We start from the raw sequence: 55,575 nt of genomic DNA, 5'->3' as shown, positions 1-55,575 counted from the left end.
GAACCCCACCAGCTCGGTCTGCAGGAGTTCACCGAACGCCGACGCATCGTGGACCTCTGCCACCGACACGTCCTCCGGCCCCACGCCTGCCTCCTCGTAGGCCTGCAGGGCGGCGAGCCGGGTGGCCGAGCGGTCCCAGGCCGACAGCGGGCGCACCGTTCCGGTGCCCAGCACCGCGGCCAGTACCCGGATCGGGTGCTGAGCGCCCAGCCGTCGCAGGCCAGCGGCGTTGCAGACGATGGCCGCCGCCGCGCCGTCGGTGAGCGGCGCACACATCGGAACCGTGAGCGGCCCCACGACGGGCCGGGCCGCGAGGATGTCCGCCGCCGACATCTCCTCGCGGAAGTGCGCGAGCGGGTTGTGCACCGCGTGCGCGTGGTTCTTCTCGGAGATGACCGCGAGCTGCTTCTGGGTCGTGCCGAATGCGTCCATGTGCGCCTGGGCGAGTGCCGCGTAGTAGTCCATGAACACGCTGCGCGGCTTGCCGTCGTCGGGAAGCTCGCCGCCGAGTTCGGTCAGTAGGGCGCGCACGCCCTCGGGGTCCGAGACGTCCATGCCGCCGTCGAACACCCCGAGTGCCTTGCGCTTGTCGCCGATGCTCAGCTTCTCGGCGCCGACCGCGAGCACGACATCGGCCGCGCCGGAGCGCACATGCATGATCGCCTGGTGCAGCGCGGTGGCGCCGGTGGCGCACGCGTTCTCGACATTGACCACCGGGATGCGTTCGAAGCCCATCGAGCGCAGCGCCATCTGGCCGGCGACCACGACCTGCCCCTCGAGCACGTCCTGGCAGGTGTTGCCGAAGTACGCGGCCTGCACGGCTCCGAGCTCGGCACCGGCGTCGGCCAGCGCCTCGGTCACCGCTTCCCGGGTCAGGTCCTTGACCGAGGCCTCCGGCCGGACCCCGAACCGGGTCATGCCGACCCCGGCGACCCACACCTGTGAGCTGCTGGTCACGCCGCGCTCTCCTCGGTCACACGCGCCAGCCCGTACGCCTCCAGAGCCCCCAGAAGCTCACGGTGTCCCACCAGCTGCGCGGGCGAGCGGAACCCGACACCGTGGTAGGTGTTGCCGAGCAGCCGCATCGCGGCGTAGGCCTGGACCAGGCCGGTGATCTGGTATCCGGACGTGCCGTGGATGACCGCCCGTGCCGTGACGTTGTTGCCGCGGCCCGTGCACCAGTCGACCGAACGATTCACCTGCCGGTTCTCACGGGCCGGTGTATCCGGCGTCATGGTCGCAGCCACCTTGTCGAGCGCCGGGTAGAGCTTCTCCTCGGGCAGCCACTGGAAGAGGACCTTGAACATGCGCTCCGCTTCGCGTACCCGCTGGGGGATGTCACCCTTCTCGTTCTGCATCGCCACGAACATGCGGCAGGTGCGTACGCGGCGGTCGTCCCGGAAGAACACCGGCATGGCGGTGCCGCCCCAGTTCAGGCCGGGGACGACCAGGGTGGTGCCGGGCACGACCATGTCCTGCTGGACGATGCCGTCGTACTTCTTGAGGACGTTGTCCTCCAGGTAGTAGGCGTCCTTGCGGATCACGTCGAACATCGACTGCGTCGAGCCGACGGTCGGGATGTTCCGGGTGTACTGGCCGATCTCAAGCGTGTCGATGCCGGGGGTCTCCAGGACGATGCGGGCGACGATGTCGGGAACCGCGTACTGCATGGAGACGGCGGTGGACACGGCGAGTCCGGCTGCTGCGTACTTCGGGCCCCACTCGTCCAGGACCGCGAGCTGGTGGGACTGCTCACCGGCGGTGTCGAGGTAGTGACAGCCCGCGCGCAGCGCGGCCTCGAGTACTGCGGGTGCGTGCCGCAGGAAGGGGCCGACCGTGTTGCAGACGACCTTCCTGCCTTCGAAGAGCGCGGCCAGGGACTCGACGGAGCCGTCGACCTCGGCGATCTCGTAGTCGGCCGTCTCGATGCCCGGGACGGCGTTCATGATCTCCTGGAGCCTGGCCTTGTTCCGGCCGGCTGCCACGAACGGAATGCTGTACTCGCGCAGGTATTCGGCCACCAGGCGGCCGGTGTAGCCGCTGGCTCCATAGATGACAACCGGTCGGCGATCGCTCACGGCTGCTTCCCTTCCGTGATGAGTCGAGGCGCCGTGGCGCCGCGGCTCTACGCTTTTTACGTTGCGGCAAACTCTGGGCAACATCCGGCCACCGTGCTTCCGTGAGAGCGCACACCGGGTTCCGCATTCGTGCATCCCGCGCCCGACGGCTGGTCCGTCGGACGGCACAGGCGCTTGTCAAGACCCGGCGGAAGGGGTTTCACTCGATTCATCCGCCGACGAAGGTGATGGCGCATGACAGCAGCCCTGACCTGGTCAACCCATGGGTCCCCGCAAGATCACGTCCCGGACGCCTGGAGCAGCACGATGTCCCAGCTGCACCTGGGCTGGGCACTGTCGTTCTCGGAGCCCGACCCCTTCGGCGTGTCGGTGCGGTACCGGAGGCTGGACCAGCTGACCGTCGGAGAACTCCGCTGCGGCCGGCTCACCGGCCGACAGGCAGCCACGAGCGAGGGCCCGCTCGTGGGCGTCCTCGTGACCCTCTCCGGACGGCTGATGTGCCGGTACGTCGGCGGCAGCGAGGTCGAACTCGGTCCCGGCGACCTGCTGGTCTGGGACAGTGAACTGGCGCACGACTTCGAGGCCGTGGGGGACCACCGCGAGCTGTACCTGCTCCTGCCCCGCGAGCGGCTGCCCCAGGCGATCGCCGGAAGTGCCTCCCGCGCCGGCGGTGTCGTTTCCGTGCGGCCAGGGTCAGGGCTCGCCTCGATCGCTGCCGCTCAGCTACAGGCCATCACGCGCGAGTTCGACCACCTGTCCGACACGGATCTGGCCATTGCCTCCCAGACCTTCTTCGACACCCTCGAAACGGCCCTCGTCCCCGCTCCGGAGCAGCCTGTTTCCAGCAGCGCCCGCGAGGCGCTGGTCATACGGACCCGCCGGTACATCGAGGATCACCTGGATGATCCGGACCTTTGCGCTTCCTCCATCGCCGAGGCGTTCGACCTCTCCGTTCGCACGCTGCATCTCGCTCATGCCGGTACGGGCGCAACAGTGGGTCGCTGGATCCGGGAGCGTCGCCTGAAGGCCTGCTACCGGGACCTCTCACGTGCGCATGGCGGCACGACGGTCACCGACGTTGCCTTCCGCTGGGGCTTCAGCAACATGGGCCACTTCAGCACAGCCTTCAAGCAGGCATTCGGCATGACACCCAGCAGCGTCCTGCTCCAGGGCCAGCACAGCCGGACCGGCACGGACAACGGCTGATTCCGAGGCACACCGCCCTGCCGAGGCGAGCCCAGTGGGTAGCAGGATTGCGTGCCCGGGGCCAGGCTGACGGTCGAGGCCTTCACGGTGATGTACTCGGCGGCGGCCCGACACGGCTGGGCACGTTGGTGAGGAACCCCCACACCCGTTGTCCGTGCGTCAGGTCGGTCACGCCCCCGCCGAGGGCGACCGCCTCCCCGGGGAAGTCCCGGCAGGTCCGTTTGGGGAAGCTGCGGCCCTACATGATCCTCATGCCACCGGACCGGATCGACACATCGATCGGGTTGACGCTCGTGCCGTGGACACGGACGAGCACCTCGCCGGCGCCCGGCTGCGGCCGCGCGACTGTGCGAATCTCCAGCTCCTCGGGACCGCCGTACCTGTCGTACTCCAAGGCGCGCATCATCGGGCGGGCGGCCTGCCCAACCCCGAACGTCCCGCGCCTACGGGATCGAGTTCACCAGGCGCTCGGCATCGCCGACGAGGAACCGGCTCACCCCGTCGCTCACTCACAGTGAGCATCCAAGCTCATGATTCGCCAACTATGCCTCTCATGATTTGCCAACAAGGATTCTCCACTCGCCCCCGACCTGCGCGTCTCAGTTCATGATTCGCCAACTAGAGTTCTCGGTCACACGCACAGCCGACGGCACGGCGGCGGTCGCCCTGCGGCCGGAGGGCGAGGAGATCCGGTCCGCGATCGACGAGGTCCTCGCCCTGGGAGAAGGAGTCGCGCCTACACCGCCTCCACCTTCGGCAGCATGACCCACCGCGACACCACGAAGGTCACCGGAATCGCCGCCGCCGACGCCATCAGCGGAGCGAACCTGCTTCCCGCGTGCAGCACGTCGACGATCACGTAAACCCCCACCGTGGTGATCACGAAATTCGTGGCGTTGGTCAGCGGGAACAGCAGGAATTTCCGCCAGGTGGGACGCGTCCGGTAAGTGAACTTCGCATTGAGAAAAAACGAGCCGATCATGCTCAGGAAAAACGCGAGAATATGTGCGGCCAGGTACGGCAAATAACCGAGAAAAAGCAGGTAAAGGCCGTAGTACGTCGCGGTGTTGACGACGCCCACCACCGCGAAGGTGATGATCTGCCCGGAGATCGGGCGGGCGGGGCCGGTGGCGGTCGACAGGGTGGCGTTCGGCATCAGGGGATGAGGTCCTTCGTCGTGCCGCGGCTGCGGTCTTCCGTTCGGTCCACGTTCGTCGCCTTCACCAGGAAGTGCGGGCGCCCCTTGACCTCGTAGTAGATCCGGCCGGTGTACTCGCCGATGACCCCGAGCATGATCATCTGGACGCCGGCCAGGGCGGTGACGGCTGTAATGATGGTGACATAGCCGGGCGTCTGGACGCCGTGGATCATCGCGGCGCCCACGATCCACGCCGTGTACGCGCCGGCGAGGGCCAGCAGGGTCAGGCCGAGGTAGAGCGCGGCGCGCAGCGGGCGGTTGTTGAAGGAGAGCAGCCCGTCGAGGCCGTAGTTGAGCAGGCTGCGGAACGACCAGGAGCTGCTGCCGTGCTCGCGCACCGCGTTCTCGTACTCGAAGGTGGTGCTGGGGAAGCCGACCCAGGCGAACAGGCCCTTGGAGAACCGGTTGTACTCGGTGAGGTTCACGATCGCGTCCACCACCCGGCGCGACATGAGCCTGAAGTCGCCGACGCCGTCGACGAGTTCGACGTCGACCATCCGGTTGATGAGCCGGTAGTACAGGCGGGCGGTGAGGGTGCGGGTGAAGCGGTCGCCCTGCCGGGTGCGCTTGGCGATGACCTGGTCGTAGCCCTCGCCGCGCAGCTCGACCATGCGCTTGATGAGCTCCGGCGGGTGCTGCAGGTCGGCGTCCATGACGATCACGGCGTCGCCGGTGGCGTGCTTCAGGCCGGCCAGCAGCGCCGACTCCTTGCCGAAGTTGCGGCTGAAGGAGACGTACCGCACGCGCGAGTCGCCGTCGGCGATCTTGCTGAGGAGGGGCAGGGTGCGGTCGCGGCTGCCGTCGTCGACGTACACGAACTCCATGTCGTGGCCGAGCGGCAGCAGTTCGTTGGCGATCTTCTGGACCTGCTCGTGGAAGCGCTCTATGACGTCTTCCTCGTTGTAACAGGGCGCGACGATCGATATCAGCATGGGTTTCTTCCCCCTGGGGGCGGGTCAGTGAGCGGTGGTCGTGCGCTCGCCGGGGCGGGTGGCGGTTCTGCGGCGTACGGCCGAGACGGTGCCGATGAGGATCAGGGTCAGCAGCGAGGCGCCGCCGACGGCGGTGCCCAGACGCAGGCCGGGCGGGTGGAAGGTGCAGGTCAGGCTGGTGGCGGAGGCGCCCAGCGGGACGGCGATCAGGCCGTAGAACTCACTCGCCGCGACCTCGTCGCCCCCTGCGGAGCAGCGCCAGCCGGCGATCCGCGGGGCGGCCACCACGGCGGTTCCCCTGCTGCCGGCTGGCAGTCGGGCGTGCAGGGTGCCGTCGGAGACGGTCACCTTGGTCGCACCGGTGGACTTCAGGTGCTGCACGGCGGTGCGCAGTTTCGCGGTGTCGAGGCAGCCGACCGCGCCCTGTCCCGGGACCCGGCTGAGCCGGTTGGGCTTGAGGTCGATCCGGACCTGCCCCGCGGCACGGACCGTGCCGAGCGGCTGCATCGCGGCGATCTTCGTGTTCTCGGCGTCGGACCGGAACAGCTTCTGCTCGCCGCCGCTCGCGAGTTGGGCGGTACCGGAGTAGTGCGGCGCCCACAGGAAGACCGAACTGCCGGGCCGGCACTGCGCGGTGATCGTCTGCGCTCCGTCGACCAGCAGGCCGCGCGCCGCGTCACCCTTGCCCGCACCGCTGAGGGTGGTGCGGGGCAGGGTGTAGACGCGGGCGCCGAGCAGCAGTTCCTGGTTGCGGTACGGGGAGGGACCGAAGGCGGCCGGGGTGGAGTGCGCGGCGGTGGGCCGTACCGTGACCAGCGGCGGGACGTCCTCGCGGGTGACGGTGGACGGGCCGCCGCCCTGGGGCAGCCACTTCTGGTGCGGGTCCGGCGGGTTGTGCACCCGCGCGCCCACCGAGAAGACCGCGTCGGTGACCGGGTTGTCGAGGCTCTGCAGGCTGCGGCCGCGCGAGGTCCAGCCGTCGCCGAGGGCGGTGAGGGTGCGGCTGAGGACGTCGGCGGTGAGGCTGCTGTAGTACTGGGAGCCCTGGCCGCCGACCATCATGGGGTCGTTGGCGACGGTCTGGTCGCGGCCGGGTTCGGTGCGGTACGCGGGCCAGTTGTCGGCGCTCGCGACCGCGTCCGCCTCCTTCTGCTGGCGGTCGCCCCAGGGTGCGTAGTCGTCCATCTGACCGAGCCGCATCCGGGTGGCCACGGCCGAGGTGGCGGCGGCCTCGCCGAACTGCGCGCCGATCAGCAGCGCCACGGCCAGCCCGGCCAGCACCGGCCTGCCGTTCCTGAGGCCGAGCAGCGCGAGCCCGCCGAGCGCGCCCGCGACCGCGAGCAGCACCACCGGCCAGGTGTGGTGGCTGTGCTGCTGGGTGAGGGTGCTGCGGCTCGCGGCGGCGGCGATCAGGACCAGCAGCACGGCGGCCGCGCCGAGTGCCCGCAGGTCCGGAAGTCCGTGGGCCAGGGCGTGCCAGGCGGCGATGACCAGCAGGGCACAGAGCACGAAGGCCTGCCGGTAGGAGCTGCCGTTCGGGGCGGCGAAGGCGTGCCAGGCCAGGCTGGTCGGCGCCCACTGGAGCGACAGGGCCACCGCCAGCACCAGGACCGTCCAGCCCGCCCGCACCCGGACCGGGACCTTCCGGTGGAAGGGCAGGGCGAGGGCGAGCACCAGCGCGGTGATGCCGACGTAGAGGGCCGGGGAGCTGTAGCTGTAGGTCGTCGGCAGCAGCCGGGCGAGCAGGTCCTCGGTGCCGACCGGGGCGAAGTGGCCCTCGCGGCCCGGGTAGGCGTGCTTGGTGCCGGAGTACACGACGATCACCAGCGGCGCCGCCAGGCCGATGCCCAGTCCGACGGTCGCCCCGGCCCGGCCCACCACCGCGAGGGCCCGCCGCCACGGCAGTTCGGCGAGCACCAGTCGGAGCAGCAGCACCAGGGCGGCGCCGAGGGTGGCCATGTAGGCGGTGTAGAAGTTGGCGATCCAGGCGAGCGCCACGATCAGCACCCCGAGCAGCGGGCGCCTGCCGGCCGTGGCCCACTCGCCGACCAGGCAGAGCAGCGGCAGCGCGATCAGGCCGTCGAGCCACATCGGGTTGTACGAGGCGAGGGCGAGGCTCCAGCCGCACAGGGCGTAGGAGGCGCCCAGGACGCCGGCCGCCCACCAGCGGCCCCGGCGCAGGCTCATCAGCAGCCAGGCCATGGCGGCGCCCGCGACCGCCGTCTTCAGCACGGTGACCGCGTACACCGCGAGGTCGATCTCGTCGCGCGGGAAGAGGGCGACCAGGAGCGCGAAGGGGCTGCTGAGGTAGGTGCCGAGGTCCGGCAGGAAGCTGGAGCCGTAGCCGGACTGCCAGTTGACGAGGAGGCCGCCGTCGGCCCTGCCGTGCAGCAGGTCCCAGAGGTGGGCGTGGAAGGGCACGTACTGGTTGCCGAGGTCGTTGACGCTGCGGGTGCGCGGCCCGAACGGGTAGCTGCGGGCGATCACGTCGGCGGCACAGAACGCCACGGTGGTGAGAAGTGCCGCGAGCAGCGCGGCGGTTGCTCGCGGATCGGCGCGCCGCCATTTCCCGGTGCCGGTTTCCCGTTCCGGTCGGCCCCCTGCCGGTTTCGCCCCCTGTTCACGCCCGGCCAGGACGGTGCGATTCATTCTGTGCGGCCCCCAGATAAAAAACGGGGTCGTCGCTCCCCGCAGGTCGGTGTTTCGCCGACTTAGACGGGTAGAGGTTCCTGATGGTTGTGCCACGCCTGTGAAGTAATAAGGCGAATTCCGAATGCGCGTACATCACGGGAAAGAATTCACGACTTCAAAGGAAACAGCAGCTTTCCAGAAAATGTTTCGCAGGTTAACTCGCCTGTGTGGAGCCTGTACGGGCCTCGCGCGGGGCCACGCTGCCAGCCGCCGCCACGGAGAGTCCGCGATGTGCGCGTTCGACGGCTTGACCCCAGTACGTCCCCGTGACGATGAGTGCGGCCCCGAGGACGGAGAGTCCGGTGAGCGGCTCGCCGCCGAGGGCGGTGCCGACCAGCAGGGCCCACACCGGTTCGGTGCCCAGCAGCAGCCCGGCCCGGGTCGCGGAGGTGCGCTGGACCGCCCAGGTCTGGGCGATGAAGGCGAACAGGCCGCAGAAGAGGGAGAGGTAAAGGAGCTGCGCCCAGGTGACGGCACCGGTCCGGGCCAGCGCGGGCAGCCCGGGGGCCGCCGGCAGCAGGAAGAGGGCGGCGCCGACGGCGCACTGTACGGCGGTCAGGTGCAGCGGGCGCAGGGCCCGGCCCGCGGCCACCCTGCCGACCAGCACCACATGCCCCGCGCGGACCACGGCCGCGGCGAGCATCAGCAGGTCACCGGCTCCGGGAGCACGCAGCCCGTTGCCGGAGACGAGCACTGCGACACCGGCCATGCTCACCCCGGCGGCGAGGAAGAACCGCCCTGGCAGACCGACCCGGTCCAGGACCGGGGTGAGGACGAGGGTGAGGCTGATGATCAGGCCCGCGTTCCCGGCGCTGGTGTGGGCGACACCGTACGTCTCCAGGACGAGGACGGCGGCCTGGGTGAGGCCGAGCAGGGAGCCGTAGACCTTCTCGTCCCGGGTGAGGCCGCCGGTGGCACCGAACCGGCGCAGCACGGCAGCGCACGCGAACGCGGCGACGGCGTAGCGCACGAAGAGGACGGTCGGAACGGGAAGGGCGTCCGTGGCCGTCTTCGCCGTCAGGTAACTGGAGCCCCAGACGACGGCGACGGCCAGGAGCACCACGTCGATACGGCGGGTGGTTGGCATGCGGTCCACGATCCACGACCTGCATGTTGAAGTAAACGACGACCTTCTCAACCAACCCTTTAGTGAAGCTACACTCACGCCATGGACGAACGGCAGCTGCGGGTCCTGCGGGAGCTGGGCGAACTGGGCAGCGTCACGGCCGTCGCCGAGGCGCTGCGGGTGACGCCCTCGGCCATCTCGCAGCAACTGCGGCTGCTCCAGCGCTCGATCCCGGTGCCGCTCACCGAGCGGGCCGGCCGCCGGCTGATCCTCACACCGGCCGGGCAGGCCCTGGCGGACGCGGCGATCGGCGTGGAGAAGGCACTGGCCCGGGCCCGCCACACCATCGACGCGTACGTCGACGAACCCGACGGCACGGTGTCGCTGGCCGCCTTCCACAGCGGAGCCGCCGCGTTCTTCCCCCTGCTGCTACGACGGCTGGGCGGACCGGGATCCCCCCGCCTCGCCCTCCACGACGAGGACGTGGCCCAGGCCGGCTTCCCGCCGCTGACCCGCGCCTACGACCTGGTCCTGGCCCACCGTCTGGACCACGCCCCGCCCTGGCCCCGGACCGCCACGGCCACCCCGCTGCTGCGCGAACCGCTCGACGTCGCCCTGCCCGTCGGCCACCCGCTGGCCGCGCGGCCCGCCCTGACCGCACACGACGTCGCCGGCCAGCCCTGGATCACCGTCCACGACGGCTTCCCGCTGCTGGCCACGGTCGAGGCCATCGCGGCGGCGGCCGGGCGCCGGGTCGACATCGTGCACCGCGTCAACGAGATCGCCGTGGTCGCCGAGGTGGTCGCCGCGGGCGGCGGGATCGCCCTGATGCCCCGCTGGACGTCCCGCCCGCACCCGGGCGTCACCCTCAGGCCCCTGGACGGCATCGAGGCCCACCGCCACATCGACGCACTGCACCGCCCGGAGCGGACGGCCCGCAAGGCGGTGCGAACCGTTCTCGGCGAACTCGTCGAAGCCGCGGAGATCATCCGAAGCAGGGATCACGGCTGACCCGGATCCCGTATCTTCGGGAGCGCTCCCACGCGCTCCCAGCGCCCCTCACGCACCGCCCCGTCGGACGAGAGCGAGTCGCCGCATGCAGAGCCTGACCAAACGCCGCCTGTCCGCCGCCGGACTCGACGCCCTCCTCCGGGAGGCGACGGGCGTCGGCTGCCGGCTGGAGGAGGAGCTGACCGACGGCTGGTTCAACAGCGCCTACCGGGTCCGCCTCGACGACGGACGCCCGGCCGTGGTGAAGCTCGCGCCGCCCGCCGAGGCTCCCGTGCTCCGCTACGAGCGCGGCATCATGGCGACCGAGGCCCTGGTCTACCGGCGCCTGGCCGGACTGGCCGCCGGAGCGGTACCGGCCCCCGAACTGCTCTTCGGGGGAGACGAGTTCCTGGCCGTCTCCGTGCTGGCGGGCACCCCTTGGGACAAGGCTGCCGAGCATCTCCCGCCCGCCACCGCCTCGGCGCTGCGCCACGAGCTGGGCGCGATCACCGCCCGGCTGCACACCCTGACCTCCGAGGACGGCCGGTACGGCTATCCGGCTCCCGAGGCGGAGCTGTCCGCCGCCGACTGGCGGACCGCCTTCACGGCCATGGTGGACGCCCTGCTGGCGGACGCGGCCCGCTGGGACGCCGACCTCGGGGTACCCGCCGCCGGGATACGGAGCCTGGTGGCCGAGGGCGGCCCGGCCCTCGACGAGGTCACGGAGCCCAGGCTCGTCCACTTCGACCTCTGGCCGGGCAACATCTTCGTCGACGACCGGGCGGACACGCCCCGGATCACCGGCCTCATCGACCACGAACGGGCGTTCTGGGGCGACCCGGCCGCCGAACTGGTCTCCCTGGCGTTCGGCGGGGACACCGGCCCGGACAGCGACCTGGTGGCCGGGTACCGGGCGGCGGGCGGCCACCTCGACTTCTCCCCCCGCACTGCGCCATCGGCTCGCCCTGTACGACCTCTACCTGGGTTTGATCCTGGTCGTGGAGTGCGGCCCCCGCGGCTACGCCGGCGACCACGCCGCCTGGACCCGGCGCCACCTCGACGAACAGGTCGCCGCGCTGCGCGCACTGGGGTGACCGCGGAAACGGGCTTGACCTGGAGCACGCTCCAACTCCTAGCGTTCTTCTGGTCGTGACCGGATCCGAGGAGAACGGAAGAGCTGACATGAGCGAGAGCACCACGCGCGAAGAACGTTTCGCCCACGGCCTGGAGGTCCTGCGGAAGGTCGACGGCGAGGCCGGGCAGCGGGTCATCGACTCGCTGGCCGACGTCAGCCCCGAGCTGGGCCACCAGATCGTCGCCTGGGGCTTCGGCGAGATCTACGCCCGCCCGGAACTCTCGCCCCGGGACCGGCAGTTGGTGACGCTGGGCATGCTCACCGCATTGGGCGGCTGCGAGCCCCAACTGGAGGTGCACGTCAACGCGGCCCTCAACGTGGGCCTCACGCCCGAGCAGATCGTCGAGGCCCTGCTGCACTCCGCCGGGTACTGCGGTTTCCCCAAGGCCCTGAACGCCACCTTCACCGCGAAGAGGGTCTTTACCGAGCGTGGACTGCTGCCGGTCGGACAGCAGCCCACGCCGGACGCTACTTCCGCCTGATCCGCAGGAAGGTGATCGAGTTCGCCGGGAAGGTGTAGGTGAACGTGTCCGCGACCCCGGTGAGGGTGGACGTGACGGGGGCGACCGCGGTGGACGCCTCCGTGTTCACCGCGCCGGGCGCCGCCGCGAGGGTGGTCACCTTGGCCTTCTTGGCGACCTCGGCGCCGCCGAGGTCGACGGCCGTACGGGCCGCCGCCGACTGGGCGTTGACGACCTTGACGATCAGGTCGCCGGTCTTCCTGTCCTCGGTGACGACCTGCCGGAACGGCTCGGCCGGCTTGTCGTCGGTGAAGCTGCCCCACTCCTGCCCGTCGAGGTACAGGGTCACCTGACGGCCCCGCACCTTGATGCCGACGTCATAGGCACGGCCGGTGTCGACCGACCCCGGCTTGGCGATCAGCGTGGACTTGCCGCCGTCGACGGCCTGCTCGACCGCGGTCTGGGTGTTGTTCCAGCCGCCGATGTTCCACCAGTAGTAGTTGCCGGTGTCCTTGACGCCGAAGGCGACGAGGAAGCCCTCCTTGCCGGACTTCTTGGTGGCCGTCACGTGCAGGTCGTAGTCGTGCCAGTTGGTGTCACCGGCGGAGACCATCGTGTTCTCGGCAGTGTCGGAGGTCTCGACGTACTGCCCGTCCTGGACCGCCCAGCTGCCGCCGCCCGTGTGCGTCCACTGCGACGCGTCACCGGAGAAGTCGTCGGTGAGCAGCGTGTTCCCGTCGGCGTCCGTGACCTTCACGTCGTCGTAGGCGGCGCTGGTGTTCCAGGTGGACAGGCCGACGGCGCCGGTGATGGGGCCGCTGACGTTCGGTGTGGTGGTGGCCGTGCTCGGCACCACCTGGTCACCGACGTTGTTCATGAACAGCTTCTGGACCTCGTAGTTCGCCGAGCCCCAGGAGGCGTGGTTGTTGAACCACACCATGTCCGGGCTCCACTGGACGTAGTCCTCGTTGGCGAACAGCGGGGCGTAGGAGGCCAGTTTCACGACGTCCGCGTTGCGTTCGAGGCCGGTCATGTAGGCGGCCTCGGCGAGCCCGTTCTTGAAGGTGTTGCCGCCGGAGGCGTACTCGCCGACGAAGACCTTCGGTCCGCTCCGGTCGTAGGAGTCGTAGCGGTCGTTGTTCTGCAGGAACCACTGCGGGCTGTTGTAGTAGTGCTCGTCGACCATGTCGACCTTGGCGTCCTTGTTGAGCTGCCAGGCCGTGTCGAAGGTCGTGCCGGAGTCGTCCGGGCCGGAGTTGGAGATGACCCGCATGTAGGGGTACTTCGCCTGGATGGCGGTCCGGAACCGGGTGAAGCGGGCGAAGAACTGCTGGGGCAGGTTCTCCTCGTTGCCGACCTCGATGTGGGTGAGGTGGAAGGGCTTGGGGTGCCCCATGCGGGCGCGCAGCGCGCCCCATTTCGACGTGACCGGGCCGTTGGCGAACTCGATGAGGTCGAGGGTGTCCTGGATGTGCCGCTCGAGCAGCGCGTCGTCGTCGACGGCCTGGTTCTGGCCGCAACCGGTGACCAGGGCCGGGACCACGGGCAGCGGCATGGCGCCGATGTCCTCGGCGAAGCGGAAGTACTCGTAGTAGCCGAGGCCGTAACTCTGGTTGTAACCCCAGAAGTTGGCGTTGGTGGCGCGGGTCTCGACCGGGCCGACGGTGTCCTTCCACTGGTACGACCGCTTGCGCTGGTAGCCGGAGGCCTCGCTGTAGTCCTGCATCGAGCCGGTGTTGACCAGACAGCCGCCGGGGAAGCGGACGAAGCCCGGGTGCAGGGCGGCGATCTTCTCGGCGAGGTCCTTGCGCAGGCCGTTGGGCTCGTGCTTGTAGGTGTCGCGCGGGAAGAGGGAGACCATGTCGAGGGCGGCGGCACCGGAACTCGCCACGGTGAGGCGGCCGTCGGAGCTGGTCCGGGTGGCGGTGAAGGTCGCCTTGTACCGGGCCCACCCGTGCTTCTTCACGGCCACCCGGCGGGCGGTGGCGAGCGTGCCGCCGGAGTCCGAGAGGCCGACCGTGAGGGCCGTACCGCTGTCCGCGCGGGCCCAGACCGAGAAGTCGTACTTCTTGCCGTCCTCGACGCGGATGCCGGTGTTGTAGCCGGAGTTGGTGACGGCCGAACCGGCGGACAGGGACAGGTAGTCGCGGTTACGGGCGTTCAGCCGGCCGTCGTCGTTGACGACCTGGGCGGTGCCGGTGACCGTCCACGCGGTGAGCGGAGTGTAGGACTTGTTGTCGTCGGCCGTGTACTCGAAGGACCTGTTCTGGACCAGCTCCGCGTACAGGCCGCCGTCGGCGGCACGGTTGATGTCCTCGAAGAAGACGCCGTACATCGTCTTGTCGATCTTGGCGCCCTGAGCGGCCGGATCGACGGTGATCGAGTAGTCGGTGACGTCCTCTGCGTGGGCGGGGGCCGGGAGGAGACCGGCGGCGAGCAGGAAAGCGCTTGCACCCAGGCCGAGTCCCAGCCGGGTGCGCGTGGTGCGTGACATGGATACTCCGCGGCTCGTGAGGAGAATTACGCCATTCGTGCTATTCGAGATATCGAACAACTGTCAGCACTTCGAACGGCAAGATATGGAAGGGGCATGAGCGCGTCAATGGTGCCCTCGGCCGGGGGTCGGCGCGGCGTAGGCTCGGGAGCCGACGAAGGGATGACCGTGGGCGAGTTCTGGCCGGTGGCGGACGTCCTGGCTCACCTGGCCGGGCGGTGGCGGGTGGACCGGACCGTGCGGGATCTGGCGAGCGGGGCCGAGGGCCGCTTCGAGGGGGCCACGCTGTTCCGGCCCCTTGACGGCGGCGGCCTGCTGCACGAGGAGTCGGGCACGTTCACCTGGCAGGGCGTGACCCGGCCCGCCGAACGCACCCTGCGCTTCCTGCCCGGCCACCGCCCCGGCACGGCCGACGTACGCTTCGCCGACGACCGCCCCTTCCACGACCTGGACCTGACCACGGGCCGGCACATCGCCGACCACCCCTGCGCCGCCGACCTCTACCGCGGCGAGTTCACCGTCCAGGATCCCGACCACTGGCACACGGTGTGGCGCGTGGCCGGCCCGACAAAGGACTTGCTCCTCACAACCGACTACACACGCCGGCACTGAGCGCCCCTTCAGTGCGCCCCCGAAGGGGCGCGGGGAACTGCGCGACCAGCCACAACAACGCCGCAGCCGACCGACAACCCAACCCAGCACCTCCAAGACAGCGCCCCTGCACTTCAGCGCGCCCCGAAGGGGCGCGGGGAACTGCGCGACCAGCCACGACGGCGCCGCCGACGGCCGACGGCCGAACTCGGCGCCCCCAGCGGAGCGCCTACGTGTGGGAGGTCTGAGTCGACGCCGGGTCGAAGCGCAGGTTCCAGCGGCCGCCGCGGCCCGTGACCGTGGTCGTGGAGAGCGGGCGTACGTCGATGTTCCAGTAGGTCGCGGGCGGTGCCTTGAGGGCGTAGACGAGGGCGGCCCGGATCACCGAGGGCTCGGCGACGGCGACGATACGGTCGCCGTCGCCCACGGGGCGGGTGTCGAGCCAGCCGCCGACCCGGGTGATGAACGCCAGCAGCGACTCGCCACCGTGCGGGGCACCGAGCGGGTCGGAGAGCCAGGCGTCCACCTGGTCCGGCTCCCTGGCCATCGCCTCGCCCAGCGTCAGCCCGCGCCAGCGGCCCATGTCGCAGTCGCGCAGCGCGAGCTGGACCAGCGGGGCGTACCCCAGGGCGTCGCCGGTCGCGCGACTGCGCGGAGTCGGCGAGCAGTAGCGCAGCTCCGCCGCAGCGAGAGGCAGCAGCTCACCGGCGACGCGCTGCACCTCGCCCCAGCCCGCCTGGTCCAGCGGGCGGTCGTCCTGGAAGCGCTCCGCGAGCAGCGGCGAGCTGCGCGCGGACGCGACGAACGTGACCCGAAGTGGCATGCGGCGATGGTGTGACGCGCATGTGCGCAGGTCAAGGGCGATTGGGCGGTGAGTTGGCGGACGTGGAGGAAATGTTACTCAAAGGTCAGGAGGAGTCCGACAAGTCGGCCGGAATGTCACTCGGGCGACGTGTAGTACAGCGCCATCCACTGGTCCGGGCGTTCGAGCGGGGCAAATCCGAGCTTCTCGTAGACCCCGTGGGCGTCGTGCGTGGCCAGCAGCACGCGTCGCACGCCAGACGGCCGCAGGTGCTCGCGGACCGCGCCGACCATCGCCGTACCGACGCCCTTGCCGCGCACCGAGGGGTCGACATAGACGTCGCAGAGCCAGGCGAACAGCGCATGGTCGGTCACCACGCGCGCGTACGCCACCTGCTCCCCGGTGGCGGTGTCGTAGACCCCGAAGTTGAGCGAGCCCGCCATCGCGCGCTCCTGCTGGTCCAGCGGGCGGCCGGTCGCCCAGTAGGCGTCGGTCGACAGCCAGCGGTGGACACGCTCGACGTCCACGCGGTCGGTGTCGGCGGAGAACTCGTAGCCCTCGGGGAGGCCGGGTGCGTCGCTCATGCGGGGATCCTCGCCGGTCGGGCGCGCGGCGTCGATCGGATTTCAGGGCCTGGGACGCAGCACCTCGTCGCACGCGGCCCGCAGCCGTCGTACCCCCTCCAGGATCTCCCCGGCCCCCGCGACCGCGGCGAAGCTCAGGCGGACGTGGGCGGCCGGGGCCTCGGCGCTGAAGTACGGGCGGCCGGGGGTGATGGCGACCCCGGCCCGCAGGGCGGCGGCGGTCAGGGTGGTGTCGTCGGTGCCGTCGGGCAGGCGCGGCCAGAGGTGGTAGCCCCCGGAGGGGATGTGCGGGAGGACGAGTTCGGGGATGTGGTGGGCGAGGGCGCCGGTGAGGGTGTCGCGGCGGGCCTTCAGCTCCGCGGCGAGGTTGCGCAGGTGGCGGGGCCAGGCCGGGGAGCCGACGAGTTCGAGGGCGGCCTCCTGGAGCGGGCGGGGGACGAAGAAGGTGTCGACGATCTGGATGGCGCGCAGCCGTTCCAGGACCGGGCCGCGGGCGGCCAGCGCGGCCACCCGGAAGCTCGGCGAGGTGGCCTTGGTGAGCGAGCCGACGTGGACGACGACGCCGTCGGGGTCGTCGGACGCCAGCGGGCGGGGCAGCGGGCCGGCGTCGGCGTGCACCAGCCGTCGCACGTAGTCGTCCTCGATCACGAACGCGCCGGCCTCGCGGGCGATGCGCAGCACCTCGGCGCGGCGGTCGGGGGCCAGGACGGCGCCGGTCGGGTTCTGGAAGAGGGGCTGGCAGACGAAGACCCGGGCGCCGGTGGCCCGGAAGGCATCGGCGAGGAGGGCGGGCTTCACACCGTCGGGGTCGACCGGGACCGGGACCGGGCGGAGGCCGGCGGCGCGGGCGATGGCGAGCATGCCGGGGTAGGTGGGCGACTCGACCAGGACCGGGGCACCGGGCGGGGCGAGTGCGCGCAGGGCGGTGGCCAGGGCGGACTGGCCGCCGGACGCGATCAGCACCTCGGCCGCGGTGACCGCGCCGCCGATGTCCCGCGCGAACCACTCGCGCAGCTCGGGGAGGCCTTCGAGCGGCGGCCGGCCCCAGGCGCCGGGACGGCGGCCGGCCCGCGCCAGCGCCGCCGCCATCGCGCGCTCGGGCTCCAGGGAGGCGTGCAGGTAGCCGCCGCTGAGTTCCAGCACGCCGGGCGGCGGGGCGGCGAGGCACACGGTGACCCCGGACGCGTCGACGGTCCGCGGGACCACGTCGAGGGCGCCGTCGGCGCTGAGCGCCACCTCCTGCCAGGAGGTGTCCCCGGTGGGCTCGGCCGCGCTGCGCGGCGGCGCCTTGAACGCGCCGGCGCCCGGCCGGGTGACGACCAGCCCCTCCGCGACCAGCTGGGCCAGCGCCCGGGAGACGGTCACCGGGCTCACCCGGAACCGCTCGACGAGGGCCCGGCTCGACGGGAGCTTTCCACCAGGAGAGTAGCGGTCGAGGTCCCGCCGCAGCCGTTCCGCCAGTTCCGCGACACTGCTACGCTCTTGCATGAAAGTAGAGAGTAGCGCTACCAGCCCGACTTCGATAGCGGTCGGCACGCCACCGGTCGACGCCCCGGGCACTCCCCCGGCCACCTCCCCGGCCGCCCACTCCTCCCAACGGCTCGGCACCCTCCAGGCCGCGCTCGGCGTCGTCGCCTTCTCGCTCACCTTCCCGGCCACGGCCTGGGGACTGGAGGGCTTCGGGCCGTGGGCGCTGGTGGCGGTGCGCAGCGTGCTCGCGGCGGCCATGGCGGGCTGCTGCCTGCTGTTCCTGCGGGTACGGCTGCCCGAGCGCAGGCACTGGGCGGGGCTGGCGGTCGTCGCGGCCGGGGTCGTGCTCGGCTTCCCGATGCTGACCACGCTCGCCCTGGAGACCTCCACCACCTCGCACGCGGCCGTCGTGGTCGGCCTGCTCCCGCTGACCACCGCCCTCTTCTCGGCCCTGCGCATGGGCATCCGCCCCTCCCGTACCTTCTGGGCGGCGGCCCTGGCGGGTGCGGCTGCCGTGCTGGCGTTCACGGTCGCCCAGAGCGGCGGGGCGCTCACCTCCGCGGACGGTTATCTGTTCGCGGCCCTCGTGGTGTGCGCGGCCGGCTACACCGAGGGCGGCCGGCTGGCCCGGGTCATGCCGGGCTGGCAGGTCATCGGCTGGGCGCTGGTGGGCTGCCTGCCGCTGACCGTGCCGGCCGCCGTGATCGCGCTGTCGTACGAGCCGGTCGTCTGGAACGCGCACGGGGTGGCCGGTGTGCTGTGGGTGGCGGCGGGATCGCAGTTCCTCGGTCTGGTGGTCTGGTACCGGGGGATGGCGGCCGTCGGCATTCCGAAGGCCAGCCAGTTGCAGTTGGCCCAGCCGCTGCTCACACTGGTGTGGTCGGTGCTGCTGCTGGGCGAGCACCTCACCGCGGCCGCTCCACTCACGGCCGCCGCCGTGCTCGTGTGCATCGCCGTCACCCAACGATCGCGATCGTGAGGAGGCCCTGGAGATGCGTGCATCCGAGGGCGACCAGCTTGTCCAGCACGGCAGGGTGGTCGGACAGCACGACCAGGTCTCGGAAGTCGTCCAGGTACTCGGTCCCGAGGGCACCCCGCCCTACCGGGTCCGCTTCGAGGACGGGCACGAGGCCATCATGTCCCCCGGTCCCGACTGTCAGGTCAGGCACCGGGAGATCCACGAACAGCGGTAGCGCTCCGCTGGTAGTGCCGCGACGGGCCGTCGGTTGGCTGCGGCGCCGTTGTGGCCGGGCGCGCAGTTCCTCCCCCAGCCTTCGGCCGGGGGACCCCCAGCGCCCCTGCGGGGCGCAGGTCAGCTCGGTGGGGTCGCCGGCTGCTTGTAGTGGTCGGCGACCACCCGGGCGAGCGCCCCGATCCGGTCGGCGGAAACGTCCTTCGCGGCGAAGTACACATGCCCGCCGACCTGCGCGTACCGACCGGCCAGGGTGAGGTGCCGGGACAGCTCGGCCGGGTCCTGCCAGGCCGCGGCGGCACCGGCGGCCCCGGCCTGGTACAGCGCCTCGCCGATGTAGAGCCGCGTCCCGGATCCCTTGGCCACGTCCGCCCACCAGTCGACCACCTTGGCGTAGTCGGCGGCGGTGTTGCCGATCTGCCAGTACGCCTGCGGGACGATGTAGTCGATCCAGTTCTTCTGCACCCATTTCCGGGTGTCCGCGTACAGGTCGTCGTACGTCTCGACGCCCGCCTTGGTGTCGGAGCCGCGGGAGTCGGTGGCGGCGTTGCGCCACACCGCGAACGGGCTGATCCCGAACCGGGTGCCGGGCCGCAGCTTGCTCACCCCGGCGGCGGTCTCGGTGACCAGCTTGTCGATGTTGTCCCGCCGCCAGGCCGCCCGGGACGAGAAGTCGCCGCCGTGGGTGTCGTACGCGTCGTCGTCGTCGAAGGTCTGGCCGGCCACCGGGTACGGGTAGAAGTAGTCGTCGAAGTGGACCGCGTCCACGGGGTACTTGGCGACCGCGTCGAGGATCGCCTGCTCCACGAAGGCACGGACGGCCGGGATGCCCGGGTTGTAGTAGAGCTTGCCGCCGTACCGCACCACCCAGTCCGGGTGTTTGCGGGCCGGGTGAGAGGCGACCAGCTTGCCCGGGTCGGTGTGGTTGGCGATCCGGTAGGGGTTGAACCAGGCGTGCAGTTGCAGGCCCCGGGCGTGGGCCTCCTCGACGGCGGTGCCCAGCGGGTCCCAGCCGGGGTCCTTGCCCTGGGTGCCGGTGAGATATTGCGACCAGGGCTCGTAGGGCGAGGGCCAGAACGCGTCGGCGGTGGGCCGTACCTGGAACATCACGGCGTTGAGCCGGTGGTCGACCGCCTGGTCGAGGAGGGCGGTCAGCTCCTTGCGCTGGGCGGACCCCGACAGTCCGGTGCGGGAGGGCCAGTCACGGTTGGAGACGGTCGCGAGCCACATGCCGCGCATCTCGGTGACCGCCCGGCGCGGTGGCCGTCCCGACGGCGCGGCCGCGCCGGGTGCCGCCGAGGCCAGCACGGACAGGGCCGCCAACGCGAACGCCCTGCGAGACACTCGTGCCATCGTAAGAGCCTCTCACTCTCCGGATCCGCGAGGTCACGGATCGCCTCCGCGGCACAGGATGCCCGCACCCGGACGATCGATCATCGATACTTACGGGTAACGTGCTCGAACGGAGCAGGCGCCGGATCGGAGGTCCTGCCGGCCGCTCGTAGATCAGCGAAGGGGACGATGTGACCGACATCGAGAAGGTCGGAGTCGTGGGCTGCGGCCAGATGGGAGCGGGCATCGCCGAGGTCGCCGCCCGCGCCGGACTGGACGTGCGGGTCGCCGAGACCACCGGTGAGGCCCTGGAGATCGGCCGCACCCGGCTGCACAACTCCCTGGCCAAGGCCGCCGAGCGCGGCAAGATCAGCGAGGAGGAGCGGGACGCCACGCTCGCCCGGCTCAGCTTCACCACGGACCTCGGCGAGTTCGCCGACCGTGACCTGGTGATCGAGGCCGTCGTCGAGAACGAGCAGGTGAAGACGGAGATCTTCCAGGTGCTCGACCAGGTGGTGACCCGCCCGGACGCGATCCTGGCCTCCAACACCTCCTCGATCCCGCTGGTGAAGCTGGCCGTCGCCACCTCCCGCCCCGACCACGTCGTCGGCATCCACTTCTTCAACCCGGCCCCGGTGCAGAAGCTGGTGGAGCTGATCCCGGCGCTCACCACCTCCGAGGGCACCCTCAGCCGCGCCCAGATGTTCGCCGAGAAGGTGCTCGGCAAGCACGCGATCCGCGCCCAGGACCGCTCCGGCTTCGTGGTCAACGCGCTGCTGGTGCCGTACCTGCTCTCCTCCATCCGGATGTTCGAGTCCGGCATCGCGAGCCGCGAGGACATCGACAACGGCATGGAGATGGGCTGCGCGCACCCGATGGGCCCGCTGAAGCTGTCCGACCTGATCGGCCTGGACACCATCGTCTCCATCGCGAACAGCATGTACGCCGAGTACAAGGAGCCGCTGTACGCCGCTCCCCCGCTGCTCCAGCGGATGGTCGAGGCGGGGCGGCTGGGGCGGAAGACCGGCTCGGGCTTCTACACGTACGGCTGATCACACCCGGCTGTCCCACCCGGCTGACTACAGGGAGCGACGCTCCACGGGCCCGGCACCTGCTTCGGTGCCGGGCCCGTGTGTTTCACACTCCGTGTGCACCGCGGGCACGCATATGCCCTTCGCACACTCTCCCCACGCGCTCACCAGGCGAGTTCACTCTTCATGCGCATGCAAAGGGATGCGGAACAACACCCTCGATCACGCAAAGGAGCGGACCCGTGGCCACCGAACCGGAGCATCCCGTGGTCCAAGGAGAACTCGCAGAGTTACGTCGTCGCCTCGATGTGGCCTACGCCCAGGTCGAGGGAGGGCTGAACCTGCTCAGCCACCGCACCAAGGAGACCGCCAAGGAACTGGACGAGCTCAACACCCGCCTGGCCTCGCTGGAACACGCCCGCTGGCCCCTGCCCTCCCTCGCCGCGCTCACCGCACTGGGCGCCCTCGTCGTCACGGTCTGGCAGGCGCTGGGCCGCTAGAGCGCGCTCCGGTCGTCGGCGAGCCTCATGTGGTGCAGCAGGAGTAACGCGGCCGCCATGTTGGCGGCCGGGACCTCCCCGCGGGCGATCATGTCCGGGACCAGCTTGAGGGGGACCCACTCCCGGCGGTCCGACTCGAAGTCGTCCACGGGGTGTCCGACGTACTCGCCCTCGTCGGACCAGTAGATGTGGTGCCGGGCGTCGGTGAGGCCGTTGGACGGCTCCACGGTCATGAGATGGTGCAGGGTTCCCGGCCGCCAGCCGGTCTCCTCCTCCAGTTCCCTGGCGGCCGCGACGGCGATGTCCTCGCCGTCCTCGACGACTCCCGCCGCGAGTTCCCAGCCCCAGCTGTCGGTGATGAAACGGTGGCGCCACAGGAGGAGGACCTCGCCCGCCTCGTTGACCACCGTCGCCACGGCCACCGGCCGCAGCCGTATCAGGAAGTGGTCGAGGTGCCGGCCGTCCGGCAGCTCGACATCAGCGAGATTCACGCTGAACCAGCGGTTTTCATAGACAGTTTGTTCGTTCTGTTTCGTCCACTGCACGGTTCTGCCACCTTCCGCCGAGTAAGTGGCAATATCGCAGCAGCGGCTCTGAAGGCCTACCGCGCCTAGAGCGGTACGCGCAGTGCGCCGTCGATCAACTCGGCGGCCTCGGCGGTTCCGGCACCGCCGCTGCGCACCAGGTGCTCGCGTACCGCGCGGAGTCTGTCGCGCAGGCGCTGGGACTCCATCCCGCGGGCCTGCTCGGCCATCTGAACGGCCGTGGCCACCGCGTTCTCGGCGTTTCCCTGGCGCAGTTCGATGGTGCTCAGCATGGCGAGCCGGTGCACCCGCCCCCGGTCGTGGGCGGGGTTGTCGACGGCGGCCGCGGCATGCTCCCGAGCGGCGGCGAGTTCACCGAGGCTGAGCAGCGCCTCGGCCACCTGCACGTTGACCAGGCCGGGCTGGACATAGCCGGTCTCGTCGGGCTCGTGGCCCCGCCGGATGCGTTCGGCGGCCGTCTCGGCCCGTCGGATGCAGGACAGCGCGCTCGTGCCGTCGCCGAGGTGGGCGTACGCCTTGGCCTGCATCGCGTAGAGATCGGAGGCGAGGGCGGGGGTGATGTGCTTGCCCGCGGTGCGCAACGCGGCCTCCGCGAACGCGACGGCCTGCCGGAACTCCCGCATGAACAGCGCCTGGTTGACGAGGAGCGCGATGACGTACGCGCCGAGTCCCCGGTCACCGCTGGCCTTCGACAGGCGCAGCGCCTGGTGGAAGTAGCGCTGGGCGAGGCCGTGGGCGTCGGAGTCGTAGGCGCAGATACCGGCGATCGCCACCAGTCCCCCGGTGGCACGGTGCAGTTGGCGGCCCGTGGCATCCGTGTAGCTGCCGCGCAGCAGCGGCGCCGCCTCGGCGTTGAGGAAGCCGACGATCCGGGTGCGGGTGGCCATGCCGCCGGCCTTGCGGTACATCTGCTCGTAGTGCGCCCGGGCGGCGCGCAGCATCTCCAGGTCGGCCGGGGTGACCCGGTGCCGCCCGCCGCGCGAGACGTCGACGTCCTCCGGAGGGTTCTCCCACTCCCACACCGGCATCACGGCGGGCGTGCCGGTGACGGCGGGGGCGCCGAGTATGTGCGGGCGCTGCTGTTCGTCGGAGCGCCACAGGGCGGTGGCCCGTTCGACGAAGCCGGAGAGCGAGGTGGCGTGCGGGACGCTGGGCTCGCCGGGTACGCCGAGGCCGATGTCGTCGAGGGTGACCGGCCGGTGCAGGCGGGCCGCGAGCACCTCGCAGATCAGGTCGGGCACCTGGCCGCGCGGTCGCTGGCCCTTCAGCCACCGGGCGACGGCGGTGTGTTCGTAGCGCAGCGAGAGTCCGCGGGCCCGGCCCGCCTGGTTGACGTGGGCGGCGAGTCCGGCGTGCGAGATCCCCGCCTCGTCCAGGATCGCGTCGAGCAGAGAGTTGGGCTGCATGGATGCCCCCCGAGTGGCCTGGTGCCGTCAGCGTAGTGCGGGTGCGTTCACACGGGGTGTGAACGAAGTGCGCGAATCCTCAGCGTGCGCGCACTGTCGCGGAGCGTGTCGGGCCGGTTGACTGAATTGCCTCGCAAGAGGCCGGCCGGGCCGCCGGCTCCCCCTCGTACAGTGCGGTGGCCTGGCCGTTGGCTCGGTCGACGTGCGGGGACTAGCCGTGCGTTGTCGGCTGCGGGTGGGTGGGGGCTGATCGCGCAGTTCCCCGCGCCCCCAGGCAGGCATGTTGGTGCGTGCGTTCGTTGCGTAGCACCAGGAGGGCGATGTCGTCGGTGGGGCGGCCCGCCGTGTGCTGGAGCAGGCCTGTGAAGACCGTACGGAGGATGCTCTGAGGCGAGACCGGGCGGCTTCGCACGGCTGCCGCCAAGGCTTCCGGCAGGGAGAAGAAGCGGCCTCGGGCGTCTCGGGCGTCTTCGGCACCGTCCGTGTACAGGACCAGGGACTCGTCGGCGAGCAGATGGCCACAGGACGTAGCGGCGAGGTCCGACGGCAGCGGGAACGGCCCGAGGGGCGGCAGCGGGTCTGCCCGAGAGAGCAGTTCGACCCTTGACCCACTGATCAGGTACGGCCATGGATGGCCGCAGTTGAAAGCGCTGAGCCCGCCGTCTGTCGCGATCTCCAGGAGCAGCAGGGTGACGAACTCCTCGGCCACCGGACTGTCCGGGTCCAGGCCGCTCGACGGGTGCTCGGACCGGGCTCGTTCTCGGAGGTGCCGGGCGAGGGCGCGCTCGAGGCGGCCGAGTACCCGGCCCAGTTCGGGTTCGTCGTGGGCGGCCTCCCGGAAGCTGCCGAGGACCGCGGCGACCGTACCGATCGCCGCCAGTCCGTGCCCGCGTACGTCGCCCATCACGACCCGTACGCCGTGTTCGGTGGCGACGGCCTCGTAGAGATCGCCGCCGATGCTCGCGCCCCGGTCGGCGGAGAGCTGGGCGGCGGCGACGTTCAGCCCGGCGAGCCGGGGCGGCAACGGCCGCAGCAGCACGCTCTGCGCGGCGCCCGCGACCATGCGGGCCTGCCGCAACTCCCTTAGCAGGGCACGGCGGACATGGAGTATCAGCCCGGTGCCGACGGCGAAGAACACGGCGCTGGTGACGATCCGCGCACCGAGCTCGTGCTGCTCGGCCAGCGGGCACCCGAATTTGTAGCCGACCGCGACGGCGCCCCACACCGTGGGCAACCCCAGGGCGAGGGCACGGCGCCTGGGCCGTGAGTTCGTCCGGGGCCGCCTGCTGCGGGGAACCCCAGCCTTGATGCGGATCATGCCGATGGCCCCCATGTAGGCCCTGACAGAACAGACGGACCGACCCCGAAAGGCCGGTCCGATTCTGTCGACGGGATGCCCCGAAAAGGCGATGTCCGGGTTGGATCTCACCCAAATGAGTGACGATCACCGAGGCTCCCGCATTTATGCAGGTGGCAGTACTTGTAAGCGCCCGTCGGGGACGCGCCCCGTCAGGGGCGCTGGGGGTACCCCCGGCCGAAGGCTGGGGGAGGAACTGCGCGACCAGCCGCACACAACCCGCAGCCGGCCGACAACAGCTCCCCCTTCGGCGACTAGCCCCGAAGCACCGCTCCCGTACGCTCCCCCGCCAGGGCAACGGCCGCGTCCCGCGCAGCCGACGCCTCGTCCACGGTCAGCGTTCGGTCACCGGCCCGGAACCTCAGCGCATACGCCAGCGACTTCTTCCCGTCGCCGAGCTGCTCGTCGTTGACATACACGTCGAACAGCCGGATCCCCTCCAGGAGTTCACCCGCCCCCTCGCGCAGCGCGGCCTCCACATCGGCGGCCGGTACCGGCTTGTCCACCACGAGGGCGACATCCTGCGTGGCCACCGGGAACGTCGAGATGCTCGGCGCCTGCGGGGTGCCGTCGCCGACCTGCTCCAGCGCGTCCAGGTTCAGCTCCATCGCGCAGGTGCGCGCGGGCAGCCCCAGCGCCTTGACCACGCGCGGGTGCAGCTCACCGGCGTGGCCCACGACCCGCTCCGCGCCGTCGGCCACGACGACCAGCTCGGCGCACCGGCCGGGGTGCCACGGCCCGTACTGCCCGGACCGCACGATCAGCTCGGCCCCGGCCTCACGCGCGACCGCGCGCCCGGCCTCGACCGCGTCGGCCCAGTCGGCCGGACGGCCCTTGCCCCACCAGCCGGCCTGCTCGCGGGCGCCCGCGAGGACGACGGCGACGTGGCGCGGCTGCTCGGGCAGCACGGCGTCGAGCGCGGCGAGTTCCGCGTCGGTCGGGCGGCGGTCGACCGGAAGGTGACCGGCGATGCCCTGCTCCGCGCGCGGCAGGAAGACCAGGCCGGTCTCGAAGAGCGCCAGGTCGTGCGCGCCGCGGCCGTCGTTGCGCCGGAGCGCACCGAGCAGGCCCGGCAGCAGCGAGGTGCGGAGCGCGGGCTCCTCGTCGTTGAGCGGGTTGGTCAGCCGGACGACGCGGCGGGCCGGGTCGTCGACGGCCAGGCCCAGCTGGTCGAAGACCTGCTCGCTGACGAACGGGTAGTTCGGCGCCTCGACGTAGCCCGCCCCGGCGAGCGCGCGGCCCACCCGCCGGTGCAGCCGCTGCCGGTGGGTAAGACCCCGGCCGGACGGCGGCTTCGGCAGCGTGGAGGGGAGGTTCTCGTAGCCCTCCAGGCGGATGACCTCTTCGGCCAGGTCGTTCTGTTCGAGCAGGTCGGGCCGCCAGGACGGAACGGTGACGATCAGCTCGTCCTGCCCGTAGACGTCGCAGCCGACCTCCTGGAGGCGGCGGACGACGGTCTCGCGGCCGTACTCGACGCCCGCGACCTTGTCCGGGTGGTCCGCCGCGACCGTGATGGTGTGCGGCGCGGACGGCGCGATGACCTCGGTGACGCCGGCCTCGGCGGTGCCGCCGGCGAGCAGCACCAGCAGGTCGACCGTGCGCTGCGCGGCGGCCGGCGCGGCCTGCGGGTCGACACCGCGCTCGAAGCGGCGGGAGGCCTCCGAGGACAGCTTGTGGCGGCGGGCGGTGCGCGCGATGGCGACGGCGTCGAAGTGGGCCGCCTCGATGACCACGTCGGTCGTGGCGTTCTCCACGTCCGCGTGGTCGGCGATCTCGGTGTTGGCGCCGCCCATGACGCCCGCGAGGCCGATCGGGCCGCGGTCGTCGGTGATGACCAGGTCCTCGGCGTGCAGCTTCCGCTCGGTGCCGTCGAGGGTGACGATCTTCTCGCCCTCGGCCGCGCGGCGGACGCCGATGGTGCCCTGGACCAGCTTGCGGTCGTAGGCGTGCAGCGGCTGGCCGAGCTCCATCATCACGTAGTTGGTGACGTCGACCGCGAGGGAGATCGGGCGCATGCCGACCTTCTGCAGGCGGCGCTGGAGCCAGATCGGGGAGCGGGCCTCGGGGCTCAGGCCGGTGACGGTGCGCGCGGTGAAGCGGTCGCAGCCGAGCGGGTCGGAGACCTGGACCGGGTAGCCGAAGGCGTTCGGTCCCGGCACGTCGAGGAGGGCGGGGTCGCGCAGCGGCAGGCCGTAGGCGATGGCGGCCTCGCGGGCCACGCCGCGGATGGACAGGCAGTCTCCGCGGTTGGCGGTGACGGCGATGTCCAGGACCTCGTCGACCAGCTCCAGGAGCTCGATGGCGTCCCTGCCGACCTCGGTCTCCGGCGGCAGCACGATGATGCCGTGGGTGCCGTCGTCGCCCATGCCCAGCTCGCCGCTGGAGCAGATCATGCCGTGGGAGGTCTTGCCGTACGTCTGGCGCGCGGCGATGGCGAAGTCGCCGGGGAGCACCGCGCCCGGCAGCACGACCACGACCTTGTCGCCGACGGCGAAGTTGCGGGCTCCGCAGACGATCTCCTGGGGCTCACCGGTGCCGTTGGCGGTGCCGACGTCGACGGTGCAGAAGCGGATCGGCTTCTTGAAGCCCTCCAGCTCCTCGATGGTCAGCACCCGGCCGACCACCAGGGGGCCCTTGAGGCCGTCGCCGAGCTGCTCGACGGTCTCGACCTCCAGACCGCCCGAAATGAGCTTGGCCTGCACGTCGCGGCCGGTCTCGGTGGCCGGCAGGTCGACGTACTCCCGCAGCCAGGAAAGCGGGACCCGCATCAGATCTCCATCCCGAACGGCCGGGTGAACCGGACGTCACCCTCGACCATGTCTCGCATGTCCTCGACGTTGTGGCGGAACATCAGCATCCGCTCGATGCCGAACCCGAAGGCGAAGCCGCTGTACTTCTCCGGGTCGACGCCGCAGGCGGTGAGCACCCGCGGGTTGACCATGCCGCAGCCGCCCAGCTCGATCCAGCCCTCGGAGGAGCAGGTACGGCAGGGGCGGTCGGGGTTGCCGACGGACTCGCCCTTGCAGACGTAGCACAGCATGTCCATCTCGGCGCTGGGCTCGGTGAAGGGGAAGAAGTTCGGCCGCAGCCGGGTCTTCATGCCCTCGCCGAACAGCGACTGGACCATGTGGTCCAGGGTGCCCTTGAGGTCCGACATGGTCAGGCCCTCGTCCACGGCGAGCAGCTCGACCTGGTGGAAGACCGGGGTGTGCGTGGCGTCCAGCTCGTCGGTGCGGTACACGCGGCCGGGGCAGATCACGTACACCGGCAGCTCGCGGCCGAGCAGGGAGCGGATCTGGACCGGGGAGGTGTGGGTGCGCAGCACGACACCGGACTCGGTGCCGCCCTCGGGGCCCTGCACGAAGAAGGTGTCCGCCTCGCCGCGGGCCGGGTGGTCCGGGCCGATGTTGAGCGCGTCGAAGTTGAACCACTCGGCCTCGACCTGCGGGCCCTCGGCGACCTCGTAGCCCATGGCCACGAAGATGTCCTCGATGCGGTCGGACAGGGTGGTCAGCGGGTGGCGGGCGCCGGCCGGGACGCGGTCGTAGGGCAGTGTGACGTCCACCGCCTCCTCGACCAGCACCCGGGCGTCACGCTCGGCCTCCAGCTCCTCCTGGCGGCCCGCGAGGGCCTTGTTCACCGCGCCGCGGGCCTGGCCGACCAGCTTGCCGGCGGCGGCCTTGGCGTGCGGGGGCAGGGCGCCGATCTCGCGGTTGGCGAGAGCCAGCGGGGAGGTGCCGCCGGTGTGGGCGACCTTGGCCTCCTGGAGCGCGTCGAGGGAGCCCGCGGCGGCGAAGGCGGCGAGCGCCTCGTCCCGCATGCGCTCGATCTCTTCCGGTTTCAACGCCTCGACCTCGACAGGGTCGTACGACTTATTGGGTGCCGACATCTCTTCCCGTGCTTCCGATTGGCTGGCGGATGGTCCCCGAGACCGTTGGTGGGCCGTGAGAAGGACACAAAGGTGCCAAAGGCCGAGTCTAACGGGGTGGAGGTATACGAAGAGCCCGTGGGCCGTCAGGCGAGATACGCCGGCGCACTCACGGGCAACGTAAATCGGAACTCGGCACCGCCGCCGGGGGCGCGTCCGACGGTGATGGTGCCGCCGTGGGCCTCGACGATGCCCTTGACGATGTACAGCCCGAGGCCGGTGCCGCCGCGCTTGCTGCCCCGCCAGAAGCGGGTGAAGACGCGGTTCATGGACTCCTCCGGGATGCCCGGCCCCTCGTCGCTCACCGTGACCGACGTGGCTGCGTTGTCATGGCCGTCCCCTTCGCGCGGGGACGCCGTGGCCGTGATGTCAATGGTGACGGTTCCCTCGCCGTGCCGCACGGCATTTTCGATGAGGTTGCTGAGGACCTGGTCGACCTTGTCGGGGTCGGCCCAGAGCGCGGGCAGCGGCTGCTCGACGCGGAGCAGGAAGCGGTCGGCGGGCTGCCCGGCGGCGACGTACGCCTGGATGTGCCGCCCGACGGCCGCGCCTATGTCGACAGGCTGCCGGCGCACTTCCAGCCGCCCGCTGTCGATCCTCGAGATGTCCAGCAGCTCGGCGATGAGCCGGGTCACCCGGTCGGCGTCGGCGTCGACCGTCTCCAGCATCAGCCGTTTCTGGTCGTCGGTGAACCGTTCCCACTTGGCGAGCAGGGTGGCCGTGAACCCCTTGACGGAGGTGAGCGGCGACCGCAGCTCGTGTGCGACGGTGGCGATCAGCTCGGCGTGACTGCGTTCGGTACGGCGCCGGGCTTCCGTGTCCCGCAGCGACACGACGACGCGGCGGACGGGCCCGGTGGGCTCGGCGCGCACGTACCGGGCCGACACCAGCACCTCCCGTCCGCCGGGCAGCAGCAGGTTGCGCTCGGGCTGGCCGACCCGGATGGCGAGACCGCCGTACGGATCGGTGAGCTGCCACCAGCGCCGCCCCTCCAGGTCCTCTAACGGCAGGGCCTTCTCCAGGCGCTGTCCGAGGGCGTCGGCGGGGGCGGTGGCGGTGATGCGGGCGGCGGCGGCGTTGAAGCAGACGACGAGACCGTGTTCGTCGGCGACCACCAGGCCGTCGGGCAGCTCGTCGGGGTCGATGCCGAGCCCGGTGAGGTCGCCGTGCCGGGGTGCGGGCACCCGACCGGTGCCGCGGCCCCCCGGCGCGTTGCTGGTGCCGACACTCATACCCCGTACTCCACCTCTCAGACGGCGCAGCAGGCCCCCGAGCTGGTCACCCTACTAGCTCTCGGTGACGGAACGGCACCCTCCGGAGGCGCGCTGTGCACGGGCCGATGCGTAGAGACATACGGCGGCGGCGGTGGCGAGGTTCAGGCTCTCGGCCTTCCCGTGGATCGGGACGCGCACGACGGCGTCCGCCAGCGCGCGGGTCTCCTCCGGGAGCCCCCAGGCCTCGTTCCCGAACACCCAGGCGGTGGGGCCGCCCATGGTCCCCTTGTCGAGTTCGTCGTCGAGGTCGTCGGTCCCGGCTCCGTCGGCGGCGAGGATGCGCACACCGACGCCCTTCAGGCCGGCCACGGCCTGCTCGACGGGGACGCCGACGGCGACGGGCAGGTGGAAGTGCGAGCCGACGGACGCCCGGACCGCCTTCGGGTTGTACAGGTCCACGGACGCGTCGGTCAGTACGACCGCCTCCGCCCCGGCGGCGTCGGCGCACCGCAGCACGGTGCCGGCGTTGCCGGGGTCGCGGACGTTGGCGAGGACGGCGACCAGCCTGGGGCGGGCGGTGAGGATCTCCTCGAACGGCGTGTCCAGGAACCGGCACACGCCGACGAGCCCCTGGGGTGTCACGGTGGTGGAGATGTCGGCGATGACGTCCTCGGCGGCGAGGTGGATCCGGGCGCCGGCGGTCCGCGCTTCTCCGATGATGTCGGCGTACCGCTCCGCGGCCTCGACGGTCGCGAACAGCTCGACGAGCGTCGCCGTGTCACCGACCCGATGCCCCGCCGCCTCCCGCACGGCCTGCGGCCCCTCGGCAAGAAACAGCCGCTCCTTCCCCCGGAAGTTCCGCCGCCCCAACCGCCGGGCAGCGGAGACACGCGCGGAACGGGGGGAGATCAGCTCGGGGGTGGGCATGTTGTCGTTCACCTTCGGAGACATCAGTAACTTTCTTACCGCCGGGCCGACAGTTTCAGCTTGCCCGCGTTGGCGGGGTTCCGCTGCGCCCACCCGTGCCGCCCTGGGGGTACCCCCGGCCGAAGGCTGGGGGAGGAACTGGGCGACCAGCCCCCACCGGCCCGCGGCCGAAGAACCGGCTGCAGCGAGCGGCAACAGCAGGACCCGCAAGCCGTGAAGCCTGCGGGTCCTTCAGTCACGTCGGCCTAGAGCCAGCGCAGCGTCACGCCGCCTTGGGGGCGTTGACATCCGACGGCAGCGCCTTCTGGGCCACCTCGACGAGCGCGGCGAACGCGTTCGCGTCGTTGACCGCCAGCTCGGCCAGGATCTTGCGGTCGACCTCGACGTTCGCGGCCTTCAGACCCTGGATGAAGCGGTTGTAGGTGATGCCGTTGGCGCGGGCAGCGGCGTTGATGCGCTGGATCCACAGCTGACGGAAGTCGCCCTTGCGCTTCTTGCGGTCGTTGTAGTTGTAGACCAGCGAGTGGGTGACCTGCTCCTTGGCCTTGCGGTAGAGGCGCGAACGCTGACCGCGGTAGCCGGAGGCCTGCTCGAGGATCGCCCGGCGCTTCTTGTGGGCGTTGACTGCCCGCTTGACGCGTGCCACTTTTTACTCCTTGTAGCGGGGCCGCGGTTGGACTCACGCGGCCCGGAAACGACTGGGTCCCGGTACTGCTGACTCAGGCGCCGGCAGGCGCCCGTGTGTCACTTGCCGAGAAGCTTCTTGATCTTCGCGGTGTCACCCGGGGCCATCTCGGCGTTGCCGGTGAGGCGACGCGTCACACGGGACGACTTGTGCTCGAGCAGGTGGCGCTTGCCGGCGCGCTCACGCAGGACCTTGCCGGAGCCGGTGACCTTGAAGCGCTTGCTGGCACCGCTGTGCGTCTTGTTCTTCGGCATAGCGCCGTTATCTCCTCGTCGGTGGCGTTCCGGTGCCCGGTCGTGAAACCGGGCACGGTGGAACGTCGCTCTTGTATCGGTTACGTCCTGGGACTCGCGCCCCTGGTGCTGACCTGGGGCGTTGACCCCGGGATCACGCCTCGGCGGGCTCCTCGGCAGGCGCCTCGTCCGCTTCGAGCTCGGCGGCGTTCTGCGAGCGGCCGGGGTTGGCCTTCGCATCCGCCTTGCGGGCCTCCTGCGCCTGACGGGCCTCGGCCATCGCCTCGGTCTTCTTCTTGTGCGGACCGAGAACCATGATCATGTTCCGGCCGTCCTGCTTCGGGTTCGACTCGACGAAACCGAGGTCCTGGACGTCCTCCGCGAGCCGCTGCAGCAGTCGGTAGCCCAGCTCGGGCCGGGACTGCTCGCGACCACGGAACATGATCGTGATCTTGACCTTGTCGCCCTGCTTGAGGAACCGGACGACGTGACCCTTCTTGGTGTCATAGTCGTGCGGGTCGATCTTCGGCCGGAGCTTCATTTCCTTGATGACCGTGTGCGCCTGGTTCTTGCGCGCCTCACGGGCCTTCATGGCCGACTCGTACTTGAACTTCCCGTAGTCCATGAGCTTGCACACGGGCGGACGGGCGTTCGCCGCGACCTCGACCAGGTCCAGGTCGTACTCCTGCGCAAGCTCCAGCGCCTTGGCAAGCGGGACAATCCCGACCTGCTCGCCGCTGGGACCGACAAGTCGCACCTCGGGAACGCGAATCCGGTCGTTGATGCGGGGCTCGGTGCTGATGGATCCTCCTCGGTAGCACCACACGACAGCCTGGCGGGCAGCCGCGTAACGTCTGTTTCCGTAAGACCTAACCGCACCGAAGCAGAAAAAATGCCCCGGACGATCACAGGCGGGGCTCCTCGAACTACCGGAACACCGCCGCGAGGATCGCGGGGCGCAGAATCGGACGGAACGCCGTCGCCGCGAACGGCGAAGCGACCGCCTGACCGGTGACCCGCCGCCCGTGGGGCAGTCAGGTGGGAGTTCGAAGCCTCCACTTGTGGGCCGGTTCAGCTAGCTGTGAGGCATACCTGTCCGGCCGGTCGTTTCACAAGGCTAGCAGCAAAGGCGGGACAGGGCTAATTGAGACGACCTGGGGCTAAGTAAGAGCCCCCGCCCCCCTGCGCCTATCGTGTGGGCATGAGTGAGACACCCCTTCCCGGCCCCGGTGACGCCGGGCAGCCCGACTTCGACGAGATGACCCGCGACATCGCCGAGGTCCCCGCGGTCGAGGTGATCGTGACGGTCGCCGTCAACCTGATGAGCGCCGCGGCCGTGAAGCTCGGTCTGACCGAGGAGGGGGACAAGTACAAGGACCTGGACGAGGCCCGCAAGCTGGTCACCGCCCTCGCCGGCCTGCTCGACGCGTCCGCGACCGAGATCAGCTCCTTCCACGCGGCCCCGCTGCGGGACGGCCTGAAGTCGCTCCAGCTGGCCTTCCGCGAGGCCTCGATCGTCCCCGACGAGCCCGGCCAGGGCCCCGGCGAGAAGTACACCGGCCCGGTCTACGGCTAACCGCCGCTCAGTCTCTTACGTACAAGGGCTCGCCCGGAGGCGTGGTCCCGGCCGGCAGCAGTGCCAGGTCGAGGCCGCGCACCAGGCGGGCCCGCAGTGTCTCGTCGGCGGCGAGCCGCTCGGCGACGGCCCGGGCGGCCTCGGCGGGCGGCGCGGCGGCCGGGTCGAGGACCAGCGCCAGCGTCCCGTCGGCCGCCCCGGGCCCGAGGTGGGCCCGGAGCACGGCGGGCTCGGCGGCCACCGCGGCCCGGACGGCCCCGACCACGGCCGGGTCGGCGAGCGGGTCGGCGCTCGTACGCCCCTCGGCGAGGGCGAGCAGCGCGGCACCGGTCAGCTCGAACGGCACCGGCCCCGACAGGTCGAGCACCACCGTGTCGGCCTTCTCGTGCGCGGCCGCCTGCAGCGCCTGGTGCAGGGGTACGGCCACGGGCCGGGCCGCCGGGTCCCAGCGGGCCAGCGACTCGGTGGAGGTGAAGGCCGGCAGGGCGGTGCGGTGGCCCGCCTTCAGGGTGGGGACGGCCATGTCGCTGGTCTTCTCGCGGCGCAGCCCGTTCTCGTCCTCCTCGACCTCGCCGAGGACGGCGACCACCGGGACCAGGAGCCGGGCGCCCTTCAGCGCCTCCAGGACCGGCGCGACGGCGCTGCGGTCCGCGGCCCAGGCGGCCAGCGCGGCGGCCAGCCGGGGGTCGGCGGAGCCGTCGTCGTCGGAGAAGCCGGAGTCGGGAATGTTCTTGTTCGCCACGGTCCCCGACCCTATCGGTGGGATCCTGCTGCGGTTGTGCGGCCCCCGAAACCGGTTCGACACGGCTTTCACGGGAATCTCAGATTTCCCTGACCTACTTCTAACTTCCAACAAACGGCTCGCACAGTCCCCGCCCCGAGCATCGCGGGCATGGAGTCCCCCAGAGCCACCTCAGGATCCCGCCGGGCCGGCCGCCGCGCCCGGCCCCGGCGCCGGGCCCTTCTCTCCGTCTCGCTCGCCACGGTCGCCGTGGTCGGGGCCACCGCGGCGGGGACGGTGTACGTGAAGGCGCACGCGCACGGCAACGCCGTATCGTCGGCGGCGCCGCCGGCGCCGTCCTCCTCGGCCTCGGCTTCGGCGAGTGGGGAGGCATCGGTGGAGCCCGTGACGGAGCCGGCCGTGGACCGGGACGCGCTGCTGAGGACGGCGCTGGGGAAGGTGACCGTGCCGTCCGGGGCGAAGGTCTCCGCGGCCGTCCTCGGCCTGGACTCCGGCGACAGCGCGACCTACGGCGACTCGGCCTTCGACACCGCGAGCATCGTCAAGGTCGACATCCTGGCGACGCTGCTGCTGCAGGCGCAGGACGCCGGCCGGCATCTGACGGCGACGGAGAAGGCGTACGCCACGAAGATGATCGAGAACAGCGACAACACGTCGGCGTCCCAGCTGTGGGACGTCATCGGCAAGGCGGCGGGCCTGGACGCCGCGAACAAGCGGTTCGGGCTGACGTCGACCGAAGGGGGCGACGGCGCGCTGTGGGGGCTCACCCAGACCACCGCGGCCGATCAGCTCACCCTGCTCCAGCAGGTGTTCGGGGACGACTCGAAGCTGAGCGAGGCCTCGCAGGCGTATGTCCAGGGGTTGATGAAGACGGTCGAGCCGGACCAGCGGTGGGGGGTGTCGGCCGCCGCCGACGGTTCGGAGTACGCGCTGAAGAACGGGTGGCTGGCACGGAGCACGACCGGGTTGTGGGACGTCAACAGCATCGGGCGGGTGACGGTGGGCGGGACGGACTATCTGGTGGCCGTGCTGTCGAAGGGGACCGTGAGCCAGGCGAAGGGGATTTCCTTGGTGGAGGCGGCGGCGAAGGCGGGGGTGGGGTCGTTCACGGAGTCCTCCGGGTCGGCGTCTGCTTCGGCTTCGCAGTAGGGGGAGGGTTCCGGGGCTCGCGGGCGGATGCGGGCCGGTGGGGGCTGGTCGCGCAGTTCCTCCCCCAGCCTTCGGCCGGGGGTACCCCCGGCCCCCTGACCGGGCGCTCCGGACGGGTCAGACTCTTCTGCGGCCTCTCCACAGGACCACCGCCGCCACCAGAAGTACGCCGCCCGAGCCGCCGGCCAGCGGTGCTGCCCAGTCCGTCGCGCTGGTTGCCTTCGGTGCGGGGTCCGGGCCGGAGCCGAAGTACTTCTTGCTGTAGGAAGCCGACGTCAGGTTCTGCGTCTTCAGCCTGGCCGCGGCCTTGATGGCGGCCGCCGGGTCGATCATGCCGAAGCCCCGGGAGTCGTCGCGGCCGCCGGCCGGGGCGTCGCGGGCGGTGTCCTCCAGGAGTTTCTTGATCTGGGCCGGGGTGAGCCCGGGGTGGGCGGCCTTGACCAGGGCCACGGCACCGGAGACGAAGGCGGAGGCGGCGCTCGTCCCCCAGCCCTCGTAGTACTTGTGATCCGGGTCGGCGATGACGATGTCGACGCCGGGCGCGCTGATCGTGGCGTACCAGCGGCGGGTGGAGAAGCCGGCGCGGGTGCCGAACTTGTCCACCGCGGTGGCGGCGATGACGCCCGGGTAGGCGGCCGGGTAGGAGATGTGGTCGCCCTTGTCGCCGCCGTTGCCGGCCGAGGCGACGACCACGACGTCCTTCTTCAGGGCGTACTGGATGGCCTCGTCCTCGCTGGGCTCGGGGTGCGCGGAGTCGGAGTCGTCGCCGAGGGAGAGGTTGATGACGTCGGCGCCGTGGTCGGCGGCCCAGCGGATGCCCTCGGCGAGGGCGTTGCCCCGGGTGGAGCGGGCCTTGGCGCGGGCGCTGTCGCCGTCTTCGAGGATGACCCGGACGGGCAGGATGCTGGCCTCGGGCGCGACCCCCATCACGCCGTCGCCGTTGCCGGCACCGTGGCCGTGACCGGCGATGATGCCAGCCATGGCGGTGCCGTGCCGGGCCCAGTCGCGGTCGCCCGGCCCGGCGCCGAAGCCGATCATGTCCTTGGCGGCCAGGACGTTGCCGACGAGGTCCGGGTGGTCGGCCTCGACGCCGGTGTCCAGGACGGCGACGGTGATGCCCCTGCCCTTGGTGGTCTGCCAGGCCTCGTCGAGGCGCAGCGCGGACAGGCCCCACTGCTGGGCGCGGATGCTGTCCGCGTACGCGGTCGTGGACGGCAGCAGGGCGAGCGAGCCGGCCAGCAGCAGGCTCACGGCGGCCCCGGTTGCGCGGCGCTTCATGAGGGCGTCTCCGTTGCCGGTCCTGCGATGTTCTGGCGCAGTCGCCGTTCGATGCGGTCGGCCAGGCCCTGCGCCTCGTTGCCGAGGCCGGCCTGGGCCGCGGCCGTGGTGGCGCCGGACGCCTCGGCGTCGGCGGCGGGCTGCGGGGTGTCGACGGTACGGCCGTCGGCCCAGCCGGAGACGGCGTAGGCGACGACCGGGGCGTCGGCGAGCACGGAGATGGTCCAGGAGGCGCGCTGGTGCGGGCCGAACCGCTCGGCGGCGGTGTCCTTCGCGGCGTACGGGAGGGGCAGCAGGTCGGTACGGCGGTCCAGGCGCTCGCTCGTGAACCGCTTGGCGAGGGCGGCCATACCGGCCGGGTCGGCCTTCGTGAACAGCAGGCCGACGGTCGTCACGTAGCTCTGGGTGGCGTCGGTGTAGGTGGCGCGGATCAGGCGCTGGCAGCCGACGGGTGCGAGGACCTTGCGCAGCAGCGGGTCGAAGGCGCCGGTGCAGCCGGTGGCCGGGGCGACGGCGATCCGGGTCCAGGCGCGGTCGGCTCCGCCGGGGCCGGCGCCCGTACCCTGCACGGTGCGCGGGAACAGCTCGTCGACGGGCACGGTGTGCCAGAGGCCGGAGGCGGAGCTGAAGCTGGTCGCCGCGCCCGCGTCGGCGCCGTCGTCGATGATCCAGCCGCCGGTCACCGCGCCGCCGATGAGGCCGAGGCCGAGGACCATGCAGGCGGCGGCAGCGGCGGTACGAGGCGCCACGCGACCGGCCAACGACAGCCCCCGCCCACGCTCGTCGTACCCCTCGGGCTCACCGAAGGTCACAACGGGCCGTTCCCGGCCGGGAGTTCCCGCGGAGGCGGTCCAGGACATCGAGGGATCCGGGGCGGAGCCGAAGGGGTACGGCGGCGGGGCGGTGTCGCGGTAGGAAGGTGGAACGGGAGTGGGGGCGGGAGGCGGCACGGTGGCGGAGTCCGGCCGGGCCGGTGCCGCGTTCCCGGCCGTCGGCGCTCCCGCCGCCGGGCGTGCGGGACCGTCGACGGCCGGGAACGCGGCACCGGTCGCCGGCGAAGCGGCGGGACGCGTCGGGGCAGCGCTGTCCGGGAGCCCCGCCGGACGCGGCGGAGCGGAGACCGCCGGTCCACCCGGCCGGGGCGGTGCCTCGCCCGTCGGGGCACCGGACGCCGGAGGCACCGTCGGACGCGGCGGAGCACCGGTCGCCGGGACGCTGGTCGGACGCGGGGGAACACCGGTCGACGCGCGCCCCGCCGGAGGCGCTGCGGCGGCCGCCGCCGGAGGATCCGCGGGACGCGCCGGGGTACCGGCCGACGGAGGGCCGTCCGGGCGTGGTGGGGTGCCTGCCGTCGGGGCGGCCTGCGGGCGCGGTGCCGCGTCGGCGGACGGAGACTGGGCCTGGCGGGGTGGCGGCGGGGCGGTCTTCGGGGGTGACGTGGGGCGTGGCGGGGCGGTCGGGACGGGGAACGTCCGCATGTGCGGGCTCCACGCGCTGCCCGAGGCCTGCGCGCCGATGGCGCTGGTCGGGTAGTCGCCGCGCGACGGTTCGAGCCGTCCGGGGCCGGCCGCGCCGGTGCCCCCGGTCGTGTCGCCCGACGGCGCGGACGGGGTGCCCGGGCGCGCGGCCGGCGGCCCTGCGGCGGCACGCCGCTCGTCCGACGACGGCTCCGGCTCCGCCGCCGCGCGAAGGGGGCGCGGCGGGGCGGTCGGTTGCGACCCGGAATCCACGCGCCGCGGCGACGGGCCCGCACCGTACGACAGCCGGAACGGCGCGGTCCGCCCGGTCTCCCGGCCGGGGGACGCCGACGGCACAGCGCGGCCGGGCTCCCGGTCCGAGGACGTCGACGGCCCCCGTCGGCTGCCCTCCCCGCCGGTCTCCGCACCGAAGAACGCCGACGGTGTCGGCGGCACCGCCCGACCGGGCTCCCGGCCTGCAGGCGCCGGGGGCGTGTCCGGGAAGCGGGCCGAGGCCGGTGGTGGCGGCGGGGATGCGCTGGAGGCGTCCTGGGGCGGCCGGCCCTGTGGGGGCCGGAGGCTGGGATGGCGGGGCCGGACGATGCGTTCGGCGGACGTCGAACGGCCTACGGCCCGGTCCCCCGCACCCTGCTCGACCTGCCCCACCGCACCGCCCCGACTCGTCCGGTCATCACGACTCTGCTGCCCGCCGGGCCGTCCCGGCAGCTGGTCCTGCCCGGTGGCCCCGCCCCCACCGGTGGATACGTCCGGCCGCTGCGACCGGTTCATCCGGGTCGGCAGGTCGAAGAACCCGGGCCGGGCCGCCCGGCGGGACGCGTCGGCCGGGTCCGGGACATCGCCGCGGCCGGTCAGGCCGTTGCCCGGCCGGTCCGATCGGCCGGACGCGTGGGCGGTGCGCGGTACGTCGCTCCGGCCGGTCCCGCCGTTGCCCGGCCGGGTCCCGTCGGCCGCCGGCGCAGGCTCCCCGGGGGGCTCCGTCGGGGTGTGGTCGGGCGAGGGGCGTCCTGGGATCGGGGCGTGCCGCGCTTCGCCGCTCATGCGCCCCCCGTTTCCTCGTGCCCGGGCCAACTCCTCGTACGGGCCGTCGTGCTCCCCGGCGCGAAGTCGTCCGCCCCGGGCACGCATACCCGCACGCGCGGGTGCGCATCCCGGCGCGGGTCGGGCGACCGGGCCGTTCCGCCGTTCGTGCGCGTCACTCTACGGGTTGTGCGAGCGCGAACGGCAACCAGTCCGCGGGCCCGCGGCATCTGCCCGGATCGTCCCCCTACCCTGCGGTAATCCTGTCTGGCAGGCTTCGTTCATGACTGCGCGCGCCGCCGACCGGGCCCGTTACGACCGGGCCACCGCCCATCTGGACGCCCCCCTCGCGATCGTGGATCTGGAGGCCTTCGACGCCAACGCGGACGATCTCGTGCGCCGGGCCGGCGGCAAGCCGATCCGGGTCGCGAGCAAGTCCGTGCGCTGCCGCCACCTGCTGGAACGGGTGCTCGCGAAGGAGGGTTTCGCGGGGATCATGTCGTTCACGCTCGCGGAGTCCCTGTGGCTGGCGCGCTCCGGGTTCGACGACGTCCTGCTGGCGTATCCGTCTGCCGACCGGAGCGCGTTCGCCGAGCTGGCCGCCGATCCGAAGCTGGCCGCCGCCGTGACCGTGATGATCGACGACCCGGCGCACCTCGACCTTATCGACGCCGCCCGGGACGGCGGGAGCGAAGTGGTCCGGGTCTGCCTGGAGTTGGACACCTCGCTGAAGCTGTTCGGGGGCCGGGTGCGGGTCGGGGCCCGGCGCTCGCCGCTGTACTCCCCCGCCCAGCTCGCCGACCTGGCCCGGACCGTGGCCCGGCGGCCGGGCTTCAGGCTGGTCGGGATCATGGGGTACGAGGGGCACATCGCCGGGGTCGGCGACGATGTCGCCGGCCGGCCGCTGCGCTCCCGCGCGGTGCGGCTGATGCAGGCCACCGCCCGCCGTGAACTGGCCGAGCGGCGCGCCGCGGTGGTGCGGGCGGTCCGGGCGGTGGCACCGGACCTGGAGTTCGTCAACGGCGGCGGCACGGGCAGCGTCCAGACCACGGCCGCGGAGGCCGCGGTCACCGAGATAGCGGCCGGGTCGGGCCTGTACGTGCCGCGCCTCTTCGACAACTACACGTCGTTCACCGGCCGTCCGGCCGCGCTCTTCGCCATGCCGGTGGTACGGCGCCCCGGTGTGGGGGTCGTGACCGTCCTCGGCGGCGGCTACCCGGCCTCGGGCGTCGCGGGCCCGGACCGGCTCCCGGTGCCGTACCTCCCGGAGGGGCTGTCGTACGACTCCCAGGAGGGCCCCGGCGAGGTGCAGACCCCGCTGCTCGGCTCGGCGGCCGATGATCTGCTGATCGGCGACAAGGTGTGGTTCCGGCACGCCAAGGCGGGTGAACTGTGCGAGCGGTTCGCCGAGTTGCAGCTGGTCGAGGGCGACCGGGTGACGGCGACCGTACCGACGTACCGGGGTGAGGGTCACACCTTCCTCTAGCCGACCGGGCGGATGCCGCTGGTGATCTTGTCCATGTCGGACAGCGGCGGTCCGCCCGGGCCCGCGTCGAAGACGAACCGGACGACGACCGGGGCCGGGACGCCGGTGGCGGACGGGAAGGCCACGGACTGGACGTAGCCGCCCGGTCCGTCGGCGGTCCGTACCCGCCAGCGGACCAGGTAGCCGTCGCGGCCCGCCACCGCGACCCGTCCGGACTTGACGACCTGGTGGGACCGGATGCCGCCGAAGGGCCGCCGGCCGCCGGGATCGTGGCCGTAGGCCGCGTCGGCCGCGTCGGGTACGTCCCGTTCGGCGACGGTGCGCGGGGAGGCGCCGTCAGCGCGTCCCGCCGTACGGCTGATGACCTGGCCGTGGCGGCACCGGCCGGTGTGGGCCGGGCAGGCGTAGGTGCCGTCCGTGGTCATCACGACGTCGTCCTGGACGAGGTACGAGGAGCCGGTCCAGCCGGCCGGCACCGGCAGGGTGATGCCGTTGAGCTGGTCGACGACGAGGGAGGGGGGTGCCGCCGCGCTGGGGGCGGCACGGACCGTGGTGCCGGTTCCGCCGCTCGCCTCGTCGGTGCGGAGCACGGTCGCGCCGGAGACTATGGCCGTCGCCAGCACCGCCGCGGCCGATATCAGCGCGACCGCCTTGGCCCGTCCGGACGCCCGCGCTGCCGGGGCCGGCGGCGCGGGGAGGCCGGACGGGGTGCGCCGGTGCTCGGTCCAGGCCCGTCCGTCCCACCAGCACTCCAGGTGCGGGGCCTCGGGGTCGGCGTACCAGCCGGGCGGCGGCGTCATGCTCACTCCCCGACTGTAGGACGGGGGTGGGGGTCGGTACACGGACTCCTAGAGGGGCGTGACGTACGCCCCAGAGATCCCGCCGTCCACCAGGAAGTCGCTGGCGTTGACGAAGGAGGAGTCGTCGCTGGCCAGGAAGGCGACGGCGGCGGCGATCTCCTCGGCCTCGGCGAACCGGCCGAGCGGGATGTGCACCAGGCGGCGGGCGGCCCGCTCGGGGTCCTTGGCGAACAGCTCCTGGAGGAGCGGGGTGTTGACCGGTCCGGGGCAGAGCGCGTTGACGCGGATGCCCTCGCGGGCGAACTGCACGCCCAGCTCACGGGACATGGCCAGGACCCCGCCCTTGGAGGCGGTGTAGGAGATCTGGCTCGTCGCCGCGCCCATCCGGGCCACGAAGGAGGCCGTGTTGATGATGGAGCCCTTGCCCTGCTGCCGCATGTAGGGGATCGCGGCCTTGCAGCACAGGTAGACGGAGGTGAGGTTGACCTCCTGGACGCGCTTCCAGGCCTCCAGTCCGGTCTCCAGGATGGAGTCGTCGTCGGGCGGCGAGATACCGGCGTTGTTGAAGGCGATGTCGACGCTGCCGTAGGTGTCGAAGGCCGTCTTGAACAGGGCCTCGACCTGTTCGGCGTCGGTGACGTCGACCTTCACGAAGAGGCCGTCGACCTCCTCCGCGGCGGCCTTGCCGCGGGTCTCGTCGACGTCGGCGCAGACGACGTGGGCGCCCTCGGAGGCCAGCCGCCGCGCGGTGGCCAGGCCGATGCCGCTGCCGGCTCCGGTGATGACGGCGGTACGGCCGACGAGCCGGCGGCAGACGATGTCAGGGGTCTCAGCGGTCACTGTGCGGGGCCTTCCGTGCTGATGAAGACGTTCTTGGTTTCGGTGAAGGCGGTGAGCGCGTCCGGGCCGAGCTCGCGGCCGATCCCCGACTGCTTGAAGCCGCCGAAGGGGGTCCAGTAGCGGACGCTGGAGTGGGAGTTGACGGACAGGTTGCCGGCCTTGACGGCCTGGGAGACGCGCAGGGCGCGGCCCACGTCACGGGTCCAGATGGAGCCGGAGAGGCCGTAGTCGGTGTCGTTGGCGAGCCGGATCGCCTCGGCCTCGTCCTCGAACGGGATGACGACGGCGACCGGTCCGAAGACCTCCTCGGCGGCTACGCGCGCGTGCGGGTCGACGCCGGTGAGGACGGTCGGCGGGAACCAGAAGCCGGGGCCCTCGGGGGACTTTCCGCGGATGCCGGGCGCGTCCGCGTCGACGTACGAACGGACCCGCTCCAGCTGGGCCCTGGAGATCAGCGGCCCCATGTCCGTCCGTTCGTCGGCCGGGTCGCCGACGGTGACGGACTCGACGGCGGGGGCGAGGAGTTCGACGAAACGGTCGTAGACCGGGCGCTGGACGAGGATGCGGGTGCGGGCGCAGCAGTCCTGGCCGGAGTTGTCCAGGAAGGACATCGGGGCGGCGGCCGCGGCGGCCTCGATGTCGGCGTCGGCGAAGACGAGGTTGGGGCTCTTGCCGCCGAGTTCGAGGGTCACGCGCTTCACCTGGTCGGCGCAGAGCGCCATGATGCGCTTGCCGATCCGGGTGGAGCCGGTGAACACGATCTTGGCGACGCCGGGGTGGCGGACCAGGGCCTCGCCGGCGATGTCGCCGCGGCCGGGCAGCACCTGGAAGAGGTGTTCGGGGAGGTCTGCCGCCAGGGCGAGTTCGGCGAGGCGGAGGGCGGTGAGCGGGGTCGTCTCGGCGGGCTTGAGGACGACGGCGTTGCCGGCGGCGAGGGCGGGGGCGGTGCCCCAGGCCGCGATGGGCATGGGGAAGTTCCAGGGGGCGATGACGCCGACGACCCCGAGGGGTTCGAGGAGGGTGACGTCGAGGCCGCCGGGGACCGGGATCTGACGGCCGGTGAGCCGTTCCACTCCCCCGGCCGCGTAGTCGAGCAGGTCGCGGACGTTGCCGGTCTCCCAGCGGGCGTTGCCGATGGTGTGTCCGGCTTCCCGGACCTCCAACCGGGCGAGTTCCTCGCGGTGTTCGTCGACGGTGACGGCGAACCGGCGCAGCAGCCGGGCCCGTTCGCCGGGCGCGAGGGCGGCCCACCGCTCCTGGGCCCGCGCGGCCCGTCGTACGGCGGTGTCGATGTCCTCCGCCACGGCCCCGGGGACGGTCGCGATCACCTCCTCCGTGGCCGGGTTCAGGACGTCCAGTTCGTACTGTTGCGACAAGGGGTGCCTCACATGCGTTCGAAGGAGCGGCGCAGCTCCCAGTCGGTCACCGCGGCGTCGAAGGCCTCCAGTTCGACGCGGGCCATGTTGCGGTAGTGCGCGACGACCTCGTCGCCGAAGGCGGCCTTGGCGACGGGGCTGTTCTCCCAGAGCTCGGCGGCCTCGCGGAGGGTGGTCGGGACGTGCGCGAAGTCGGCCGTGTAGGCGTTGCCGGGGCAGGCCTCGGGGAGTTCCAGCTGCTGCTCGATGCCGTACAGCCCGGCCGCGACCAGGCCGGCGACGGCGAGGTGCGGGTTGACGTCGCCGCCGGGCAGTCGGTTCTCGAAGCGCAGCGAGCGGCCGTGGCCGACGACGCGCAGCGCACAGGTGCGGTTGTCCTGGCCCCAGGCGACGGCGGTCGGGGCGAAGGAGCCCGGCTGGAACCGCTTGTAGCTGTTGATGTTGGGGGCGTAGAGGAGCGAGAAGTCGCGGAGGGCGGCGAGCTGTCCGGCGAGGAAGTGCCGCATCACGTCGGACATGCCGTGCCCGTCGGGGGCGGCGAAGACGTTGTGGCCGTCCGCGTCCGTCAACGACAGGTGGATGTGGCAGGAGTTGCCCTCCCGCTCGTTGTACTTCGCCATGAAGGTGAGGGAGACGCCTTCCTGGGCGGCGATCTCCTTGGCACCGGTCTTGTAGATCGCGTGCTGGTCGCAGGTGATCAGGGCCTCGTCGTAGCGGAAGGCGATCTCGTGCTGCCCGGGGTTGCACTCGCCCTTGGCGGACTCGACGGTCAGCCCAGCCCCCGCCATCTCGTTGCGGATCCGGCGCAGCAGGGGCTCGATCCGGCCGGTCCCGAGCACCGAATAGTCGATGTTGTACTGGTTGACCGGGGTCAGCCCCCGGTAGTTCGCATCCCAGGCCGCCTCGTAGGTGTCCTTGAACACGATGAACTCCAGCTCCGTACCGACCTGTGCGGTGTAGCCGAGTTCGGCGAGGCGCTCCAGCTGGCGGCGGAGTATCTGCCGGGGCGCGGCGACGACCGGGGAGCCGTCGTTCCAGGCGAGGTCGGCGATGAGCATCGCCGTGCCCGGGTTCCAGGGCACGCGGCGGAGGGTGGCGAGGTCGGGGTGCATGGCGAAGTCGCCGTAGCCGCGGTCCCAGGAGGACATGGCGTAGCCGTCGACGGTGTTCATCTCGGTGTCGACGGCGAGGAGGTAGTTGCAGCCCTCGGTGCCGTGCCGCAGGACCTCGTCGAGGAAGAACCGGGCGGCGAACCGCTTGCCCTGCAACCGCCCTTGCATGTCGGGGAAGGCCAGGACGACAGTGTCGATCTCACCGCCCGCGACGAGGGTGTGCAGCTCCTCGACGCTCAGCGGGGGTGTGCGGTCTGCCACGGGAGCTCCTTCGGCTTCTTTCGCGATGGTGCTGCTGCGCTTCTGCGGCCGGGCGGGGAGCTCTAAGGTATTGAACAGAACCATTGCTTGGGAAGGGGGTACGGCCATATGTCGCTGGACGCGGACGGCGCCCTCGACGACCCGTTGACTCCGGTGCTGCGACCGGTGCGGGCGGGCAACGGCTTCGAGGAGGCGCTGGAGCAGATCCTGCAGGTCGTCCGGCTGGGCCTGGTCCCGGGCGGCGAGCGGCTGCCCGCCGAGCGGGTGCTGGCGGAGCGGCTCGGGATCAGCCGGGTGACCCTGCGCGAGGTCCTGAAGGTGCTCCAGGACCAGGGACTGGTCGAGTCCCGGCGCGGGCGGTACGGCGGGACGTTCGTGCTGCCGCGCGCGGACGCCGGCGGCGAGGACGAGCTGCGGCGCCGGATCACCGAGGTCGACATCGAGGACGTGCTGCGCTTCCGGGAGGTCCTGGAGGTGGGTGCGGCGGGCCTGTGCGCGGCGCACGGCCTGACCGGCGAGCAGGCGCTCCGCCTCCGCGAGGCGCTGGCCCGCACCCACGAGGCACCGCTGGCGGACTACCGCCGCCTCGACACCCTGCTCCACCTGACGATCGCCGAACTGTGCGGCTCCCCCTCCCTCACCGCCCAGTACGCGGCCGTACGGGCCACGGTCAACGACCTCCTCGACTGCATCCCGCTCCTGGTCCGCAACCTGGAGCACTCGCAGCGCCAGCACATCGCGCTGGTGGAGGCGGTGCTGGACGGGGACGCGGACGGCGCGCGGGAGATGATGCGGGAGCACTGCGCGGGGACGGCGGCGCTGCTGCGGGGTTTTCTGGCGTAACGGTCGATGGGCGTGTCATAAAGGTATGCACGAACACCTTTGTGACTCGGGAGGGGCCCATGACCGGACGGCCGCTGATCGGTGTGAGCACGTACCTGGAGGCCGGGACGCGCTGGGGCGTCTGGGAGCTGGAGGCGGCGCTGCTGCCGGCCGGCTACCCACGGCTGGTCCAGCGGGCGGGCGGCCTGGCGGCCATGCTGCCGCCGGACGCGCCGGAGCACGCGGCGGCGACGGTGGCCCGGCTGGACGGCCTGGTGATCGCGGGCGGCCCGGACGTCGAGCCGGTCCGCTACGGCGCCGAGCCCGACCCCCGCACCGGCCGCCCCGACCGGCCCCGGGACGCGTGGGAGCTGGCCCTGATCGACGCGGCGCTGGCCGCGGGCGTCCCGCTGCTCGGCATCTGCCGGGGCATGCAGCTCCTGAACGTCGCGCTCGGCGGGACCCTGGTCCAGCACATCGACGGTCACGCGGAGACACCCGGTGTCTTCGGCCACCACCCCGTCAAGCCGGTCCCCGGCACGCTGTACGCCGCCACGGTCCCGGAGGAGACGTCGGTCCCCACCTTCCACCACCAGGCGGTGGACCGCCTCGGGACGGAGCTGCTGGCGTCGGCCCACGCCACGGACGACGGCACCATCGAGGCGGTCGAACTGCCCGCCGGGCGCGGCTGGGTCCTCGGCGTCCAGTGGCATCCGGAGATGGGCGAGGACCTGCGGGTGATGCGGGCGCTGGTCACAGCCGCGTCCTGAGCCAGGCCAGAGCCGCGTCGCCCTGGGCGCGCTGGAACGGGCGCAGGGCCGGCAGACCGGGCGGCGCCGGCCGCACCGAGTGCGCCAGGAAGAACCCCGTGAGTGCGGCCAGGGCGGCGGTGACCCTGGCCGGATCCGCGTCCCGCCCGAGCGGATGCGCCGCGAAGACCCGCTCCGGGTCCGGGCCGCCCTGTGCCCGCACGCACGGCAGCATCACGAGGAGGTCGAACCAGGCGACGGCTCGCACCGCGTGCGGCCAGTCGACGAAGACCACCGCGCCGTCGGCGGTGAGCAGCATGTTGTCGGCCCGCAGGTCGGCGTGGGCGAGGGTGTCACCGGTGACGGACTCGGGCCAGGCAGCGGCGAGTCCGGCCAGTTCCGCGAGGTGCGACACGGTCCAGTCGTCCAGACCGCCGAGGGCTTCCGGGGGCCCCTCGGCCAGCTCGCGCCAGCCGTCGAAGGAGTCCGCGAGGTGCTCAGCGGCGGGCGGGGCGTCGACCGGAGACGGGGTGAGGGCACGGCCGAGGGCGGCCACGGCGTCCAGGACGCGGCCGAGTTCCCCGGCGCGCCAGGGGATGTGCGGCTGCCGCCCGTCGACCTCCTCGAAGACGAGGGCCACCCAGGTCCCGTCGTCGTAGCTCCCGAGCAGCCGGGGTGCGGGCACGGTGGCGGGGAGGGCCGCGGCGTTACGGGCCTCCGCGCGGTGCAGGGCGGGGCTGTGCGGGTTGCTGTCGGCGCTGACCGCCTTGACGAACGCGGCCCGGCCGGCGGCCGTGCGGACTCTGGCGGCGACCCCCGGGGAGAAGCCACCGGGTTGGGTGACGGCGTGGACGACGGGGGCGCCCCCGAGGAACTCGGCGACAGCGCCACGAACGGCGGCGGGCAGCGCCTCCCAGGGCGCGCGGGCACCTTCGGCGGGCGGGGCGGTGGGGGTCGGCATGAACGGATGGTGCAGGGCGGGAGCAAGACGCCGCCACGCCTTTTCACCCCGCCGCCCGCACCGCTCCGGTCCTCAGGAGCGCCGCAGGATCCCTTCCCGTCCTCAGGAGCGCCGCAGATCCCTTCCCGTCCTCAGGAGCGCCGCAGGATCAGCTCCTGCCCTCAGTGGTGCCGCAGGCCGGCCGCCTCGGCCAGTGACTCCCGGTCGTCCGCGTCCAGCCCAGCGCCGGCCAGCAGTTCCTCGTCGGCCAGCAGACGTCGCACCCACACCGCGTCGGCGGCGAACACCGCTCGGCAACGGGCCCGTTCGGGATGGTCCTGCTCAAGGCCGCCGATCGCCAGGTGCCGGGCGTTGCCGGGGTCGGTCGGCGCCGACAGGACGGCGGCCACCAGCAGGATCCCGAGCAACCCGGTCCGGCGCGGGACCGACGGATCGGCGGTCAGCCGCAGCAGGTACGGGACGACGGCGGGCATCGCGGCGCTGATGGACATCGGTCCCGACATCACAACCCAGTCCAGGGCTCGTTCGGCCGACTCCGCCGCGTCGGGGTCGAGCAGCCCGCGCAGGACGGCCGGGACGTCGTCGGGGCAGCCGGGGATGGACGTCCACTCCACGTCGTCGCACCCTTCGAGCGCCGGATGCGGAGCAGTCGCCCGCTTCAGGTGCGGGTGCGCGGCCGTCAGCGCCGCTGTCGCGACCACGGCCGCGGCCTCGTGATCCACCCTGCACACCAGCGTGCCCCCCGTCCGCCGTTCTCGGTGACTGGAGGGGAAGGTACCGAATCCCGCGCGCGCAGGTCAGCTCCGGGTGAGGGAGAGCAGCTCTCGGGCCGGGCCCGTGGGGCGGTGGCCGGTCGGCCATACCGCCCGTAGGTCCCGGCGCAACGCCACCCCGTCCACCGGGATGCTGACCAGCCGTCGCATCGACAGCTCCTCCCCCACCGCCAGTTCGCTGAGGACCGCCGGGCCCGCGCCGCTGACCGCCGAGGCCTTCACGGCCGTGGTCGACGACAGTTCGATCAGCGGGCGGGCGAGGCCGCCCAGTGCCGCGTCGAGGACCTGGCGGGTGCCGGAGCCGCGTTCGCGGAGGATGAGAGGCGTGGCCGCCAGCTCCTCCGCGGCGAGCGGGCGCCGGCGGCGGGCCCAGGGGTGGGCGGGGGCGACCACGACGATCAGACGGTCGTGGGCTATCACCGCCGAGTCCAGGCCGTGCGGGACCGTCAGGCCCTCCACGAAACCCAGGTCCGCCTCGTCCGCGAGCAGCTGTTCCGCCACCGCCGCCGAGTTGCCGGCGAGCAGGGACACCGCCGTGTCGGGGCGCTGGGCGCGCAGCGCGAGCAGCCAGCCGGGGAGCAGGTACTCGGCGATGGTCATGCTCGCCGCGACCCGCAGCCGCGAGTCCCGTCGGTCCCGGAGCGCCTGGGTCCCCGCGTCGAAGGCCTCCGCCGCCTCCACCACCCGCCGCGCCCAGTCGGTCACCAGCGCCCCCGCGTCCGTGAGCCGGGAGCCGCGCGGTGAACGGTCGACCAGGGCCACACCCAGCTGCCGTTCCATGGACCGGATCCGGCTGCTGGCCGCCGGCTGGGTGATACCGACCTCCCGCGCCGCCGCCCCGAGACTGCCCAGCCGCGCCACCGCCAGCAGCAGCTCCAGCGCGCCGAGATCCGGCACCCGGTGCGCCAGCGTGCCGCCGCCCGCCCGCTCCTCCGTCTCGCTCATAAGACCAGCTTATGCCCCCATAGAGACGGACCCCCTGGCAGCGGGCCCACGGCGGCGGGACGGTGGACTCATGGTCACCGCAGTCCGGTATCTCGGCCCCAACTGGTACGCGTCCGTCATGGGCACCGCGGCCCTCGCCCTCGGCGGCGTCGCGCTCGGCGCCGACGGTCCGCGCGAGTTCTTCGTCGGCGTCTGGGCACTGTCCCTGCTGCAACTCCTGGTCCTGCTGGTCGCCCGGGCCCTGCACTGGGCCCACCACCGCGACCAGGCCCTCGCCCACCTCCGCGACCCCGCGGTCGCCCCGTTCTACGGCTGCCTCTCCATGGCCCTGCTCGCCGTCGGCGGCGGCGCCCTCGCCCTCGGGCGGGACTGGATCGGCGAGCCGGCCGCCGTCGTGCTCGACTCCGTGCTGTTCGCCGCCGGTACCGCCGTGGGGCTCGTGGCCGCCGTCGCCGTGCCCTACCTGCTGGCGGTGCGGCACCGGGTCGAGCCCGGTCAGGCCTCCCCGGCGTGGCTGCTGCCGCTGGTCGCGCCCATGGTGTCGGCGGCGCTGGGGCCCCAGCTGGTCCCGCATCTGCCGCCCGGCCAGCCCCGTGCGGCCATGCTCTACGGCTGCTTCGCGCTCTTCGGGCTGAGCCTGCTGGCCACGCTGCTGATGCTGGCGCTCGTCTTCGCCCGGCTGGTCACCGGAGGCCCGCTGCCGCTCGCGCTGACGCCGACGATCTTCCTGGTGCTGGGCCCGCTCGGGCAGTCGACGACGGCGGTGGGCGCCTTCGCGGACCTCGCCCCCGGGGTCGTACCGGCACCGTACGCGGCCGGTTTCAGCCTCCTCGCCGTGCTGTACGGCGTTCCGGTCATGGGGTTCGCGCTGCTGTGGCTGGCGCTGGCGACCGCGCACGTGGTGCGGGCCCGGCGGCACGGCATACGGTTCGCCATGACGTGGTGGGCCTTCACCTTCCCCGTGGGCACGTGCGTCACGGGCGCCGCCGCGCTCGGGCGGCACACCGGGCTCGCCGGCTACCACTGGCTGGCGGCGGCTCTGTACGGCCTGCTCGTCGCCGGCTGGCTCGCGGCCGCCTCCGGCACCGTCCGCGGGCTGCTCAGCGGAGAGCTGCTCGCAGGGCCTCGCCCAGCACCCGTGGCGCCTCGGCCAGTGACGGTCCGTACCACGTCAGGTGCCGTCCGCTGAGCAGTGCGCACGGCAGCCCGGGGAACGCCTCCGGGCCGTCCGCGGCGGTGAAGCGGTAGGGCTCGTCCGGGAGGACGACCAGGTCGGGGGCCGCGTCGAGCAGTTCCCCGACCGGGATCCGGGGATAGCGCTCGGGGTGGCCCTCGAAGAGGTTGCGTACCCCCAGCCGGGCCAGCACATCACCCGCGAACGTGTCCCTGCCCAGGACCATCCACGGCCGCCGCCAGATCGGTACGACCGCCGTGGCGGAGGGCTCGCGCACCGGTGCCGACCACGCCTGCTCCGCCTCGTCCAGCCAGCGGGGGCGGCCGCCCGCCCCGCACGCGGCCAGCACCCGGGCCAGCTCGCGGAAGGCCTGCGGCACGTCCCGCACCTCCGTGACCAGGACCGCCACGCCGGCGGTGCGCAGGGCGTCGAGGTCGGGGGCGCGGTTCTCCTCCTCGTTGGCGACCACCAGGTCGGGGGTGAGGGCGAGGATGCGGTCGAGGGCGGGGTTCTTGGTGCCGCCGACGCGGGTGACGTCGAGGCCGGCCGGGTGGGTGCACCAGTCGGTGGCGCCGACGAGGACCTCGGGGAGCGTTTCTGCGATTGCCTCGGTGAGGGAGGGGACCAGGGACACTACGCGCCGTGGTCCTGTGCGGGTGCGTGGGGGCTGGTCGCGCAGTTCCCCGCGCCCCTCTCGGGGCGCTGCAGACGAGGACGCTGCAGAAGTTCCGGGCCGGGGTGCTTCAGCGCTGGCGATCGTGGACTGCCTCGATGTGTTCCGCCACCGCCACCACGACGACCCGGGTGTCCGGGACCGTCGCGCGCCAGCGGTGGCGGACTCCGCCGGTGAGGTAGAGGGTGTCGCCGCGGCCGAGGCGGTAGGCGCGGCCCTCGGCCTCGACCTCCACGGCGCCGTCGGCGACGTACATCAACTCGTCGTTGCGGTGCTGGAATTCGCGGCCGGCGTCGTGGTCGCCGGTGAACTCCGAGGCGTGCAGCTGGTGGTGACCGCGGACCAGGGAACGCACCTGGGGCGCGAAGTCCGGCTCGGTGGTGGCGTCGGCGCGTACGACGTCGACGCTGCACGCCGGGTCGGCGGCGGCCAGGAGTTCGACGGCCGTGGTGCGCAGGGCGTCGGCGAGCTTCTCCAGGGAGGTGCGGCTGGGGCGGGCCCTGTCGTTCTCGACCTGGCTCAGGAAGGGCACCGACAGGCCGCTGCGTTCGGCCACGACGGCGAGGGTGAGCTCCAGCGCGCGGCGGCGCCGCCGCACTGCCGCGCCCACCCGCACGGGCTGCTGGTCTTTGTGGTCGCCCATCGCTGCGGCTCCCTCCTTCGCTCGTCGTTCCGTCCTTCGGGTGCCCGGCTCCGGCCGGGCCCCTCCTGATGGGTTCTCTGCACCCTACGCATGTTCGGCAAACCGTTTCAGGCGGCCGTCACATCCCTGTCACGTCCGGTGAGCGCGACCCTCACAGTTCGCGCCAGTACACGAGCCCGTCGGACGCACCGGGCGCGAACTCCTCCTTCGGGATGAACGCGCTGACCAGGAGGGCCGGACGGCCGCCGGGGTCGGTGACCGGCGCCGCCGACGGGTGGGCGGAGGCGCGGCTGCCGCCGGGCGTGCGCTGGCTCGGCCGACCCGGCCCGGCCGGAGGCGGCGTCGTAGGCGTACGTGGACCAGCTCCCGAAGCCGTACCGCAGGCGCCGGCCCTCGATCAGGACGAGGGGCCGCCCCACGAGTTCGACGCGCGAACGGTCGCCGATGTTCCCGGCGGCGCCCCAGGCGAGGAGTGCCTGGTCGAGGCGGTGATCCGGGCCGGCCCGCCAGACGGTGAAGTCCCTCAGGGCGGCCCGTCGTTACCGGTCGGTGGCGCAGTCGGCGCGTAGTGGCCGGCCGGTTCCACGGTGTCGCCGTGGACCGCGGTGACGTCGGGGTGCCCTCGGCGCACCGGGACAGGGTGCGGGCGCGTCGAACGCACGGTCGGCCGTTCCGGCCGGCAGGGCGGAAAGGCTTGGGCAGTGCCGTAGCGCTACGTGGTTGGCCGGATCCTTTTCGTAGGCAGGGACCCTTCCACGCTGCCGTCGGGGTGCGGGGAGGGCCGGCCGGTGCCGGGAGCCGGTCGCCGTCAGTGCCGTACGGCATGATGCCTGGCGTGACCGCACGACTGATGCTTCTCGACACCGCCTCCCTGTACTTCCGCGCCTACTTCGGCGTCCCGGACTCCGTGAGGGCGCCGGACGGCACGCCGGTGAACGCCGTGCGCGGGCTGCTGGACTTCATCGACCGGCTGGTCAAGGACCACCGGCCGGACCTGCTGGTGGCCTGCATGGACGCGGACTGGCGGCCGCAGTGGCGGGTCGACCTCATCCCCTCCTACAAGGCGCACCGGGTCGCCGAGGAGCACGAGACGGGACCGGACGAGGAGGAGGTGCCGGACACCCTCTCCCCGCAGGTGCCGGTCATCGAGGAGGTGCTGGACGCGCTCGGCATCGCCCGGGTCGGTGTCGCCGGGTACGAGGCCGACGACGTGATCGGCACCTTCACCGCGCGCGCCGCGGGCCCGGTGGACATCGTCACCGGCGACCGCGACCTCTACCAGCTGGTGGACGACGCGCGCGGGGTCCGGGTGCTGTACCCGCTGAAGGGCGTCGGCACCCTGCAGACGACCGACGAGGCGTGGCTGCGCGAGAAGTATGGCGTGGACGGAGGCGGGTACGCGGACCTGGCACTGCTGCGCGGCGACCCGAGCGACGGGCTGCCGGGCGTGCCGGGCATCGGTGAGAAGACGGCCGCGAAGCTCCTCGCCGAGTTCGGCGACCTGGCCGGGATCATGGCCGCGGTCGACGACCCGAAGGCGAAGCTCACTCCGTCGCAGCGCAAGCGGCTGGACGAGGCCCGGCCGTATGTCGCCGTGGCGCCGAAGGTGGTCCGGGTCGCCGGCGACGTACCGCTGCCGGACGTCGCCACGGCGCTGCCGAAGGCCCCCCGGGACCCGGCGCAGTTGAACACCCTGGCCGCCCGCTGGGGCCTGGGCGGCTCGCTGAACCGCCTGCTGGCGACACTGGAAGCCTGACGCCCGAAGGAATTCTTCCGGCAAAACCCGCTCATCAAGTGTTCATGGAAGAGGTGTTAACCGGGAAGGAGGTGCTAACTTAGGTAAACCTAACCAATTGAGCAGGGAGGCCGGTCATGGCAGAGCGCCCGGAACGTAAGCCGCGTAAGCCCCATTCCGCTCAGGTGGTGCGCACCGAACGGCTGAGCCCGCACATGCAGCGCGTGGTCCTCGGCGGTGAGGGGCTGGCCGGCTTCGCCGCGGACACCTGCACCGACCATTACGTGAAGCTCCTCTTCGGGCCGGCGGGCGTCACCTACCCGGAGCCCTTCGACCTGGAGCAGATCCGGGCCGAGTTCCCCCGCGAGCACTGGCCGGTGACCCGGACCTACACCGTGCGCTCCTGGAATGCCGAGCACCGGGAGCTGACCCTGGACTTCGTGGTGCACGGCGACGAGGGCCTGGCCGGGCCGTGGGCCTGCCGTGTCCAGCCCGGCGAGACCGTGCGCTTCATGGGCCCCGGCGGCGCTTACGCCCCCGACACGGGCGCCGACTGGCACCTGCTCGCCGGCGACGAGAGCGCGCTGCCCGCGATCGCCCGGGCGCTGGAGTCCCTGCCGGCCGGGTCGAAGGCGTTCGCCTTCCTCGAGGTCTCCGGCCCCGAGGAGGAGCAGAAGATCGACTCCGATGTGGAGGTCGTCTGGCTGCACCGGGGCGAACGGCCGGTCGGCGAGGCCCTGGTCGCCGCCGTACGGGCGCTGGACTTCCCGGAGGGCCGGGTGCACGCCTTCGTACACGGCGAGGCGAGCTTCGTGAAGGAGCTGCGGGCGCTGCTGCGCGTGGAGCGCCAGATCCCGCGCGAGGACCTGTCGATCTCCGGCTACTGGCGCCTCGGGCACAACGAGGACGGCTGGCAGGCCTCCAAGCGCGAGTGGAACGCCCGGATCGAGGCGGAGCAGGAGGGCGGCGCCGCCGCGGCCTGAGCAGACCGGCCACACCTCAGACCGGCCACACCTCGGACCGGCGGCACCGCGGACCGGCGGCACCTCACGAGAAGTGCCGCCGCTCTTCGCCGGTCACACCGACCGCCGGTACGACGCGTCGGTCACACCGACCGCCGGTACGACGCGTCGGTCACACCGACCGCTGGTACGACCTGAAGGTCCTGATCGACAGCCACACGGCCGCCACCGCCAGCGCCAGCAGCGCCCCGCCGCGGCCGAGCACCGCACCCCAGTCGGGGTCCGCCGACAGCGCCGAACGGCTCGCCACCATCGCCCAGTCGAGCGGGTTGAAGTCGGCTATGTGCCGCATCCAGCCGGGCATCTGGGACGGTGCCATGAAGGCGCTGGAGAGGAAGGTCAGCGGGAGCAGCAGGAAGGTGTTGATCCCGATGATCGACTCCCGCTCCCGCACCAGCATGCCGAGCGCGTTGGACAGCGCGCCGAAGATCGTGCCGAGCAGCACGGCGGACACCAGCAGGACGGCTATGCCACCGGTCCCGCCGGGGTAGTCGGCGCCGCCCAGCAGGCCGAGCAGCACGATGATCAGCGACTGGCCTGCGGTGACCAGGCCGTTGTTCACCACGTTGCCGTTCATCAGCGCGGCCCTGCTGACCGGTGTGGTCAGGAAGCGGTTGAGGGTGCCGCGCTGGATCTCCTCCAAGGTGCCCATGCCCGCCCACATGTTGGAGCTGAGGGCGCTCATCACGACCACGCCCGGCACCAGGTAGTCGAGGTAGGACGTGGTGCCGAAGCCGCCGAGCTCGACGACCTTCTTGAACAGGTTGCCGAACAGGAACAGCCAGATCACCGGTTGAATCAGGGTGATGACGGCGAACGCCGGCTGCCGGGCGAACACCACCAGCTGACGCTGGGTCATGAACCAGGTCTGGGACACGGCGTTGCTCATCGCGCACCTCCGGTCAGGGCGAGGGC

Annotated in this window: 53 protein-coding genes (2 of these 53 only partly in view); 17 read left to right on the top strand and 36 right to left on the bottom strand. The window is 72.1% G+C overall.

The genetic code is table 11. The features are described from left to right. Positions 1-957, bottom strand: the 5' portion of a protein-coding gene (locus ACFY6U_RS39950; RefSeq protein ID WP_390046312.1) for a thiolase family protein. 270 nt of this gene lie to the left of the window's left edge; the window shows 957 of its 1,227 coding nt (coding positions 1-957); its start codon is at positions 955-957; its stop codon lies beyond the left edge, outside the window. After that, complete coding sequence (locus ACFY6U_RS39945) at positions 954-2,078, bottom strand: saccharopine dehydrogenase family protein (RefSeq protein ID WP_390046310.1); 1,125 nt, start codon at positions 2,076-2,078, stop codon at positions 954-956. The genes ACFY6U_RS39950 and ACFY6U_RS39945 overlap by 4 nt, the downstream gene beginning before the upstream one ends. A 234-nt stretch (positions 2,079-2,312) precedes the next feature. On the opposite strand from ACFY6U_RS39945, the gene ACFY6U_RS39940 reads away from it, so the two are divergent. After that, positions 2,313-3,284, top strand: a complete 972-nt coding sequence (locus tag ACFY6U_RS39940; protein ID WP_390046308.1) for a helix-turn-helix domain-containing protein — start codon at positions 2,313-2,315, stop codon at positions 3,282-3,284. A gap of 238 nt (positions 3,285-3,522) precedes the next feature. Here the strand turns inward: ACFY6U_RS39940 and ACFY6U_RS39935 are convergent, their stop codons facing one another. From ACFY6U_RS39935 to ACFY6U_RS39915, 5 genes are all read right to left on the bottom strand, one after another. After that, positions 3,523-3,678, bottom strand: coding sequence for a hypothetical protein (locus tag ACFY6U_RS39935; RefSeq protein WP_390046306.1), 156 nt, complete (start codon positions 3,676-3,678; stop codon positions 3,523-3,525). A gap of 342 nt (positions 3,679-4,020) precedes the next feature. Beyond that, positions 4,021-4,440, bottom strand: a complete 420-nt coding sequence (locus ACFY6U_RS39930) for a GtrA family protein (protein WP_390046304.1) — start codon at positions 4,438-4,440, stop codon at positions 4,021-4,023. Continuing rightward, a complete protein-coding gene (locus tag ACFY6U_RS39925; protein WP_390046302.1) occupies positions 4,440-5,414 on the bottom strand; it encodes a glycosyltransferase family 2 protein in 975 nt (324 codons plus the stop codon). The genes ACFY6U_RS39930 and ACFY6U_RS39925 overlap by 1 nt, the downstream gene beginning before the upstream one ends. 24 nt (positions 5,415-5,438) lie before the next feature. Next, the gene (locus ACFY6U_RS39920) at positions 5,439-8,063 is read right to left on the bottom strand and encodes a YfhO family protein (protein WP_390046300.1); all 2,625 of its coding nucleotides are present in this window, start codon (positions 8,061-8,063) and stop codon (positions 5,439-5,441) included. A 196-nt stretch (positions 8,064-8,259) separates the two neighbouring features. Then, positions 8,260-9,192 carry a DMT family transporter gene (locus ACFY6U_RS39915; RefSeq protein WP_390046298.1) on the bottom strand — a complete coding sequence of 311 codons (933 nt, stop codon included), beginning with the start codon at positions 9,190-9,192 and terminating at the stop codon, positions 8,260-8,262. Positions 9,193-9,273: 81 nt separating this feature from the next. On the opposite strand from ACFY6U_RS39915, the gene ACFY6U_RS39910 reads away from it, so the two are divergent. From ACFY6U_RS39910 to ACFY6U_RS39900, 3 genes are all read left to right on the top strand, one after another. Beyond that, complete coding sequence (locus tag ACFY6U_RS39910; RefSeq protein ID WP_390046296.1) at positions 9,274-10,182, top strand: LysR family transcriptional regulator; 909 nt, start codon at positions 9,274-9,276, stop codon at positions 10,180-10,182. 85 nt (positions 10,183-10,267) lie between these two features. Next, positions 10,268-11,314 (top strand): phosphotransferase family protein, encoded by a 1,047-nt coding sequence (locus ACFY6U_RS39905; RefSeq protein WP_390046294.1) that lies wholly within the window; start codon positions 10,268-10,270, stop codon positions 11,312-11,314. Positions 11,315-11,343: 29 nt separating this feature from the next. Continuing rightward, the gene (locus ACFY6U_RS39900; RefSeq protein WP_390046293.1) at positions 11,344-11,778 is read left to right on the top strand and encodes a carboxymuconolactone decarboxylase family protein; all 435 of its coding nucleotides are present in this window, start codon (positions 11,344-11,346) and stop codon (positions 11,776-11,778) included. Here ACFY6U_RS39900 and ACFY6U_RS39895 read toward each other — a convergent pair. Then, complete coding sequence (locus tag ACFY6U_RS39895; protein WP_390046291.1) at positions 11,765-14,251, bottom strand: alpha-L-arabinofuranosidase C-terminal domain-containing protein; 2,487 nt, start codon at positions 14,249-14,251, stop codon at positions 11,765-11,767. The genes ACFY6U_RS39900 and ACFY6U_RS39895 overlap by 14 nt on opposite strands. 168 nt (positions 14,252-14,419) lie before the next feature. On the opposite strand from ACFY6U_RS39895, the gene ACFY6U_RS39890 reads away from it, so the two are divergent. Further along, complete coding sequence (locus ACFY6U_RS39890; protein WP_390046366.1) at positions 14,420-14,863, top strand: DUF6314 family protein; 444 nt, start codon at positions 14,420-14,422, stop codon at positions 14,861-14,863. A gap of 208 nt (positions 14,864-15,071) precedes the next feature. Here the strand turns inward: ACFY6U_RS39890 and ACFY6U_RS39885 are convergent, their stop codons facing one another. The 3 genes from ACFY6U_RS39885 to ACFY6U_RS39875 all read right to left on the bottom strand — a co-directional run bounded on the left by ACFY6U_RS39885 (position 15,072) and on the right by ACFY6U_RS39875 (position 17,716). Continuing rightward, positions 15,072-15,665 carry a histidine phosphatase family protein gene (locus tag ACFY6U_RS39885; RefSeq protein ID WP_390046289.1) on the bottom strand — a complete coding sequence of 198 codons (594 nt, stop codon included), beginning with the start codon at positions 15,663-15,665 and terminating at the stop codon, positions 15,072-15,074. A 116-nt stretch (positions 15,666-15,781) separates the two neighbouring features. Next, positions 15,782-16,228, bottom strand: coding sequence for a GNAT family N-acetyltransferase (locus ACFY6U_RS39880; RefSeq protein WP_390046287.1), 447 nt, complete (start codon positions 16,226-16,228; stop codon positions 15,782-15,784). 42 nt (positions 16,229-16,270) lie between these two features. After that, on the bottom strand, positions 16,271-17,716 hold the full coding sequence (locus ACFY6U_RS39875) for a PLP-dependent aminotransferase family protein (RefSeq protein WP_390046285.1): 1,446 nt from the start codon (positions 17,714-17,716) through the stop codon (positions 16,271-16,273). Between ACFY6U_RS39875 and ACFY6U_RS39870 the strand changes: the two genes are divergently transcribed. Then, the gene (locus tag ACFY6U_RS39870) at positions 17,715-18,677 is read left to right on the top strand and encodes a DMT family transporter (protein ID WP_390046283.1); all 963 of its coding nucleotides are present in this window, start codon (positions 17,715-17,717) and stop codon (positions 18,675-18,677) included. The genes ACFY6U_RS39875 and ACFY6U_RS39870 overlap by 2 nt on opposite strands. Positions 18,678-18,690: 13 nt before the next feature. After that, positions 18,691-18,891: a DUF1918 domain-containing protein gene (locus tag ACFY6U_RS39865; RefSeq protein WP_294008207.1), complete on the top strand. Its 201-nt coding sequence runs from the start codon at positions 18,691-18,693 to the stop codon at positions 18,889-18,891. A gap of 119 nt (positions 18,892-19,010) precedes the next feature. Here ACFY6U_RS39865 and ACFY6U_RS39860 read toward each other — a convergent pair whose 3' ends face one another. Further along, complete coding sequence (locus tag ACFY6U_RS39860; RefSeq protein WP_390046282.1) at positions 19,011-20,243, bottom strand: glycoside hydrolase family 10 protein; 1,233 nt, start codon at positions 20,241-20,243, stop codon at positions 19,011-19,013. 170 nt (positions 20,244-20,413) lie between these two features. Here ACFY6U_RS39860 and ACFY6U_RS39855 point away from each other — a divergent pair, with 170 nt between their 5' ends. Further along, positions 20,414-21,274, top strand: a complete 861-nt coding sequence (locus tag ACFY6U_RS39855; protein WP_390046280.1) for a 3-hydroxybutyryl-CoA dehydrogenase — start codon at positions 20,414-20,416, stop codon at positions 21,272-21,274. Positions 21,275-21,495: 221 nt separating this feature from the next. Further along, complete coding sequence (locus ACFY6U_RS39850) at positions 21,496-21,753, top strand: hypothetical protein (protein WP_390046279.1); 258 nt, start codon at positions 21,496-21,498, stop codon at positions 21,751-21,753. Here ACFY6U_RS39850 and ACFY6U_RS39845 read toward each other — a convergent pair. The 10 genes from ACFY6U_RS39845 to infC form a co-directional block, all read right to left on the bottom strand. Then, the gene (locus ACFY6U_RS39845; RefSeq protein WP_390046277.1) at positions 21,750-22,298 is read right to left on the bottom strand and encodes an NUDIX hydrolase; all 549 of its coding nucleotides are present in this window, start codon (positions 22,296-22,298) and stop codon (positions 21,750-21,752) included. The two genes, ACFY6U_RS39850 and ACFY6U_RS39845, sit on opposite strands and share 4 nt — an antisense overlap. A 65-nt stretch (positions 22,299-22,363) precedes the next feature. Then, entirely contained in the window at positions 22,364-23,704 is a 1,341-nt protein-coding gene (locus ACFY6U_RS39840; RefSeq protein ID WP_390046275.1) for a transcriptional regulator, read from the bottom strand. A 211-nt stretch (positions 23,705-23,915) separates the two neighbouring features. Further along, positions 23,916-25,022 (bottom strand): PP2C family protein-serine/threonine phosphatase, encoded by a 1,107-nt coding sequence (locus ACFY6U_RS39835; RefSeq protein ID WP_390046274.1) that lies wholly within the window; start codon positions 25,020-25,022, stop codon positions 23,916-23,918. A gap of 293 nt (positions 25,023-25,315) precedes the next feature. Continuing rightward, positions 25,316-27,829, bottom strand: coding sequence for a phenylalanine--tRNA ligase subunit beta (gene pheT, locus ACFY6U_RS39830; RefSeq protein ID WP_390046272.1), 2,514 nt, complete (start codon positions 27,827-27,829; stop codon positions 25,316-25,318). Then, entirely contained in the window at positions 27,829-28,950 is a 1,122-nt protein-coding gene (gene pheS / locus ACFY6U_RS39825; protein ID WP_390046270.1) for a phenylalanine--tRNA ligase subunit alpha, read from the bottom strand. The genes pheT and pheS overlap by 1 nt, the downstream gene beginning before the upstream one ends. A gap of 125 nt (positions 28,951-29,075) precedes the next feature. Next, positions 29,076-30,221 carry a sensor histidine kinase gene (locus ACFY6U_RS39820; RefSeq protein WP_390046268.1) on the bottom strand — a complete coding sequence of 382 codons (1,146 nt, stop codon included), beginning with the start codon at positions 30,219-30,221 and terminating at the stop codon, positions 29,076-29,078. Positions 30,222-30,275: 54 nt separating this feature from the next. Next, the gene (locus ACFY6U_RS39815) at positions 30,276-31,130 is read right to left on the bottom strand and encodes a TrmH family RNA methyltransferase (RefSeq protein WP_390046364.1); all 855 of its coding nucleotides are present in this window, start codon (positions 31,128-31,130) and stop codon (positions 30,276-30,278) included. A 262-nt stretch (positions 31,131-31,392) separates the two neighbouring features. Continuing rightward, positions 31,393-31,776, bottom strand: a complete 384-nt coding sequence (gene rplT, locus ACFY6U_RS39810) for a 50S ribosomal protein L20 (RefSeq protein WP_006141703.1) — start codon at positions 31,774-31,776, stop codon at positions 31,393-31,395. A 98-nt stretch (positions 31,777-31,874) separates the two neighbouring features. Beyond that, a complete protein-coding gene (gene rpmI / locus ACFY6U_RS39805) occupies positions 31,875-32,069 on the bottom strand; it encodes a 50S ribosomal protein L35 (protein WP_046726698.1) in 195 nt (64 codons plus the stop codon). Positions 32,070-32,202: 133 nt separating this feature from the next. Then, positions 32,203-32,874 carry a translation initiation factor IF-3 gene (gene infC / locus ACFY6U_RS39800; RefSeq protein WP_390046266.1) on the bottom strand — a complete coding sequence of 224 codons (672 nt, stop codon included), beginning with the start codon at positions 32,872-32,874 and terminating at the stop codon, positions 32,203-32,205. Between the two features lie 375 nt (positions 32,875-33,249). Between infC and ACFY6U_RS39795 the strand changes: the two genes are divergently transcribed. Beyond that, positions 33,250-33,624 (top strand): DUF1844 domain-containing protein, encoded by a 375-nt coding sequence (locus ACFY6U_RS39795; protein ID WP_217550395.1) that lies wholly within the window; start codon positions 33,250-33,252, stop codon positions 33,622-33,624. A gap of 7 nt (positions 33,625-33,631) precedes the next feature. Here ACFY6U_RS39795 and ACFY6U_RS39790 read toward each other — a convergent pair whose 3' ends face one another. Beyond that, positions 33,632-34,366: an SseB family protein gene (locus ACFY6U_RS39790; RefSeq protein WP_390046264.1), complete on the bottom strand. Its 735-nt coding sequence runs from the start codon at positions 34,364-34,366 to the stop codon at positions 33,632-33,634. Between the two features lie 150 nt (positions 34,367-34,516). Between ACFY6U_RS39790 and ACFY6U_RS39785 the strand changes: the two genes are divergently transcribed. Beyond that, positions 34,517-35,515 (top strand): serine hydrolase, encoded by a 999-nt coding sequence (locus ACFY6U_RS39785; RefSeq protein ID WP_390046262.1) that lies wholly within the window; start codon positions 34,517-34,519, stop codon positions 35,513-35,515. 117 nt (positions 35,516-35,632) lie between these two features. On the opposite strand, the gene mycP is transcribed toward ACFY6U_RS39785, so the two are convergent. Together mycP and ACFY6U_RS39775 are read right to left on the bottom strand one after the other, a co-directional pair. Beyond that, complete coding sequence (gene mycP, locus ACFY6U_RS39780) at positions 35,633-36,793, bottom strand: type VII secretion-associated serine protease mycosin (RefSeq protein WP_390046260.1); 1,161 nt, start codon at positions 36,791-36,793, stop codon at positions 35,633-35,635. Then, positions 36,790-37,653, bottom strand: coding sequence for a hypothetical protein (locus tag ACFY6U_RS39775; protein WP_390046258.1), 864 nt, complete (start codon positions 37,651-37,653; stop codon positions 36,790-36,792). The genes mycP and ACFY6U_RS39775 overlap by 4 nt, the downstream gene beginning before the upstream one ends. A gap of 1,918 nt (positions 37,654-39,571) precedes the next feature. Between ACFY6U_RS39775 and ACFY6U_RS39770 the strand changes: the two genes are divergently transcribed. Next, positions 39,572-40,774: an amino acid deaminase/aldolase gene (locus ACFY6U_RS39770; protein WP_351490290.1), complete on the top strand. Its 1,203-nt coding sequence runs from the start codon at positions 39,572-39,574 to the stop codon at positions 40,772-40,774. On the opposite strand, the gene ACFY6U_RS39765 is transcribed toward ACFY6U_RS39770, so the two are convergent. The 4 genes from ACFY6U_RS39765 to ACFY6U_RS39750 are packed head-to-tail and all read right to left on the bottom strand — an operon-like array spanning position 40,771 to position 45,163. Further along, positions 40,771-41,574: a DUF2510 domain-containing protein gene (locus tag ACFY6U_RS39765; RefSeq protein ID WP_390046363.1), complete on the bottom strand. Its 804-nt coding sequence runs from the start codon at positions 41,572-41,574 to the stop codon at positions 40,771-40,773. The genes ACFY6U_RS39770 and ACFY6U_RS39765 overlap by 4 nt on opposite strands. A 48-nt stretch (positions 41,575-41,622) precedes the next feature. After that, positions 41,623-42,414 carry a 3-oxoacyl-ACP reductase gene (locus ACFY6U_RS39760; protein ID WP_351490287.1) on the bottom strand — a complete coding sequence of 264 codons (792 nt, stop codon included), beginning with the start codon at positions 42,412-42,414 and terminating at the stop codon, positions 41,623-41,625. Further along, entirely contained in the window at positions 42,411-43,790 is a 1,380-nt protein-coding gene (locus tag ACFY6U_RS39755) for an aldehyde dehydrogenase family protein (RefSeq protein ID WP_390046256.1), read from the bottom strand. Before ACFY6U_RS39755 ends, ACFY6U_RS39760 begins: the two co-directional genes overlap by 4 nt. Positions 43,791-43,798: 8 nt before the next feature. Next, entirely contained in the window at positions 43,799-45,163 is a 1,365-nt protein-coding gene (locus ACFY6U_RS39750) for a glutamine synthetase family protein (protein ID WP_390046254.1), read from the bottom strand. Between the two features lie 108 nt (positions 45,164-45,271). Here ACFY6U_RS39750 and ACFY6U_RS39745 point away from each other — a divergent pair, with 108 nt between their 5' ends. Together ACFY6U_RS39745 and ACFY6U_RS39740 are read left to right on the top strand one after the other, a co-directional pair. Beyond that, a complete protein-coding gene (locus ACFY6U_RS39745; RefSeq protein ID WP_390046253.1) occupies positions 45,272-46,006 on the top strand; it encodes a FadR/GntR family transcriptional regulator in 735 nt (244 codons plus the stop codon). Positions 46,007-46,065: 59 nt separating this feature from the next. After that, positions 46,066-46,755, top strand: a complete 690-nt coding sequence (locus ACFY6U_RS39740; protein ID WP_390046252.1) for a gamma-glutamyl-gamma-aminobutyrate hydrolase family protein — start codon at positions 46,066-46,068, stop codon at positions 46,753-46,755. Here the strand turns inward: ACFY6U_RS39740 and ACFY6U_RS39735 are convergent. The 3 genes from ACFY6U_RS39735 to ACFY6U_RS39725 all read right to left on the bottom strand — a co-directional run bounded on the left by ACFY6U_RS39735 (position 46,739) and on the right by ACFY6U_RS39725 (position 49,413). Further along, a complete protein-coding gene (locus ACFY6U_RS39735) occupies positions 46,739-47,695 on the bottom strand; it encodes an aminoglycoside phosphotransferase family protein (protein WP_390046250.1) in 957 nt (318 codons plus the stop codon). The genes ACFY6U_RS39740 and ACFY6U_RS39735 overlap by 17 nt on opposite strands. A gap of 161 nt (positions 47,696-47,856) precedes the next feature. Beyond that, entirely contained in the window at positions 47,857-48,417 is a 561-nt protein-coding gene (locus tag ACFY6U_RS39730; RefSeq protein ID WP_390046248.1) for a hypothetical protein, read from the bottom strand. A 75-nt stretch (positions 48,418-48,492) separates the two neighbouring features. Further along, on the bottom strand, positions 48,493-49,413 hold the full coding sequence (locus ACFY6U_RS39725) for a LysR family transcriptional regulator (protein ID WP_390046246.1): 921 nt from the start codon (positions 49,411-49,413) through the stop codon (positions 48,493-48,495). A 70-nt stretch (positions 49,414-49,483) separates the two neighbouring features. Here ACFY6U_RS39725 and ACFY6U_RS39720 point away from each other — a divergent pair, with 70 nt between their 5' ends. After that, complete coding sequence (locus ACFY6U_RS39720; protein ID WP_390046244.1) at positions 49,484-50,602, top strand: TDT family transporter; 1,119 nt, start codon at positions 49,484-49,486, stop codon at positions 50,600-50,602. Here ACFY6U_RS39720 and ACFY6U_RS39715 read toward each other — a convergent pair. Together ACFY6U_RS39715 and ACFY6U_RS39710 are read right to left on the bottom strand one after the other, a co-directional pair. Next, positions 50,514-51,221, bottom strand: a complete 708-nt coding sequence (locus tag ACFY6U_RS39715) for a helical backbone metal receptor (protein ID WP_351490267.1) — start codon at positions 51,219-51,221, stop codon at positions 50,514-50,516. The genes ACFY6U_RS39720 and ACFY6U_RS39715 overlap by 89 nt on opposite strands. Positions 51,222-51,330: 109 nt before the next feature. Next, positions 51,331-51,903, bottom strand: a complete 573-nt coding sequence (locus tag ACFY6U_RS39710; protein ID WP_351490264.1) for an XRE family transcriptional regulator — start codon at positions 51,901-51,903, stop codon at positions 51,331-51,333. Positions 51,904-52,729: 826 nt separating this feature from the next. Here ACFY6U_RS39710 and ACFY6U_RS39705 point away from each other — a divergent pair. Continuing rightward, entirely contained in the window at positions 52,730-53,659 is a 930-nt protein-coding gene (locus tag ACFY6U_RS39705) for a 5'-3' exonuclease (RefSeq protein WP_351490298.1), read from the top strand. A gap of 116 nt (positions 53,660-53,775) precedes the next feature. Then, complete coding sequence (locus ACFY6U_RS39700; protein WP_390046241.1) at positions 53,776-54,621, top strand: siderophore-interacting protein; 846 nt, start codon at positions 53,776-53,778, stop codon at positions 54,619-54,621. Between the two features lie 151 nt (positions 54,622-54,772). Here the strand turns inward: ACFY6U_RS39700 and ACFY6U_RS39695 are convergent, their stop codons facing one another. Together ACFY6U_RS39695 and ACFY6U_RS39690 are read right to left on the bottom strand one after the other, a co-directional pair. Next, positions 54,773-55,549: an ABC transporter permease gene (locus ACFY6U_RS39695; protein WP_390046240.1), complete on the bottom strand. Its 777-nt coding sequence runs from the start codon at positions 55,547-55,549 to the stop codon at positions 54,773-54,775. Continuing rightward, on the bottom strand, positions 55,546-55,575 hold the final stretch of the coding sequence (locus tag ACFY6U_RS39690; protein WP_390046238.1) for an ABC transporter ATP-binding protein. 987 nt of this gene lie beyond the right edge of the window; the window shows 30 of its 1,017 coding nt (coding positions 988-1,017); its start codon lies beyond the right edge, outside the window — the gene reads right to left on this strand; its stop codon occupies positions 55,546-55,548. The genes ACFY6U_RS39695 and ACFY6U_RS39690 overlap by 4 nt, the downstream gene beginning before the upstream one ends.

It is taken from the genome of Streptomyces sp. NPDC013157 (assembly GCF_042899865.1).
GTDB lineage: Bacteria > Actinomycetota > Actinomycetes > Streptomycetales > Streptomycetaceae > Streptomyces.
This window is presented reverse-complemented; position numbering and strand designations above follow the sequence as displayed.

Coding starts and splice junctions, on each gene's coding strand:
- ACFY6U_RS39815 (WP_390046364.1), bottom strand. CDS start 31,130: ATGCCCACCCCCGAGCTGATCTCCCCCCGTTCCGCGCGTGTCTCCGCT.
- ACFY6U_RS39860 (WP_390046282.1), bottom strand. CDS start 20,243: ATGGCACGAGTGTCTCGCAGGGCGTTCGCGTTGGCGGCCCTGTCCGTG.
- ACFY6U_RS39930 (WP_390046304.1), bottom strand. CDS start 4,440: ATGCCGAACGCCACCCTGTCGACCGCCACCGGCCCCGCCCGCCCGATC.
- pheS (WP_390046270.1), bottom strand. CDS start 28,950: ATGTCGGCACCCAATAAGTCGTACGACCCTGTCGAGGTCGAGGCGTTG.
- ACFY6U_RS39870 (WP_390046283.1), top strand. CDS start 17,715: ATGAAAGTAGAGAGTAGCGCTACCAGCCCGACTTCGATAGCGGTCGGC.
- ACFY6U_RS39705 (WP_351490298.1), top strand. CDS start 52,730: ATGCCTGGCGTGACCGCACGACTGATGCTTCTCGACACCGCCTCCCTG.
- ACFY6U_RS39905 (WP_390046294.1), top strand. CDS start 10,268: ATGCAGAGCCTGACCAAACGCCGCCTGTCCGCCGCCGGACTCGACGCC.
- ACFY6U_RS39725 (WP_390046246.1), bottom strand. CDS start 49,413: ATGAGCGAGACGGAGGAGCGGGCGGGCGGCGGCACGCTGGCGCACCGG.
- ACFY6U_RS39885 (WP_390046289.1), bottom strand. CDS start 15,665: ATGCCACTTCGGGTCACGTTCGTCGCGTCCGCGCGCAGCTCGCCGCTG.
- ACFY6U_RS39875 (WP_390046285.1), bottom strand. CDS start 17,716: ATGCAAGAGCGTAGCAGTGTCGCGGAACTGGCGGAACGGCTGCGGCGG.
- ACFY6U_RS39745 (WP_390046253.1), top strand. CDS start 45,272: ATGTCGCTGGACGCGGACGGCGCCCTCGACGACCCGTTGACTCCGGTG.
- ACFY6U_RS39925 (WP_390046302.1), bottom strand. CDS start 5,414: ATGCTGATATCGATCGTCGCGCCCTGTTACAACGAGGAAGACGTCATA.
- ACFY6U_RS39740 (WP_390046252.1), top strand. CDS start 46,066: ATGACCGGACGGCCGCTGATCGGTGTGAGCACGTACCTGGAGGCCGGG.
- ACFY6U_RS39880 (WP_390046287.1), bottom strand. CDS start 16,228: ATGAGCGACGCACCCGGCCTCCCCGAGGGCTACGAGTTCTCCGCCGAC.
- ACFY6U_RS39775 (WP_390046258.1), bottom strand. CDS start 37,653: ATGTCCTGGACCGCCTCCGCGGGAACTCCCGGCCGGGAACGGCCCGTT.
- ACFY6U_RS39785 (WP_390046262.1), top strand. CDS start 34,517: ATGGAGTCCCCCAGAGCCACCTCAGGATCCCGCCGGGCCGGCCGCCGC.
- pheT (WP_390046272.1), bottom strand. CDS start 27,829: ATGCGGGTCCCGCTTTCCTGGCTGCGGGAGTACGTCGACCTGCCGGCC.
- mycP (WP_390046260.1), bottom strand. CDS start 36,793: ATGAAGCGCCGCGCAACCGGGGCCGCCGTGAGCCTGCTGCTGGCCGGC.
- ACFY6U_RS39820 (WP_390046268.1), bottom strand. CDS start 30,221: ATGAGTGTCGGCACCAGCAACGCGCCGGGGGGCCGCGGCACCGGTCGG.
- ACFY6U_RS39840 (WP_390046275.1), bottom strand. CDS start 23,704: ATGCAGCCCAACTCTCTGCTCGACGCGATCCTGGACGAGGCGGGGATC.
- ACFY6U_RS39900 (WP_390046293.1), top strand. CDS start 11,344: ATGAGCGAGAGCACCACGCGCGAAGAACGTTTCGCCCACGGCCTGGAG.
- ACFY6U_RS39710 (WP_351490264.1), bottom strand. CDS start 51,903: ATGGGCGACCACAAAGACCAGCAGCCCGTGCGGGTGGGCGCGGCAGTG.
- ACFY6U_RS39700 (WP_390046241.1), top strand. CDS start 53,776: ATGGCAGAGCGCCCGGAACGTAAGCCGCGTAAGCCCCATTCCGCTCAG.
- ACFY6U_RS39795 (WP_217550395.1), top strand. CDS start 33,250: ATGAGTGAGACACCCCTTCCCGGCCCCGGTGACGCCGGGCAGCCCGAC.
- ACFY6U_RS39735 (WP_390046250.1), bottom strand. CDS start 47,695: ATGCCGACCCCCACCGCCCCGCCCGCCGAAGGTGCCCGCGCGCCCTGG.
- ACFY6U_RS39835 (WP_390046274.1), bottom strand. CDS start 25,022: ATGATCCGCATCAAGGCTGGGGTTCCCCGCAGCAGGCGGCCCCGGACG.
- ACFY6U_RS39920 (WP_390046300.1), bottom strand. CDS start 8,063: ATGAATCGCACCGTCCTGGCCGGGCGTGAACAGGGGGCGAAACCGGCA.
- rpmI (WP_046726698.1), bottom strand. CDS start 32,069: ATGCCGAAGAACAAGACGCACAGCGGTGCCAGCAAGCGCTTCAAGGTC.
- ACFY6U_RS39720 (WP_390046244.1), top strand. CDS start 49,484: ATGGTCACCGCAGTCCGGTATCTCGGCCCCAACTGGTACGCGTCCGTC.
- ACFY6U_RS39770 (WP_351490290.1), top strand. CDS start 39,572: ATGACTGCGCGCGCCGCCGACCGGGCCCGTTACGACCGGGCCACCGCC.
- ACFY6U_RS39865 (WP_294008207.1), top strand. CDS start 18,691: ATGCGTGCATCCGAGGGCGACCAGCTTGTCCAGCACGGCAGGGTGGTC.
- ACFY6U_RS39765 (WP_390046363.1), bottom strand. CDS start 41,574: ATGACGCCGCCGCCCGGCTGGTACGCCGACCCCGAGGCCCCGCACCTG.
- ACFY6U_RS39910 (WP_390046296.1), top strand. CDS start 9,274: ATGGACGAACGGCAGCTGCGGGTCCTGCGGGAGCTGGGCGAACTGGGC.
- ACFY6U_RS39695 (WP_390046240.1), bottom strand. CDS start 55,549: ATGAGCAACGCCGTGTCCCAGACCTGGTTCATGACCCAGCGTCAGCTG.
- ACFY6U_RS39915 (WP_390046298.1), bottom strand. CDS start 9,192: ATGCCAACCACCCGCCGTATCGACGTGGTGCTCCTGGCCGTCGCCGTC.
- ACFY6U_RS39895 (WP_390046291.1), bottom strand. CDS start 14,251: ATGTCACGCACCACGCGCACCCGGCTGGGACTCGGCCTGGGTGCAAGC.
- ACFY6U_RS39940 (WP_390046308.1), top strand. CDS start 2,313: ATGACAGCAGCCCTGACCTGGTCAACCCATGGGTCCCCGCAAGATCAC.